Annotated in this window: 40 protein-coding genes and 1 pseudogene (1 of these 41 running past the window's edge); 16 read left to right on the forward strand and 25 right to left on the reverse strand. The window is 60.0% G+C overall.

The genetic code is table 11. The features are described 5' to 3' along the window. Positions 1–102 precede the first annotated feature (102 nt). From ACIGHL_RS07335 to glgB, 3 genes are all read left to right on the forward strand, one after another. A complete protein-coding gene (locus ACIGHL_RS07335) occupies positions 103–2115 on the forward strand; it encodes an alpha-1,4-glucan--maltose-1-phosphate maltosyltransferase (RefSeq protein WP_128121266.1) in 2013 nt (670 codons plus the stop codon). A 146-nt stretch (positions 2116–2261) separates the two neighbouring features. After that, positions 2262–5585 (forward strand): maltose alpha-D-glucosyltransferase, encoded by a 3324-nt coding sequence (gene treS / locus ACIGHL_RS07340; protein WP_128121265.1) that lies wholly within the window; start codon positions 2262–2264, stop codon positions 5583–5585. Further along, positions 5582–7798 (forward strand): 1,4-alpha-glucan branching protein GlgB, encoded by a 2217-nt coding sequence (gene glgB / locus ACIGHL_RS07345; RefSeq protein ID WP_128121264.1) that lies wholly within the window; start codon positions 5582–5584, stop codon positions 7796–7798. The genes treS and glgB overlap by 4 nt, the downstream gene beginning before the upstream one ends. A 121-nt stretch (positions 7799–7919) precedes the next feature. On the opposite strand, the gene ACIGHL_RS07350 is transcribed toward glgB, so the two are convergent. From ACIGHL_RS07350 to ACIGHL_RS07375, 6 genes and pseudogenes are all read right to left on the reverse strand, one after another. Beyond that, complete coding sequence (locus tag ACIGHL_RS07350; RefSeq protein ID WP_128121263.1) at positions 7920–8927, reverse strand: lysylphosphatidylglycerol synthase domain-containing protein; 1008 nt, start codon at positions 8925–8927, stop codon at positions 7920–7922. Next, positions 8924–10159, reverse strand: coding sequence for a cardiolipin synthase ClsB (gene clsB, locus ACIGHL_RS07355; RefSeq protein WP_128121262.1), 1236 nt, complete (start codon positions 10157–10159; stop codon positions 8924–8926). The genes ACIGHL_RS07350 and clsB overlap by 4 nt, the downstream gene beginning before the upstream one ends. Then, positions 10156–10959: an endonuclease/exonuclease/phosphatase family protein gene (locus ACIGHL_RS07360; RefSeq protein ID WP_128121261.1), complete on the reverse strand. Its 804-nt coding sequence runs from the start codon at positions 10957–10959 to the stop codon at positions 10156–10158. Before ACIGHL_RS07360 ends, clsB begins: the two co-directional genes overlap by 4 nt. Further along, complete coding sequence (locus tag ACIGHL_RS07365) at positions 10956–11873, reverse strand: DUF72 domain-containing protein (protein WP_128121260.1); 918 nt, start codon at positions 11871–11873, stop codon at positions 10956–10958. The genes ACIGHL_RS07360 and ACIGHL_RS07365 overlap by 4 nt, the downstream gene beginning before the upstream one ends. A gap of 16 nt (positions 11874–11889) precedes the next feature. Then, positions 11890–13152 (reverse strand): zinc-dependent alcohol dehydrogenase, encoded by a 1263-nt coding sequence (locus ACIGHL_RS07370; protein WP_128121259.1) that lies wholly within the window; start codon positions 13150–13152, stop codon positions 11890–11892. Between the two features lie 297 nt (positions 13153–13449). Next, a pseudogene (locus ACIGHL_RS07375) lies at positions 13450–14369 on the reverse strand (LysR family transcriptional regulator). Positions 14370–14473: 104 nt separating this feature from the next. Between ACIGHL_RS07375 and ACIGHL_RS07380 the strand changes: the two are divergent. Both ACIGHL_RS07380 and ACIGHL_RS07385 read left to right on the forward strand, forming a co-directional pair. Beyond that, positions 14474–15301, forward strand: a complete 828-nt coding sequence (locus tag ACIGHL_RS07380; RefSeq protein ID WP_128121258.1) for a DODA-type extradiol aromatic ring-opening family dioxygenase — start codon at positions 14474–14476, stop codon at positions 15299–15301. A gap of 33 nt (positions 15302–15334) precedes the next feature. Then, the gene (locus ACIGHL_RS07385; protein WP_128121257.1) at positions 15335–15628 is read left to right on the forward strand and encodes a DUF2218 domain-containing protein; all 294 of its coding nucleotides are present in this window, start codon (positions 15335–15337) and stop codon (positions 15626–15628) included. 3 nt (positions 15629–15631) lie between these two features. Here ACIGHL_RS07385 and ACIGHL_RS07390 read toward each other — a convergent pair whose 3' ends face one another. The 7 genes from ACIGHL_RS07390 to glgA form a co-directional block, all read right to left on the reverse strand. Beyond that, positions 15632–16483 (reverse strand): M23 family metallopeptidase, encoded by an 852-nt coding sequence (locus ACIGHL_RS07390; RefSeq protein ID WP_128121256.1) that lies wholly within the window; start codon positions 16481–16483, stop codon positions 15632–15634. A 239-nt stretch (positions 16484–16722) separates the two neighbouring features. Beyond that, the gene (gene glgX / locus ACIGHL_RS07395) at positions 16723–18873 is read right to left on the reverse strand and encodes a glycogen debranching protein GlgX (protein ID WP_128121255.1); all 2151 of its coding nucleotides are present in this window, start codon (positions 18871–18873) and stop codon (positions 16723–16725) included. Positions 18874–18978: 105 nt separating this feature from the next. Further along, positions 18979–19371, reverse strand: coding sequence for a DUF2934 domain-containing protein (locus tag ACIGHL_RS07400; protein ID WP_128121254.1), 393 nt, complete (start codon positions 19369–19371; stop codon positions 18979–18981). Beyond that, a complete protein-coding gene (locus ACIGHL_RS07405; RefSeq protein WP_128121253.1) occupies positions 19368–22181 on the reverse strand; it encodes a malto-oligosyltrehalose synthase in 2814 nt (937 codons plus the stop codon). Before ACIGHL_RS07405 ends, ACIGHL_RS07400 begins: the two co-directional genes overlap by 4 nt. Beyond that, entirely contained in the window at positions 22178–24256 is a 2079-nt protein-coding gene (gene malQ / locus ACIGHL_RS07410) for a 4-alpha-glucanotransferase (RefSeq protein WP_128121252.1), read from the reverse strand. Before malQ ends, ACIGHL_RS07405 begins: the two co-directional genes overlap by 4 nt. Continuing rightward, positions 24256–26037: a malto-oligosyltrehalose trehalohydrolase gene (gene treZ / locus ACIGHL_RS07415; protein ID WP_128121251.1), complete on the reverse strand. Its 1782-nt coding sequence runs from the start codon at positions 26035–26037 to the stop codon at positions 24256–24258. Before treZ ends, malQ begins: the two co-directional genes overlap by 1 nt. Positions 26038–26049: 12 nt before the next feature. Beyond that, a complete protein-coding gene (gene glgA, locus ACIGHL_RS07420) occupies positions 26050–27600 on the reverse strand; it encodes a glycogen synthase GlgA (RefSeq protein ID WP_128121250.1) in 1551 nt (516 codons plus the stop codon). Between the two features lie 299 nt (positions 27601–27899). On the opposite strand from glgA, the gene ACIGHL_RS07425 reads away from it, so the two are divergent. After that, positions 27900–28400 carry a CinA family protein gene (locus ACIGHL_RS07425; protein WP_046161283.1) on the forward strand — a complete coding sequence of 167 codons (501 nt, stop codon included), beginning with the start codon at positions 27900–27902 and terminating at the stop codon, positions 28398–28400. A 90-nt stretch (positions 28401–28490) separates the two neighbouring features. Here the strand turns inward: ACIGHL_RS07425 and ACIGHL_RS07430 are convergent, their stop codons facing one another. Then, positions 28491–29570 (reverse strand): mechanosensitive ion channel family protein, encoded by a 1080-nt coding sequence (locus ACIGHL_RS07430; RefSeq protein ID WP_128121249.1) that lies wholly within the window; start codon positions 29568–29570, stop codon positions 28491–28493. Positions 29571–29795: 225 nt separating this feature from the next. On the opposite strand from ACIGHL_RS07430, the gene ACIGHL_RS07435 reads away from it, so the two are divergent. Beyond that, a complete protein-coding gene (locus ACIGHL_RS07435; RefSeq protein WP_045427366.1) occupies positions 29796–30326 on the forward strand; it encodes a ferritin-like domain-containing protein in 531 nt (176 codons plus the stop codon). Positions 30327–30370: 44 nt separating this feature from the next. Here ACIGHL_RS07435 and ACIGHL_RS07440 read toward each other — a convergent pair whose 3' ends face one another. After that, complete coding sequence (locus ACIGHL_RS07440) at positions 30371–30655, reverse strand: DUF1652 domain-containing protein (protein WP_128121248.1); 285 nt, start codon at positions 30653–30655, stop codon at positions 30371–30373. 174 nt (positions 30656–30829) lie between these two features. On the opposite strand from ACIGHL_RS07440, the gene ligD reads away from it, so the two are divergent. Together ligD and ACIGHL_RS07450 are read left to right on the forward strand one after the other, a co-directional pair. Further along, positions 30830–33391, forward strand: a complete 2562-nt coding sequence (ligD, locus tag ACIGHL_RS07445) for a DNA ligase D (RefSeq protein WP_216706836.1) — start codon at positions 30830–30832, stop codon at positions 33389–33391. Between the two features lie 198 nt (positions 33392–33589). Next, complete coding sequence (locus ACIGHL_RS07450) at positions 33590–35731, forward strand: dihydrolipoyl dehydrogenase family protein (protein WP_128121247.1); 2142 nt, start codon at positions 33590–33592, stop codon at positions 35729–35731. A 416-nt stretch (positions 35732–36147) separates the two neighbouring features. On the opposite strand, the gene ACIGHL_RS07455 is transcribed toward ACIGHL_RS07450, so the two are convergent. The 3 genes from ACIGHL_RS07455 to ACIGHL_RS07465 are packed head-to-tail and all read right to left on the reverse strand — an operon-like array spanning position 36148 to position 37971. Then, positions 36148–37194, reverse strand: coding sequence for a threonine aldolase family protein (locus ACIGHL_RS07455; RefSeq protein ID WP_128121988.1), 1047 nt, complete (start codon positions 37192–37194; stop codon positions 36148–36150). Between the two features lie 23 nt (positions 37195–37217). Further along, positions 37218–37592, reverse strand: coding sequence for a DUF202 domain-containing protein (locus ACIGHL_RS07460; protein ID WP_045427348.1), 375 nt, complete (start codon positions 37590–37592; stop codon positions 37218–37220). 10 nt (positions 37593–37602) lie between these two features. Then, entirely contained in the window at positions 37603–37971 is a 369-nt protein-coding gene (locus ACIGHL_RS07465; protein WP_029404536.1) for a YidH family protein, read from the reverse strand. Between the two features lie 208 nt (positions 37972–38179). On the opposite strand from ACIGHL_RS07465, the gene ACIGHL_RS07470 reads away from it, so the two are divergent. Further along, on the forward strand, positions 38180–38674 hold the full coding sequence (locus ACIGHL_RS07470; RefSeq protein WP_128121989.1) for a copper chaperone PCu(A)C: 495 nt from the start codon (positions 38180–38182) through the stop codon (positions 38672–38674). A 172-nt stretch (positions 38675–38846) separates the two neighbouring features. On the opposite strand, the gene gorA is transcribed toward ACIGHL_RS07470, so the two are convergent. Beyond that, complete coding sequence (gorA, locus tag ACIGHL_RS07475; protein ID WP_128121990.1) at positions 38847–40205, reverse strand: glutathione-disulfide reductase; 1359 nt, start codon at positions 40203–40205, stop codon at positions 38847–38849. Positions 40206–40277: 72 nt separating this feature from the next. On the opposite strand from gorA, the gene ACIGHL_RS07480 reads away from it, so the two are divergent. Then, entirely contained in the window at positions 40278–40700 is a 423-nt protein-coding gene (locus ACIGHL_RS07480; protein WP_128121991.1) for a VOC family protein, read from the forward strand. A 45-nt stretch (positions 40701–40745) separates the two neighbouring features. Here ACIGHL_RS07480 and galU read toward each other — a convergent pair whose 3' ends face one another. Next, positions 40746–41585 carry a UTP--glucose-1-phosphate uridylyltransferase GalU gene (galU, locus tag ACIGHL_RS07485; protein WP_045427334.1) on the reverse strand — a complete coding sequence of 280 codons (840 nt, stop codon included), beginning with the start codon at positions 41583–41585 and terminating at the stop codon, positions 40746–40748. A gap of 640 nt (positions 41586–42225) precedes the next feature. On the opposite strand from galU, the gene ACIGHL_RS07490 reads away from it, so the two are divergent. From ACIGHL_RS07490 to ACIGHL_RS07510, 5 genes are all read left to right on the forward strand, one after another. Then, the gene (locus ACIGHL_RS07490) at positions 42226–43848 is read left to right on the forward strand and encodes a methyl-accepting chemotaxis protein (protein ID WP_128121992.1); all 1623 of its coding nucleotides are present in this window, start codon (positions 42226–42228) and stop codon (positions 43846–43848) included. Positions 43849–44068: 220 nt separating this feature from the next. After that, entirely contained in the window at positions 44069–45457 is a 1389-nt protein-coding gene (gene hemN, locus ACIGHL_RS07495; protein WP_064482280.1) for an oxygen-independent coproporphyrinogen III oxidase, read from the forward strand. A gap of 180 nt (positions 45458–45637) precedes the next feature. Further along, complete coding sequence (locus ACIGHL_RS07500) at positions 45638–47281, forward strand: VRR-NUC domain-containing protein (protein ID WP_128122006.1); 1644 nt, start codon at positions 45638–45640, stop codon at positions 47279–47281. Further along, positions 47278–49536, forward strand: coding sequence for an ATP-dependent DNA helicase (locus ACIGHL_RS07505; protein WP_128121993.1), 2259 nt, complete (start codon positions 47278–47280; stop codon positions 49534–49536). Before ACIGHL_RS07500 ends, ACIGHL_RS07505 begins: the two co-directional genes overlap by 4 nt. Positions 49537–49849: 313 nt before the next feature. Beyond that, positions 49850–51136: an OprD family porin gene (locus tag ACIGHL_RS07510; protein ID WP_128121994.1), complete on the forward strand. Its 1287-nt coding sequence runs from the start codon at positions 49850–49852 to the stop codon at positions 51134–51136. 310 nt (positions 51137–51446) lie between these two features. Here the strand turns inward: ACIGHL_RS07510 and ACIGHL_RS07515 are convergent, their stop codons facing one another. From ACIGHL_RS07515 to gudD, 5 genes are all read right to left on the reverse strand, one after another. Next, positions 51447–52349 (reverse strand): aldose 1-epimerase, encoded by a 903-nt coding sequence (locus ACIGHL_RS07515; RefSeq protein ID WP_128121995.1) that lies wholly within the window; start codon positions 52347–52349, stop codon positions 51447–51449. Between the two features lie 190 nt (positions 52350–52539). Then, on the reverse strand, positions 52540–53469 hold the full coding sequence (locus ACIGHL_RS07520) for a 2-hydroxyacid dehydrogenase (RefSeq protein ID WP_128121996.1): 930 nt from the start codon (positions 53467–53469) through the stop codon (positions 52540–52542). 39 nt (positions 53470–53508) lie between these two features. Continuing rightward, positions 53509–54927 carry an FAD-binding oxidoreductase gene (locus ACIGHL_RS07525; RefSeq protein ID WP_128122007.1) on the reverse strand — a complete coding sequence of 473 codons (1419 nt, stop codon included), beginning with the start codon at positions 54925–54927 and terminating at the stop codon, positions 53509–53511. A gap of 62 nt (positions 54928–54989) precedes the next feature. Beyond that, complete coding sequence (gene garD / locus ACIGHL_RS07530) at positions 54990–56543, reverse strand: galactarate dehydratase (RefSeq protein WP_128122008.1); 1554 nt, start codon at positions 56541–56543, stop codon at positions 54990–54992. A gap of 240 nt (positions 56544–56783) precedes the next feature. Beyond that, a protein-coding gene (gene gudD / locus ACIGHL_RS07535) for a glucarate dehydratase (RefSeq protein ID WP_128121997.1) crosses the window boundary here: on the reverse strand, positions 56784–57671 show its 3' portion. Its footprint extends 456 nt past the window's final position; the window shows 888 of its 1344 coding nt (coding positions 457–1344); the start codon falls outside the window, past its right edge; the stop codon is at positions 56784–56786.

Genomic DNA, 57671 nt, shown 5'->3' on the forward strand with positions numbered 1-57671 from the left:
GCATGATGGTTTTCCACCGGTACAACCAGCCACGCTCGATTGCCAGTCCCGAGCGGGGTAGGTTTGCCGTTTCGCTGCAATTTCGCCTAGGAGCCCCGTTCGATGACCGATGCAAAGCCCCATCCGGTGATTCACCCCCGACTTGAACAGGCATTGCAGATGCCGCGCATTGCCATTGAATCGACCCAGCCCGTACTGGAAGGCGGACGATTTGCGGCAAAGGCAACCATCGGCCACCCGATCAACGTCACCAGCAAGATCTTCGCCGACGGGCACGATCAGCTAGCCGCGTCGATCTGCTGGCGGACCAAGGATGAAACTACCTGGCGCCGGGCACGGCTCAAGTTGATCGGCAATGACAGCTGGGAAGGGCTGTTCACTCCGACTCAAGTCGCTTCGCATGAGTTCATGATCGAAGCTTGGTGGGATATCTACGAGACCTACCGCTACGAGCTGTCGAAGAAGCACAACGCTGGGGTCCCGGTTCAGCTGGAACTCGAAGAAGGTCGTCTGCTGCTCGAGCGCGCCAGCCAGCGGGCCCAAGGCGAGACCAAAGCCATCATTGATGATCTGCTGCACCGGTTGAGCTCAGCGCATCTGGACGATGAACGTGTCTCGGTGTTGCTGGCCAGTGAAACGGCGGCGGCGATGGCCGATGCAGACCCACGAGAGCATTGCAGCCAGAGTGAGGTGTTCCCGATCGAGGTCGAGCGCCCACTTGCGCTGTTTGCCAGTTGGTACGAGCTGTTCCCGCGCTCCGAAACCGATGACCCTAACCGTCACGGTACTTTCCGTGACGTGCACAAGCGTTTGCCATCGATCCGGGACATGGGCTTCGATGTCCTGTATTTCACGCCGATTCACCCAATTGGCCGGCAGCATCGCAAAGGGCCGAACAACACGCTGCAAGCCGGCCCGAATGATCCCGGCAGCCCGTATGCAATCGGTAGCGAAGCCGGTGGGCACGATGCAGTCCATCCCGATCTCGGCACACTCGATGACTTCCGCGACCTGGTAGCTGCCGCAAGCGAGCACGGTCTGGAGATTGCCCTCGACTTCGCCATTCAGTGCTCTCAAGACCACCCATGGCTCAATGAGCACCCGGGCTGGTTCTCCTGGCGGCCGGACGGGACCATCCGTTATGCGGAAAACCCGCCGAAGAAGTACCAGGACATCGTCAACGTCGACTTTTACGCCGAAGACGCCATGCCCGGTCTTTGGCTCGCATTGCGCGACGTTATCTGGCACTGGGTCGAGCAGGGCGTGAAGATCTTCCGCGTCGACAACCCGCACACCAAGCCGCTGCCGTTCTGGGAATGGATGATCGCAGACATCCGTGAACGTGACCCTGACGTGATGTTTCTCTCCGAGGCCTTTACCAAGCCGGCCATGATGGCGCGCCTGGGCAAGGTCGGCTTCAACCAGAGCTACACCTACTTCACCTGGCGCAACAACAAGGCGGAGCTGAGCGAGTACTTGACTGAGCTGAACGAGCATCCGCTGCGTGACTGCTATCGGCCGAATTTCTTCGTCAATACGCCGGACATCAATCCGTTCTTCCTGCATGACTCCGGGCGAGCGGGATTTCTCATCCGGGCGGCGCTGGCAACCATGGGTTCCGGCCTGTGGGGTATGTATTCGGGCTTCGAACTGTGCGAGTCCGCGGCAATCCCCGGCAAGGAGGAGTACCTGGATTCCGAGAAGTACCAGATACGGGTCCGCGATTATCACGCACCGGGCAACATTGTCGCGGAGATCGCTCAGCTCAATCGCATTCGTCGGCAAAACCCGGCCCTGCAGACCCACCTGGGTTTCAAGGCATACACCGCTTACAACGACAACATCTTGTTCTTCGGCAAACGCACGCCGGATCGCACGAATTTTATTCTCGTCGCAATCAGCCTCGATCCGCATAACGCTCAGGAAGCACATTTCGAGCTTCCGCTATGGGAGATGGGCCTGCCGGACCATGCCGAAACCCGAGGCGAAGACCTTATGAACGGGCATCGCTGGACTTGGTACGGCAAGACTCAGTGGATGCGAATCGAGCCTTGGCACCAGCCATTCGGCATTTGGCGTATAAGCTCGGACGACATGGATCCTGACTTAAAGTGATGTCTAAAGAAGAACACAAAAACGATATGTATCAGTTGGTTATAGGCTATTCATTATCCAGTTTATAAATCGACTGGCTTACTTTTCCGCCTCGGCTGGCCAGGTATATGGGCCAGTCATGGGGGCAGATAAAAGGGATCAAGACCATGGCCAGAGCGCGCAAACCTGCCGCCTTCATTAAAGACCCCCTCTGGTACAAGGATGCGGTGGTCTATCAGGTTCACCTCAAATCCTTCTACGACTCGAACAATGACGGGGTTGGCGACTTTCAGGGCTTGATCGAGAAACTCGATTACATCGCTGATCTGGGCGTCAATACGATCTGGTTGCTGCCGTTCTATCCATCGCCGCGCCGCGACGACGGCTACGACATTTCCGAGTACCGGGGTGTCCACCCGGACTACGGCACCATGGCCGACGCCAAGCGTTTCATCGCCGAAGCTCACAAGCGCGGGCTGCGGGTGATTACCGAACTGGTCATCAATCACACCTCGGATCAACATCCCTGGTTCCAACGCGCACGCAAAGCCAAGAAGGGCTCGGCAGCGCGTGATTTCTACGTCTGGTCTGACACTGATCAGAAGTACGACGGTACGCGGATCATCTTTCTCGACACCGAGAACTCCAACTGGACCTGGGACCCGGTCGCGCAGCAGTACTACTGGCACCGCTTCTATTCGCACCAGCCGGATCTGAATTTCGATAATCCGCAGGTCATGAAGGCGGTCCTGAGCGTGATGCGTTACTGGCTCGACCTGGGCATCGACGGCGTGCGTCTGGATGCCATTCCCTATCTGGTCGAGCGCGACGGCACCAACAACGAAAACCTGCCTGAAACCCACGTGGTGCTGAAGCAGATTCGCGCCGAAATCGACGCCAACTATCCCGACCGCATGCTGCTGGCCGAAGCCAACCAATGGCCGGAAGACACCCAGCTCTACTTCGGCGGTGAGGATGGCGGGCTGGGCGACGAATGCCATATGGCGTTCCACTTCCCGCTGATGCCGCGCATGTACATGGCTCTGGCTCAGGAAGACCGCTTCCCGATCACCGATATCCTCAGGCAGACGCCGGACATTCCGGAGAACTGCCAGTGGGCTATTTTCCTGCGTAACCACGACGAGCTGACGCTGGAAATGGTGACCGACAAGGAGCGTGACTACCTCTGGAATTACTACGCCAGTGACAAGCGCGCCCGGATCAATCTCGGCATCCGTCGCCGCCTTGCGCCATTGCTGGAACGTGACCGTCGGCGTATCGAGCTGCTGAACAGCTTGCTGTTATCGATGCCCGGCACACCCGTAATCTATTACGGCGACGAGATCGGCATGGGCGACAACATCTTCCTTGGCGACCGCGACGGCGTGCGCACACCGATGCAATGGTCGGTGGACCGCAACGGTGGCTTCTCGCGCGCCGATCCACCGAGCCTGGTACTGCCGCCAATCATGGACCCGCTCTACGGGTACCAGGCAATCAACGTCGAGGCGCAGCAGCGTGATCCGCATTCGCTGCTGAATTGGACGCGTCGTCTGCTCTCGATCCGTAAGCAGTTCAAGGCATTCGGTCGTGGCACGCTGAAAATGCTGGCCCCGAGCAACCGCAGGATTCTGGCCTACATCCGCGAATTCACGACAGCAACGGGCGAAACCGAGGTGATCTTCTGCGTCGCCAACGTCTCGCGATCGGCCCAGGCGGCTGAACTGGAGCTGTCGCACTACGCGGGAATGGTGCCGGTGGAAATGGTAGGCGGCAGCGCCTTCCCCCCGATCGGTCAGCTGCCGTATCTGCTGACCCTACCGCCTTTCGGCTTTTACTGGTTCCAGCTGGCAACCAGTCACCAGATGCCAAGCTGGCACCAGGAACCGGTGGAAACCATGCCCGACTTTCAGACCCTGGTGCTCAAGCGGCTCGACACGCTTACAGCGGCCAACAAGAAGATCCTGGAGACCGAGTCGCTGCCGGCATACCTGCCCAAGCGGCGCTGGTTCGCCAGCAAGGACGCCACGATCGACTCGATCAAGATTTGCTACAGCGTGCCCTTCGGTAATCCGCAGCGGCCTGTGCTGCTGAGCGAAATTGCGGTCGAGGCGGCAGGGCGTACGGACTTCTATCAGTTACCGCTGGGCTTCCTCGAGGAAGGCGATTTCGACATCGCCTTGCCGCAGCAACTCGCCATGGCGCGCGTACGCCGCGGGCCTCAAGTGGGCCTGCTGACCGACGCCTTTGCGCTGAATCAGTTTGTACTCGGCGTGATCCAGGCGCTGCGCGACGGTCAGGTGCTGCCCTGCGGCGATGGTGAGATTCGCTTCGAGGCCATGAGAACGCTGGAAGAGATCGAATTGCCGGCGGATGCTGCGGTGCGTTACCTCACTGCAGAGCAATCCAACAGTTCGGCGATCATCGGCGGCAGCATGATGATCAAGGTGCTGCGCCGGGTTTCAGCGGGCGTGCACCCTGAGCTTGAAATGGGGCGCTTCCTCACCGAGCAGGGCTTCACCCATATCTCGGCGATGCTGGGCCAGGTAACGCGTATCGACAAGCAAGGCATTCAGCACGCCCTGATGGTCGTTCAACGCTACCTGGATAACCAGGGTGATGCCTGGGAATGGACCCTCAACACGCTGGACCGCGCCGTGCGCGACCAGATCGCCGGAGGCGTATCGCTGCACGAGAACCAGTTCAGTGCGCTGGAAGAGCTGGAAGCCTTCAACCGTCTGCTCGGGCAACGCCTCGGTGAAATGCACATGGCGTTGGCGGCCAAGACGGATGATGCAGCCTTTGCCAGCGAGTCGACCCGCCCAGCCGACACCAAGGACTGGACGAAGGCCATTTCTGGCCAGGTAGAGCGTGCGCTGGACCTGTTGCAGAGCCGCCGTGGCGATCTGGACCGTAAGGGCGCAGGGCTCGTCGATCAACTGCAAAAGCAACGCAAGCAGCTGCTGGCGGAGGTCAAGCGTTTGGCTGACCGCACCGTAGGTGGGCTGCGTATCCGGGTTCATGGTGATCTGCACCTGGGTCAGGTTCTTGTGGCGCAGGGCGATGCTTATTTCATCGACTTTGAAGGCGAGCCGGCTCGCTCCCTGGAAGAGCGCAGAAGCAAACTGAGCCCCTTCAAGGATGTCTCAGGCGTATTGCGCTCCTTTGAATACGCCGCCGCCATGGTTATGCGCAACGCACAGATCAGTGACAGCTCGGACACGGCCGGTCAGGCTCGGCGGTCCATTTCCGAAACCTATCAGCAGAGCGCGCGGGCGGTCTTCCTGGAAGCCTATCGCGAGGCGACCTCGGACATGCCGCATGCCTGGAAGGACGACGCTGGTGCCGATGCGGCATTGGCGCTGTTCAGCCTGGAGAAAACCGCATATGAAGTTGCCTATGAGGCAGAGAACCGCCCGGCCTGGCTGTCCGTCCCGCTTCAGGGGCTGGCTGAACTGGCACAACAGATTTCCGATGGAGGTTCCCAATGATTGATCGTCCGGCCGTGACAATGCCCGGTGAAAACCTGCTGCCAACCGATGCCGATGTCGATGCGCTGGTGCGCGCTGAACATGGCAATCCGTTTTCTATCCTTGGCCCACATCCTGACGGCGATGGTCTCGTCGTGCGGGCCTACCTGCCCAACGCATTGGGCGTCGAGGTACTCGAGCGCAGCGGTGGGCGGGTACTGGCAGCAATGGAGCAGGGGCAGGTACCCGGCTTCTTTTTCACCCGGCTGACCAATCAACAGCCGTACCTACTGAAGATTCGCTGGGCAAGTGGCGAACAGATTACTGAGGACCCCTTCAGCTTTGGTCCCCAACTCGGCGAAATGGACATGTATCTGTTCTCCGAAGGTAACCATCGTCAGATCGGGCGCGTGTTCGGTGCTCAGCCCATGGAAGTTGAGGGCGTACAGGGCGTCCGCTTCGCAGTATGGGCGCCCAATGCCCGTCGCGTTTCGGTGGTCGGCAGCTTCAACGGCTGGGACGGGCGTCGGCATCCGATGCGCCTGCGCTTTCCGTCCGGCGTCTGGGAAATTTTCATCCCGCGCCTGCAGCCGGGAGAGTCCTACAAGTACGAGATTCTCGGGCCAAACGGCATTCTGCCGTTAAAGGCTGATCCGATAGCGCTGGCCACCGAGCTCCCGCCGGGCACTGCGTCGGTGATATCGCACCCGCTCGAGTACGAGTGGAAGGACGAGGCCTGGCTGCAGCAGCGCGCAGCACAACAATCGGTAAAAGCCCCAATGACCATTTACGAGCTGCACGCAGGCTCGTGGCGCCGCGATGGCGGCGATGACGGTCGCCTGTACGACTGGCATGAGCTGGCCGAGCGGCTGATCCCCTATGTGGTCGACCTGGGCTTCACCCATATCGAACTGATGCCCATCATGGAGCATCCCTTCGGCGGCTCCTGGGGTTATCAGCTGCTGTCGCAGTTCGCACCCAGTGCGCGCTACGGGAATGCACACGATTTCGCAGCCTTTATCGATGCCTGTCACACAGCCGGTATCGGCGTGATTCTGGACTGGGTCCCGGCGCACTTCCCGACAGATGCTCACGGCTTGGGCGAGTTCGATGGCACTGCGCTGTACGAGTATGCACACCCGTTCGAGGGGTTTCACCAGGATTGGGATACCTACATCTATAACCTGGGGCGTACCGAAGTGCATGGCTTCATGCTTGCTTCGGCGCTGCATTGGCTGCGGGAATTTCACGTCGATGCACTGCGCGTGGATGCGGTGGCCTCGATGCTCTATCGAGACTACTCACGCAAGGAAGGCGAGTGGATTCCCAACCGTCACGGCGGTCGAGAGAATCTCGAAGCCATCGACTTTCTACGTCACCTGAACGACGTTGTGGCTACTGAGACTCCCGGTGCGCTGGTCATTGCGGAAGAGTCCACGGCATTCCCTGGCGTCAGCAAGCCAACGTCCGAGAACGGTTTGGGCTTCGCTTACAAGTGGAACATGGGGTGGATGCACGACACCCTGCAGTACATTCAAGAAGATCCGATTAACCGGCAGTACCATCACGACAAGCTGACCTTCGGCATGGTGTACGCCTATTCGGAGCACTTCGTGCTGCCGATTTCGCACGACGAAGTGGTGCATGGCAAAGGTTCTTTGATCGAGAAAATGCCAGGGGACCGTTGGCAGAAGTTTGCCAATCTTCGTGCCTACCTCTCGTTCATGTGGACCCACCCAGGCAAGAAGCTGCTATTCATGGGCTGCGAGTTCGGCCAGTGGCGCGAGTGGAACCATGACCGCGAGCTTGATTGGCACTTGCTGGATGAGCCGGACCACCGCGGTGCGCAGAATCTTGTTCGTGATCTAAACCGCCTATATAGCCACGAGCCTGCGTTGCATGAACTCGATGCAGACCCGGCAGGCTTCCAGTGGCTGATTGGCGACGACCGTGCCAACAGCGTGTTTGCCTGGCTGCGAAAGAGCTCCACAGGCCATCCGCTGCTGGTGGTGGGTAACTTCACGCCCGTGGTGCGCGAGAACTATCGGGTCGGGGTGCCTGAAGACAGCCGTTGGCAGGAAATATTCAACAGTGATGCCGAGTGCTACGGCGGTTCCAACGTGGGCAATGGCGGGGGCATGCTCCCCGAGCAGATTCCGGCGCATGGCCAGGACGTGTCGCTGGCACTGACGCTGCCTCCGCTCGGCGTGGTCATCCTTCGACCCCAGGGGTAGCTAACCTGGCAGACGGCGCCTGAAATGCAGGCGCCGACACAATAAAGCCGGAGCGGTGGTCGCTCCGGCTTTTTTGTGTCTGGTGCTTGTGCGGGGTCCTCGGCTAGAAGGGCAGAACGTATCAGGCGGCGGTGGGCGGGTGCTCCTCTTGCGCATCGTCATTGGAGATGGAGCGCAGCTTCTTGGCCCGTATCTCCAAGGCCACGTAGACAACCGTGGCGAACAGCAGGGGGATGAGGAAGTACACCACCCGGTAGCCGATCAACCCCGCCACGATGCTGGCCTGGCTTAGCTCGCCACCGCCCAGCATCGTCACGAATACCGCTTCAATCACACCTAGACCCGCCGGGATGTGGGCAATCACGCCGGCTACGCTGCTGATCATCAGGATGCCTAGCACAACGGGGTAGGGGGCCTGCTGCGACAGCATGAAGTAGACCACCAGTGCCATTAGCGCCCAGTTGCTCGCGCCGAGCAGCATCTGGAAGACCGCCAGGCGCAGGCTCGGCAGATAGATTTCGTGCTTGCGGATCGTCCAGTGGCGGCGTTTGGAAAAGCCGCAGGCCCAGAGGTAGATCGCCGAGGCCAGCAGCAGCCCGGCGCCCAGTACACGCAATGCTGTATGTCCGATCTCCCAATCGGCGGGCGGCGTGATCCAGCCCAAGGCGAAGATCAGGCCGGCCAACCAGAGGTAACCAAGCCAGTTGGTCAGCACGCTCATGGTGAACACTCGGGTGATCTGCGAGGTGCGTAGGCCAAACCGAGAATAGAGCCGATAGCGCAGTGCGATACCACCCACCCAGGCGCTCAGGTTGAGGTTGAAGGCGTAGCAGACGAAGGTCACCGGGACGATTTGTCGGATCGGCAGGTCGTGCTGCGCATAGCGTTTGCCGAGTACGTCGAAACAGCAATACACCGCATAACTCACTGCGGTGGCTGCGCCAGCCAGCCACAGGGTTCGGGCGCTGTAATTGCGCAGCGTTTGGTAGACCTCGCTCCAGTTGACGTTGCGCGCCAGACCGATCAATAGCCCGGCTACAAGAATGAAGAAGCAGTAGGTCAGGATCTTCTTGATCAGCGGCCAGCGACGGCGCCACCCACTCTGCGACTGCTGCTGGCGCTCGGTCATTGATGGTCTCGCTGCAAGGGGGCAGGGCTGGGCTCAAGCGGTTCCGGATCGAGCAACTGCAACCTTGGTTTATGCGCCGGCAACAGGCCCACCCACTGAGGGAAGTGGCGCAGAAAGTGGAAGATGATGAAGGCCAGCGGCGCGCGCCACCAGTAGCCGCGGATGATGCGTTCCAACGGAATGCGGCGGCAGTCATGTTGCAGCAGCCGGTCCAGATTCTCATGCAGTTGGCGATTGAATGTGTGATCGCGAATGATCAGGTTCGCCTCGAGATTGAGCGACAGGCTCAGTGGGTCAAGGTTGCTCGAGCCCACCGTGGACCATTCGTAGTCGGCCAGTGCGACCTTGCCATGCAGGGGCCGGCGGCAGTATTCGTGGATCTCCACACCATCGCTCATCAGGTAGTTGTAGAGCATCCGCGCGCCGAATTTGGCGATCGGCATATCCGGTTCGCCCTGCAGAATTAGTCGGACCCGAACGCCACGCCGTGCCGCGTTGCGAATCTCCCGCAGCACTCGGTAACCCGGGAAGAAATAGGCGTTGGCAATCAGCAAGCGCGAGCGGGCGTCGCGAATGGCCTGCAGGTAATGCTGCTCGATATCGTTGCGATGATCGTTGTTGTCGCGGGTGACGAACAGCGCACGCGCTTCGCCCCGGCTGACCCCGACAAAACCGTTGCTCTGGGTTCGCATTCGCCGGTGCCACCAACGTCGGCCCGATTGGACAGGACTGATAGCGCTCAGTGCGAAGCGGTGGATGTCATGCACCACTGGGCCTTCGACCCGCAGCGCGTAGTCCTGCTTTGCAGCGGGGCCAAAATCGCCAAGGTGATCTGCAGAAAAATTGATGCCGCCGATGAACGCGAACTCGCCGTCTATCACCACAATCTTGCGGTGCATGCGTCGGAACACATTGATCCGCTTGCCGAGCAGCCGTTTGCCTGGATCGAAGACATGAATACGCACGCCGGCGCGCGCCATCGCCGCAGCAAAATCACCGTCCAGATCAGCCGAACCATAGCCGTCCACGGTGACGTTGACGCTGACCCCGCGTTCGGCTGCGGCAATCAGCGTCTGTTGCAGCTCCTGTCCCACCTTGTCCTTGAAGAAAATGAAGGTTTCCAGCAGGACTTCCTTTTCCGCGGCCGCAATGGCCTCGAACACGGCGGGAAAGAATTCCTCACCGTTTTCCAGCAACTGAAGGCGATTCCCGTCTCTCCAGTGAAAATTCATAGGTGTATCTCCACCGCCAAGGGCAGATGATCGGACAAGTGTGTCCAAGGTTTGTTGCTCAGTATTCTCGCTTTGTGGCTCGTAGCATTTCGCACATAGATGCGGTCCAGGCGCAGCACTGGCCAGCGTGCCGGGAAGGTCTTGGCCACCTTGCCCTGGGCCACCGCGAATACCTCGTGCATGCCCGCGCAGCGATCAAGCACCTGCGCACCCTTGAGTCGCCAGTCGTTGAAGTCACCGGCGACAACCACCGGCGCATCCGCTGGCAGTGAGTCGAGCAGGTCGCAGAGGAGGCGCAGTTGCTGCTGACGATGGGCTTCGCGCAGGCCCAGGTGCACGCAAATCGCGTGAAATTCCTCGTGTCCCGGCACCTGCAACACGCTGTGCAAAAGACCGCGACGTTCCGGCCCGGCAATGGAAATGTCGAGGTTCTCGTAGCGCGTGATCGGGAATTTCGACAGCAGGGCGTTGCCGTGGTCACCGTCGGGGTAGACGGCATTGCGACCGTAGGCGAAATCGGTCCAGATGCTGTCGGCCAGAAACTCGTACTGCGACATCTTGGGCCAGTCGTGAAAGCGCAACGCGTGTTTTTCATGCGTGCCGAGCACTTCCTGCAGAAACACGACATCGGCCGATACCGCCCTGACTGCCTCGCGCAACTCCGGCAGGATGAACCGCCGATTGAGCGCGGTGAAGCCCTTGTGGGTGTTCACGGTCAGCAGGCGTACCGTGTTGACCGCGGTGGACATGTGCGCGTCGAGATCGCTGCTGTCGAGGGGATGGGTCTTGTCCAGATTCACGCCAATGCTCCTTCCAACTGGCCTGGAGTGGTTTCCAGGTCTTTATCCAGTCCGAGCCGGCGCAACAACTGTCGCGCGTCATACGGCGCCCGGACCTTTACATCGTTATCGAAATAGCAATAGACGGCGCGCCGCTTGCGCGCCGGTGGTTTGCCGGAGCTGATCAGGTGAGCATCGTCAGGCTGGCTGCCGTTGCTCCAAAAGGTGATGCGCTGGGCCCAGTTGTCCAGAGCCTCATCGGTGTAGCCGCTGGTATAGAGCTCTTCCGCTCCGTGGAGGCGGATATAGACGAAATCGCTGGTGAGGTCCTCTTGATAGGGCCACTTGCCGGCCGTATCGGCCACCACCAGCGCTACCTTGTGCTTGCGCAGCAGCGCCACAAACGCCGGATCGACAAAGCTGTCGTTACGTATTTCGACCGCGTGCCGAAGGGGACGTTTGTGATCGATCTGCAGATAGCTACGTCCCTCCATGCGCGCTTCACACCCTTTCGCCATTTCCAGCGCCGCTTCGGTGTCATGGGGCAGTAAGGCGAGGAAGGTTTCGAAACGCTCAGGATCGAATTTGAACGACGGCGGGAATTGCCAGAGCATCGGGCCGAGCTTGTCCTTGAGCGCAAGGACACCGGACGCGAGAAAGTTGGCGATGGGCTTCTCCACGTCCCGAAGGCGCAGCACGTGGGTGATGTAGCGGGGCGCTTTGACGCTGAACACGAAGCCCTCGGGCGTGTCGTCATACCAGCCCGCATAGAGCTCCGGCTTTTGCAACGAGTAGAACGAGCCATTGATCTCGATGCTGCTTACGGCTCGCGAGGCGAACTTCAGCTCGTTCTTCTGCACGAGCCCCTTGGGGTAGAAGTCGCCTCGCCAGGGTGCGTAGCGCCAGCCGGAAATGCCTATATGGATGGCTGCCATCGCTTGCTCCTGTGGCCTAACGGGGGTTCTGCATGCTGGTCGGATCGCTAGCCGGGAAGGTGTCGGCGACGGCCTCATCGATTAGATTCTGTTCCGAGCCGTTCTCCGAGCCCTCGCGTTGGGGCTTGAGCTCGACCTTGATCCAGCCTCCTTCGCGACGATCAAATGCCTCGAATGCTGCTATGACGTCGGTCATCGGCTTGACCTGCGTAAGAATCTTGGTCGGGTCGATGCGCCGCGCCTGGATCATTTCGATGAGCCGGGGAATGTACTTGCGGTGGTGACAGTTACCCATGTTCATGGTGATGTTCTTGTTCATGGCCTTGCCAATGGGGAAAGTCGTCGCATCCGGTGGATACACACCGATGATCGACAGGGTGCCGGCCTTTGCCAGACACTCAACACCCCATTCGAGCGCTTGGGACGGGGCATCGCCCGGTTGCCATTTGGCGTTCTGCTCAAGGTTCGCGCCGTCAGCAGGTTTGCCACCGCAGCAACCGTGTTCCGCATCGACGCCCACGGCATCGATGACGCGGTCGACGCCAATCCCACCGGTCAAACGCTTTAACGTTTCGATTGGGTCTTCGCGATTGAAATCGATGATCTCGGCGCCCTGACCTTGGGCCATGCGTAAACGGTCGTCGTACTGGTCGATGGCGAAGATGCGACCGGCGCCCAGCAGTTTGGCGCTGGCAATGGCGAATTGACCCACCGGGCCGCAGCCGAATACCGCTACCGTGTCACCGGCCTCAATCTCGGCCATTTCGGCGCCGAAATAGCCGGTCGGGAAGATGTCCGAGAGCAGAATTGCCTGATCATCACTGATTTCCGGGGGCAGCTTCACCAGGCCGATATTGGCAAAGGGAATGCGCGCCTTTTCGGCTTGCAGTCCGTGGAACGGACCGGTTGCCGCCGGGCCGCCGAAGAACGAGGTGCCTGCTTCCTTGCCGTTGGGATTGGCCACGTCGCACTGGGCGAAATAGCCCGAACGGCAGTACGAGCAATTGCCGCACGCGATGGTCGAGGGGATCACTACGCGGTCGCCGATCTGCAGGTTGCGAACGTCTTCACCGAGCTCTTCAACGATGCCGACCGCTTCATGGCCAAGAATGGTGCCGGGCTTCATACCGCTGAAGGTGCCGCGAACAAAGTGCAAATCCGTTCCGCAAATGGCAGAAGCAGTGATTCGAACAATGGCGTCGGTGGGGGCTTCGATCTTGGGGTCGGGTACATCATCGAGGCGTATGTCGCCGACATCGTGATACACAACAGCTTTCATGGGCGTCTCCATAAACGGTCCCAATCGCGCCTGGCCGGGCTTCGATTGGGCTGAACGAATGATCAGTGACATCCTGTAGCGCAGCCGAGCTGGTACAGCTGGGCTGAAGAGTCCTCGGGGATGCGCCAGCCTCTACAGGCGTGCGATCCGCGGCACGTTGCATACGCAATCTGCTCCCTTCATTCGGACTGACGGTGGCTTGCCCGGTTCATCTTTTTTTCGGCTGCACGGCACCCGGTGCCGCTCGGTATCGGGTGCCTGTTGAGGTTTGGGAGGCGGGTTACAGCTTCGGCGAGGTCAACGGGGCGGGCGATTCCATGGAAGGTCGCCGGCAAAGGCTTCGACCAGGTAGTCGATCATGGCCCTCACTTTGGCTGGCGGACGGCGCTCTGGTGGGTAGACGACATGGATTCCGCCAAGGCCCAGCGGTGGCTGATCGAGTTCAACGACTTCAAGCTGGCCCCGGCTGAGCGCTGCGGCCACGATGAACTGCGGTTGGTAGATCAGCCCTTGGTCGCCGACGGCGGCAGCGACCAGCGCCGCGCCGTTGTTAGCCATCAAGTTGCCCTGAATCGGCACGCGGAATTCTCCTGCCGGACCAAATGCCATTCTCGGCCGCCCAGCAGGTTCGACAGGCTGTACCCCAGGCAATTATGTTGGGACAGGTCGCTCACCCGCCTTGGCACTCCATGCTGGGCCAGGTAACCGGGCGAGGCGCATACCAGTATCGGGCAATCGGCCAGGCGCCTGGCCTGTAAGGGGCTATCGGTGAGGCGACCAATCCGCACCGCCATGTCCCAACTGCCATCGATCAGGTCAACCTGGCTGTCGGTGAGCCCCAGTTCAACTTTGACCGCAGGATGTCGCTGACTGAAAGCAGGCATCAACGGCGCGATGAAACGGGTGCCGAACGACAGTGGAAGGTTCATGCGCAGCAGTCCCGAAGCCTCGGCCCGCTGTGAGGCTACGCTGGCCTCGGCTTCGTCGATGTCCGGCAGGATGCGCAGGCAAGCCTCGAGGTAACTGCTTCCTGCGGCAGTCAGGCTTAGCCTTCGGGTGCTGCGGTGGAACAGCTTGACCCCGAGGCGTGCTTCCAACGCATCAACGTGTTTGGTTGCCATGGCCGGCGACAGTCCCAGATGACGTGCAGCGGCAGAGAGGCTGCCAGCATTGGCCGCCCGCGCAAACACACGCATGCCGGTGATTCGGTCGAGCATTGCAGCTCCTACTCTCAGTTGAAACTGTTGACGTGGATTCCCTTGTTCAGCTCAAAACGAGTGTAATCCATACTGTGCCTCCGCCCGCTCAGGATCACGATGCCATGAACGAACATGCCAACAGGACGCCTCCGGCTCGGATGCCAACGCTGTTCGTGCCGCACGGTGCCGGTCCGTGCTTCTTCATGGAGTGGGACCCGATCGATGCCTGGGATGCGATGGCTGCCTTCCTGAGGTCTGTGGCCGCAACCTTGCCGCGGCGCCCTCGCGCGATCGTGCTGATCTCCGGGCATTGGATGGAGCCCAGGGCCATGGTTACCGCAAACGCACGGCCGGGACTCATCTACGATTACTACGGCTTTCCGGCGCACACCTACACGTTAGACTACCCGGCGCCAGGCGATCCGCCGCTGGCTGCACGTCTGGTCGAGTTGCTCGGCCAAGCTGGTATTCCGGCGGGCGAAGATGGTCTGCGCGGCTTCGACCACGGCACCTTCATTCCGCTGAAACTGATGTTTGCAGAGGCAGACGTGCCGGTGGTGCAGTTGTCGCTGCAGCGCGATCTAGATGCTGCAGCCCATCTAGCCATCGGCCGCGCCATCGCTCCGTTGCGCGACGACGGCGTGCTGATTGTCGGCAGCGGTATGAGCTTCCATAACATGCGTGGCTATGGCGATCCGCGTTTTGCGCCGATTTCGGATGCCTTCGATCAATGGCTGAGCGACGCCGTCAGCGCACCGACCGCGCGTCGCGAGGCGTTGCTCCAGCACTGGGAGCAGGCGCCTTCGGCGCGGCTCTGTCATCCGCGGGGCGGCGAAGAACATCTATTGCCGCTGATGGTGGCGGCCGGCGCTGCGGGCGACAGTGCCGGGCGCAGGATATTCACCGACCGCGTCATGCATACGACGCTTTCAGCCTATCGGTTTGGCTGATTCATCAGCCCGTTTTAAGAAAGAGGATTCATCATGCTGAGCTCCACCGTACAAATCCAGACATCCGATCCGAGTCGCCTGATCCGTCGTCTCTGCAAACATTGGAGCCACAAGTTCGAAGTGGACTTCGATGATCATCAGGGACATATCGTGCTGGGCGCCACCCAATGCTGGTTGACGGCCGGAGATAACAGCCTGACGGCAAAATTGCAGACGCAGGACGAGGAGCTGTTGGCGCGAATGGAAACCGTATTGGCTGATCATCTAGAGCGCATGTCGGCCGGCGAGACCTTCAGTTTCGCCTGGCAGCGTGCTGACGCGCCGTAGCGATCAATCGTTACTGGCGAAATTCGGCAGCGTGCTGACCGGCTGTGAGAAACGGAAGGGGATCGACAACATCGAGTCGCCATAGGCTTTTTGCACGACAAAATGCAGGTGCGGGCCGGTGCTGCGGCCCGTATTGCCGGAGTGGCCAAGCAGGCTGCCGACCTTCACCTGTTGCCCTGGCTTGACCTTTACCGACCCGCGCTTCAGGTGCAGATACGCGCTATGCGTACCGTCGTCGTGCAGGATTCGCACGTAGTTGCCCGCCGGGTTGGGCATCCGCCCGTGCTGTCCATCGCGCGCTTTCAATACGGTTCCTGCGCGCGCCGCGACGATTGGCGTGCCTTCCGGCATGGCTATATCGACGGCGTAGCGGCCCTTGGGTGAGGTGTGGCTGTAGTCCCCGCCAGCGCCCTGGGAAATGGAGAAGGGACCGCCTTTCCAAGGCAGGGCATAGACATAACCGCCAACAGATCCCTTCTTGCCTGGCTCCGGTGAGTAGATCAACGAATAGCTGAACGACTGCTGGTACATCAGTGGATAGCCGGCTTGGCGTTTGCGAAGCGTGGCAATACGCATGCGGGTCCGTGCAGGCACCGTCTTGCGAACCACGCCTTTGCCAACGCCGGTGACATTGACCATGTGCGTCAGGCGCAACACGACTTCGACGGGAACGTCCGTATCGTTGCGCACATCCATCGCTTTGCCCGACCCGATCCGGTTGACGAACAGCTTCACAGTGCCGGGCTTGGCGGCGGGGAGCGTCGCGTTGCTGATGGTCCCGCCGGCAAGCGAGGGCAGGGTGACGAGCGAGCACAAGGTTAGAAGGACGAAAGAGATCAGCCGAGTAAGTTGCATAAAAAAGTGATCCGTCACGGAAGGGACACTCTGCCTGCGGCTGGCAGGAACAAATCCGTTGGGTTCATGAACACCGCGCTGTGGGTTGGGACTTGGGTCGCATTGCGGGGTTCAATACCGCACGTCGAGATCAAACGAACGGTTGAGTGATTACATCGATACTGCTCTGTAGATATGAAAAAGCCCCGTTATCCGGGGCTTCTTCTACTTCGACTCAGGCCAAGGCAAGCGCTTTAGCTTCACTCTTCTTCTTTGATCAGCTCGAACAACAGCAGCGAACGGCCGGTCAGTGCGTATTCATTGTTGAAATCGAATCGCTCGGCGCGCGCGTTGGGGTTGTTTGTGTCAATCAGGCGATTCCAGTAGATGCCTTGCGGCACTTCCGGCAGGGTGAAGTTCACCACGTCATGATGGGCGTTGACGATTATCAGCAGGGTCGCGTCCGAACCGGTCTTGCGGATGCCGGTAGGCTGGGCACGGCCGTCCAGCAGCATGCCCATGCAGCGGTTGTTGCCATCCTCCCAGTGCTCAATCGTCATTTCTTCTGCGTGAGGTGCAATCCAGCTCACGTCCTTGACGCCCAGTTCTTCGTTGTAGGCGCCAACCAGGAAGCGTCCACGGCGCAGCATCGGGTAGCGTTGACGCAGGCGAATCAGTTTCCGGACGAAGGATTGCAGTGTTCGGCCTTCTTCCGGGATGTCCCAGTTGACCCAACCGATTTCGCTGTCCTGGCAATACGCGTTGTTGTTGCCATGCTGGGTGCGAGCGAACTCGTCGCCGGCCACGATCATCGGGGTGCCCTGGGAGAACAGCAACGTCGCAAAGAAGTTGCGCATCTGACGGAAGCGCAGCTCGTGGATTTCCGGGTCGTCAGTCGGACCTTCGACGCCGTGGTTCCACGAGATGTTGTTGCTACTGCCATCGCGGTTGTCTTCGTCGTTGGCTTCGTTGTGTTTGTCGTCGTACGAAACCAGGTCGTTCAGGGTGAAGCCGTCATGCGCAGTGATGAAATTCACCGAGCTGAATGGGCGACGACCCCGCTGGTTGAACAGATCGCCCGACCCCGTCAGACGAGCGGCGAAGTCCGGCAACTGGTCACCATCACCTTTCCAGAAGGCACGAACGGTGTCGCGATACTGGTCATTCCATTCGGCCCAACCCGGCGGGAAGCCGCCGACCTGATAGCCGCCAGGGCCACAATCCCAAGGCTCTGCAATGAGTTTGGTCTTGGCCAGGACCGGGTCCTGGCGGCACGCTACGAGGAAGCCGTGGCGCTCGTCATAGCCGTCATGTTCCCTTCCCAAGATGGTTGCCAAGTCGAAGCGGAAGCCGTCGACATGCATTTCCTCAGCCCAGTAGCGCAGTGAGTCGGTAACCATCTGCACCACGCATGGGTGGCTCATGTCCAGGGTGTTACCAGTGCCGGAATCGTTGATGTAGTAGCGCTTCTCGTCGGGCATCAGGCGGTAGTAGGAGGCGTTGTCGATGCCGCGCATGGACAGGGTGGGACCCATCTCGTTGCCCTCGGCGGTGTGGTTGTAGACCACGTCGAGAATGACCTCCAGATCAGCGTTATGCAGGTGTGCGACCATTTCCTTGAATTCGCTGATCTTACCGCTTGCCAGGTACTTCGGATGAGGCGCGAAGAAGGCAATGCTGTTGTAGCCCCAGTAGTTGGTCATGCCCTTTTCGAGCAAGTGTTGGTCCTGGACAAATGCATGGATGGGCAGGAACTCCACCGAAGAGACGCCGAGCTTGCGGATGTAATCAATGACGTCCGGCGTCTTGAAACCGCCAAATGTCCCGCGCATGTCTTCGGGTACTGAAGGGTGCTGCATGGTGAAACCGCGCACGTGGGTCTCATAAATGATTGTGCGGTCCCAAGGGACTTGAACCGGTCGGTCATGACCCCAGGTAAACGCCGGGTCGATGACTTTCGACTTCGGTACGAAGGGCGCGCTGTCGCGCTCGTCGTAGCTCAGGTCAGCATCGGCGTGGCCGATGGTGTAGCCAAAGAGTGCCTCGGACCATTTCAGTCCACCGACCAGCTGCTTGGCATAAGGGTCGATCAGCAGTTTGTTCGGGTTGAATCGGTGGCCGGCGTCCGGCTCGTAAGGCCCATGCACACGGTAGCCATAGATCTGCCCCGGATGAGCATCAGGCAGGTAACCGTGCCAGATCTCATCGGTGTATTCGGGCAGCTCGATTCGCTCGAGTTCGGTTTCACCATCGGTATCGAACAGACACAGCTCAACCCTTGTGGCATTCGCGGAAAAGATCGCGAAGTTAACCCCTAATCCGTCCCAGGTGGCGCCAAGCGGGAAGGGCTGTCCTTCGCGAATACGCGAAGGCACCAGAATTTGAGGCGCCGCAGGTTTGTTTCTACTCATGAAATCTCCGATGGCAACGCTAGGTAGGTGCTGTGCAAGGTGATGAGTCGTCACAGCCCGCCAACCCTCGTCGAGGGTTGGTTCGGATTCGTGGCGCGGTGTCGTTCAGCTTTCTTTCTTGGATCGGGGCGCGCGAGTCTTCTTCACGCCTTCCGGTGTGCCTTCTGCAGCGTCGGTACCTGCCTTGGCTTTAGGGCGCGCAGCTCCCTTGGTTGGGGCGACCGCTGGCTTGGCTGGTTTGACGTCTTTCGGTTCCTTGGTGTCCTTTGCGGGCTTGGCTGCTTTGGTCGCCTTGGCTGGTTCTTCAGCAGGCGTCGCATCCGTTGGTTTGGTGACTGCTTTGCGGGTTTTGGCCGGCTTGGTATCGGAAGTGTCGTTTTCCGCCTCGGCCAGCTTGCGTGCCATCTCCCAATGGCGTGCATCCTCACCGTGCGGACGGCCTTCCGATACCCAGATGTCATACGCCAGTTCGCGAATGCGCTGCTCTTGTTTAGTCATCGTTCTGATTCTCCTGTTGAACTGTTTGTTAGCTGTAAAAGCGCAAAAGGCAGATGCTGCAAAACTTCAGTCACGCTCAACCCTTCTTGTTTGGGTGTGACTGCCATTCCGTCAAAAAGTCGCTCCATCGCATGACCGCTCAGCGCATCGGGCAATCGAACATGGGTGTCGCCCCAACGCGCGGCCGGAATACTGGGTGCCGTGCTGTCGCCGAGCAGGCCGCTGGCCAGACGCGCTGCTACCACAATCAACCAGCTGCCATCGAGCTCTCGGGCGAAGGCGATGAGGCTCTCGGCATGCTCACCCTCGACTTTCAACGGCAGGTAGCGGCCCGCGGTGAACAGCTGAGGTTGGGCCCGACGCAGCTTGAGCGTGCGCGCAATCAGCCATTGCTTGATGCGCCCGTCCTGCCAGTTCTCCATCAGTTCGGTCGGCTGGGCATCCGGTTGGAAGGTGGCGCGACGGCTATCGAAATCGACCGGGCGGCGGTTGTCGGGATCGACCAGACTGAAATCCCAGTAGTCCGTACCTTGATAGAGGTCGGGCACGCCTGGAGTGGTCATACGCAGGAGCGTCTGAGTAAGGCCGTTCAGCGCGCCGGCGGGTGCCAGCTCGTGGGCAGCCGCGGCAATGTCGTCCCGCAGCGTTTTGCACTCGTCGCCCAGAAGCAGCGCTCGCAGGTAATGCTGGCACGCACCTTCGTAGTCACTGTTTGGATCGGTCCAGGTGCTGCGCAACTTGGCCTCGCGTACGGCCTTTTCCTGCCATTGGATCATCCGCTCGCAGAAGGTCTCCATTGCCGGCTTGTCGTCAGTGTTCAGATCCAGCGGCCAGCAGCCGAGCAACACCTGAAACAACAGCATTTCATCGCCAGCAGAAGGCGCCGGTCCATCGGGCAGTTCCTGGCGCTGGCCATAGGCGAGCTGGCGCCAGTGGCGCACTTTGCTGGCGTACCATTCGGCACGCTCACTGAGCACGGTCATCCGAGCACGGGTGTCTTCGCCGCGTTTGTGGTCGTGGGTGGCCGTTGTCAGCAGGTTCCGAGGGAAATGTTCGGCACGCGCCAGGCACTCGGCATGAAAGGTGTCGACCGGCGCGCTGAAGGTCTGCGGATCAAAGCCAACGTCGTTGCGCGACAGCAGCGCGCCGGAGCGGTAGCAGGCGGTGTCTTCCACCGCCTTGGCGGCAGCCGGCGAGGTTAGCTGCTGGAAACGGGTGCAGGCATATCGGCGGATGCGGCGTGCAGGTCCCGGCGGCAACGAGCGAAGGTCTTCGCCGCCCAACCAGCGATCAAGGTGATCGAGTAGCGGCCAATCGGCCTCGCCCAGTGTGGTGCGGGCGGCGGCCAGCGCCTGTTGAAAGAACGGCTCGTCGGCCTCGCGGCGGCCATGCGCGGCGATGTAAGTGCGATAGACGGGGAAGTGAACGATCAGCTCGAGCAGCGCGCGGCGAATAGCGCCCAGAGTGATGTCGCGGGTCATCACGTCATGCCGCGCAACCTGTAGCAGTGCCTGGGCGACGGTTTCAAAGTCGCCGGCCAGCGGCCCGGTGAGCACCAGTTGCCGAGCTTGGCGGACCTCCTCCATGAAATCGGCGGGGCGGTCGGCGGTTTCGCTCCACAGCGAGCACAGCACGGATTTTCCAGCTGGATCGTGCTGCAGCAAGGACACCTGATTCATGAATTCATAGCCGGTGGTGCCATCGACACCCCAGTCATCATGCAGGCGCTCACCTTCGGCGAGAATCTTCTCGACGTAGATCGGCACATGATCCTGCTCCGCGCCTTCGGGACGCGCGGCATTGAGCCGATCGACACGGCGCCGCAGGCGGCGACAGTAACCGCGCGGATTGGCCAAGCCGTCGATATGGTCGATGCGCAGCCCGTCGACCAATCCTTCGCTGATCAGCTCGAAAATCTTCGCGTGGGTTTCCTCGAACACCACCGGACGTTCGACACGCAGGCCACCCAGTTCATTAATGTCGAAGAAGCGGCGCCAGTTTATGTCGTCGCCTGCGGTGCGCCAGCTGGCGAGACGATAGTGCTGCCGCTCGAGCAGCCCGTGAAGCCGTTTGAAGCCTTCTTCGGTGGTCGAGTCGTAGTGCCGGAGTGCACTTTCGAGTGTCTGCCGTGTGGCGCTGTCTTCCAGCAGCCGCGCCAGATCCGCGCGCAGCTGGCGGGCGGTTTGGTACGGCGCGGGCTCGGTCTTCAACGCGTCGAAATGCTGCCCTAGTGCGCGCAATTCCGGTTGTTCGGTCAGGCGCAGGATTTCGCCGTAGGTCGGTGGCGAAATCGGGAAGCGGTGCTCGTAGTGCTCGGCATAGAAGGCGCCGTTATCGATGTCCAGCTTCAGGGGGATCTTGCCTTGCTGCAAGGCTTCGCCGTAGTCACTGCCGAGGAAAGGAACCAACAGTTGGCCTTCGAGCAGCGGATCAGGCGAGTTCCACTGGATGTCGAAGAACTGCGCATAGGGGCTACGTCGGCCCCATTCGAGCACGTCGAGCCACCAAGGATTGCCCGAGCCACCCACCGCCATGTGGTTGGAGACGATATCGAGTATCAGGCCCATCCCTTTGGCCCGAAGGGCATCGACCAGGCGCCGTAGTGCGGGCTCGCCGCCCAGTTCGGGATTGATCCGGGTAGGGTCGATGACATCGTAGCCGTGCATTGAGCCGGGGCGGGCCGTTAACAGGGGCGACGCGTACAGATGACTGATGCCCAGGTCAGCGAAGTAGTCGACCAGTGCAGTGGCATCGTCAAGGGTGAAGTCACGATGGAACTGCAGTCGCAACGTGGCGCTAAGGTCTCTCATCGATGTTTAGTTCCAATAGCCTGCTCGCGCGCACTGGATAGAAGCTCCAGGCGGTGCGCGCAGGCGGGGTCGTCAAGCATGGTGGCGCTGTCACTGGGATAGCGGCGGCGCCAGTTGGGATGGGTGTCGATAATGCCGGGCATGTTCGGCTGTTCGAGCAGGCCCAGGGCGTCCTCAACCGGGAACAGCACCAAGGGGGCGGGCGAGCGCCCGAGGCACACCGCGCAGGCGTCGGCCAGGACGTCGGGATCGGCGAGGTCGCCCTTGACGCTCGGCGCATACTCACGCAACAGCCGCAGCAGCCCGGCGCGCTCGCGCTCGCGTTCCTCCAGCTGCGCCGGGCGCTCGTCTTCACGGTGCTGGCCGACGCGGATACGCCAGTCGATATCGTGCGCCTTCCACCAACCTTCAATGGTGGGCAGGTCATGCGTGGTGGACGTAGCGATTGCACTGTCGGGCCATTCTTCGAGCGGCTTGAAAGTGCCGTTGTCATCGCGTTCGAAGAACAGCACTCGCATGCCCAGCAGCTTGCGCGCCGCTAACTTTTCACGCAGCCCCTCGGGCACGGTGCCGAGGTCTTCACCGAGCACTACGGCGTTACGCCGCCAGGCTTCCAGCGTGAGCAGACGCAACAGGTCATCGAACGGGTAGTTGAGGTAAGCGCCTTCTGTAGGGCCGGCGCCCGCCGGCATCACCCACAGGCGCATCAGGCCCATCACATGGTCAATGCGTATGCCACCGGCATGCGCCAGATTGGCCCTTACCATTTCGATGAACGCGCGGTAACCATGGGCCTTCAAGCCCCATGGGGAGAACGCTGAGATTCCCCAGCTTTGCCCCTGGCGATTGATGATGTCTGGCGGTGCACCCACGCTGAGCGCTGCCAGCACTTCGTCCTGGCGGCTCCAGGCCTGACTGCCGCCACCGTCGGCTCCGACGGCCAGGTCGCTGATCAGGCCGATCTTCATTCCGGCACTGCATGCGGCAATCTGGGCCCGCTCAAGTCCACGGGCGATCAACCATTGGCAGAACGCGTAATAGCTCACCTCGGAGGCGTTTTGTTGAGCGAACTGTTCGACGGCAGGGTTCTGGGGCGTGCGGTATTCCTCAGGCCAGTCACGCCAGTGTTGCGGATAGCCTTCGGGACTGAGGAGGGCGGCGTGTAGCGCCTCGAAGCGGCAATGGTTTTCAAGCGCTTCACCACCCGCCTCGCGGAAGCTGTCGAAGTCCGCCTGCTGAGCGTTGCCGCCTGTGGAGAAATCCTCGTACAGCGTGCGCAGCAGGCACTGCCGGGCTTGCGAGGCGGCGTCCCAGTCGATCAGTTCGAGCGACTCGAGGCGTTCAAGCTCGTCGGCAAGCCCACAGGACTCGATTGCCATGCGCAGCGGCTTTTCACCCAGCACGCTGCCAGGTGCGCTGTGCAGAATGTTGTAGAACAGCCGGCTCGACGGTGAGTACGGGCTGTATTGCTGGCTGTTGCCTGTGAACATCGCATGCACGGGGCTGATGCCCAAAGCGTCGGCTCCGTGTGCCGCCGCGTTGCGCGCAATTGCTTCGAGCGCCTGGGTATCGCCGAGCCCGCCGTCACCCGGACGCCGCAGCCCATAAAGCTGCACCGTGACTCCCCAGGCAGCCGGGCCGGCCAGATCCTCGACGCTTGGGCAGGCAACTGGAGCAACGGCGAGCGTAAGCTGCTGGTCGGCGATGTTCAGCTGGTGATAGCCGGGCACATCAATGGCGGCAAGGCGCGACTGCGCGTCCAGAGTGCCGTTCTGCTGGCTCCCGTCTTCGAGCGTCAGGCTGTAACGGGACGATGGTTCAAAGTACTGACCGAGATCCAGCGCTGCGCCCTGGTCGAACGTCAGCAGCGGTGGCACGCGGGCCGCCCCTGCGCCGGTGTCAAGTTTGTCCAGGCTGCGCTCGATCTGATCATCGCTGTCGGCCGGTAGCCCCAGCCCGTCAAGCACAGCACGCAAGACCTCCGGCTTGACCCGTTGATCCTTGCCGTCTGCATCAACCCACTCGATGGACAGGCCAGCCGCCTCGGCCAGGCGGTTCAGTCGTTCATCGCTCATTAAGACACTCCTGCAGAATCAAGCAAATACATCCTGGCGGTGTGCGCAGGTATCGTGTCAGTGCCGCCTGAATCGCCTTCACGGCTGCTGTGCAGCAAGCGCGTATTCGCAGCGGGCGGCGTCACGGCAAGGTCCTTGCCGCTCAAATTGAGCTCCAGGCGCAGTTCGCTGCCGTCGCCCAGTTGCCAACGCGCCAACGCACCGGCTTCGCACAAGGCTTCAGCGCCGAGGAAGCGCGAGCCTTCCAGGCGCGGCACGATTTCGGCGTGGCGAAGCTGGAGCAGCTGGCGATACAGGCGCAGCCATTCGGCGTGTTCAGGCTCGTCGCGCTTGCTGAAATCAGGTTTGGAGGCCTCGTACGTCTCCAACGCGTTTGGATCGGGAATGCGCTCGCGGGTGTGCTCGTCGGCGAATTCGGCAAATTCCGCAAACTCGCCACGGCGCCCCTCGCGTACGGCATCGGCTAGCTCGCCGTGGTGGCTGGTAAAGAACAGGAAGGGCTCGCGTGCGCCCCATTCCTCGCCCATGAACAGCAGCGGCACCATGGGGGAGAGCAGCAGCACTGCAGTTGCCGCCTTCAATGCATCGGGCGGAGCCAGCGTAATCAGACGGTCACCAAAGGCCCGGTTACCCGTCTGGTCGTGGTTCTGCAGGAACAGGACGAAGGCAGTCGGGGAGAGGTGACCGCTGGGCTCGCCTCGCGATTCGCCACGGCGATTCTCATGCCCCTGGTAGATGAAGCCTTCGCCCAGGAAGCGCACCAGCTTGTTGGTCGAGTCCTTATGGTAGTCGCCGTAGTAGCCTTGGCTCTCGTCGGTGAGCAGGGTGTGCAGGACGTTATGGCCGTCGTCGTTCCACTGGGCCGTAAAGTCATCCGCGAGCAGGCTGGCAAGGTTGTGTTCGTTCTCAAGTACTAAATGCACATGGCGGCCAGGCTCCACTTCCGCACGCACGCGTTCAGCCAGTTCGGGCAGGAAGGTCCGGTCGGGAATGGCGTGAACAGCGTCCATGCGCAGCCCGTCGAAGCGATAGTCCATCAACCACATCAGCGCGTTGTCGATGAAGAAATCGCGAACTTCGCGCCGGCGGAAATCGATCCCATCCCCCCAAGGCGTCTGCTGGTCGTGGCGGAAGAAATGCTTGGCGTAACGGTGCAGGTAATTGCCGTCCGGGCCGAAGTGGTTGTAGACCACGTCGATGAACACCATCAGGCCCAAGCCATGGGCGGTGTCGATCAAGTGCTTGAGCTCGTCGGGTGTGCCGTAGGACGCCTCCGGCGCGTAGAGCAGGACGCCGTCGTAGCCCCAGTTACGGTCACCCGGAAATTCGGCGAGCGGCATCAACTCGATAGCCGTGACGCCGAGATCTGCCAGTGCCTGAAGACGCTGTTCGATCTGCGCATAGCCGCCATAGCTGCCAACGTGCAGTTCGTAGAGCACGGTTTCGTGCCAGGGGCGGCCTTGCCAATCCGCGTTGCGCCACCGGTAAGCAGCAGAATCGACGACCACGCTCGGGTCGTGCACATCAACCGATTGTGCCCGCGACGCAGGGTCCGGCACCTGGAGCTCATTGTCGATCAGGAAACTGTACTGTGTGCCGGCGCCGACATCGGCTTCGACGCTGTACCAGCCATCAGCGCCTTCCTGCATGGGCAGCGTATCGCCGCCAACTACCACCAGGCTGACGCTTTGCGCGTCTGGTGCCCAGAGCCTGAACCGGGTACGGGAATCGTCCAGTAGCACCGGTCCGTGTTGCCCGTTGCGGGCGGGCCTATTCTGCATTGATCAACCTCATTAGATAGTGGCACTGACCTCGCGTCGTCCGCCCAATAGGCGTTGGTACAACCGGTCATAGGGTTCGATCGCGTGGCTCCAGAAAAATCCCCCACTCATTGCACGGCAGCGCATCGCATTGAGCAGTTGGGGGTTCCGATGTACGGCTAGCGCGCGTTCGACCGCTCCGCGGTAGCTGTCAACGGTGGCTTCGCTGAACAGGAACCCGGTGACACCGTCATCAATGCTGTCTGCCAGACCACCGGTCCGGTGGGCCACCGGCAAAGACGCAAAGCGCTGGGCGTACATCTGGCTTAGGCCGCAAGGCTCGTAGCGCGATGGCATGAGCAGGAAATCACTGCCGGCGAACAGGCGACGGGCATCGGTTTCGTTGAAGCCGATATGCGCGCCGACATGACCGGGGAAACGCTCGACCAGGCGCCGTACTTCGTCTTCGATATGCGGATCACCACGGCCGAGAATGGCCAGCTGGCCGCCGTTCTCGACGATGGTTTCGGCAACCGCGATGGTCAGGTCGATGCCTTTCTGGTGCACCAGGCGGGAAACCACCGAAAACAATGGACCGTTGCCTTCGACCAGGCCAAAGAGTTCACGTACGTGTGCCGCGTTTGCGTCTTTGCCGGACCAGTCATTCGGGCCGAAAGGGCTGACGAGATGAGAGCAGCTGCGCGGCTCCCAGCTTTCTTCGATGCCGTTGAGCAAGCCGGTAAGCAGGCCCTGGCGCGCCTTCATGCTGAGGAAACCTTCCATGCCGCAGCCGAATTCCGGCGTGGTGATTTCCTGCGCGTAGGTCGCGCTGACTGTGGTGACATGGTTCGCATAGGCGATACCGGCCTTGAGCAGCGACAGGGCACCGTAAAATTCCATGCGCTCAGGCCCGCAGCCTTCAAGGGGAATCGCCAGCGAACGGCGCAGGCTCATGTCGATGTTGCCTTGGTACGCCAGGTTGTGAATGGTGAATACGCTTGGCGTGGTCAGACCACGCCAGTGCATGTAGGCGGGTGTGAGCCCAGTCGGCCAGTCGTGGGCATGGACCAGATCAGGCGTCCAGCGAATACCAGCTGTGCCATCGGCAATATCGGTTGCTGCCATGCACAGGCGGGCAAAGCGCACCGGATTATCCGGCCAATCCTGGCCATGCTCATCGCCATAAGGCAGGCCGTCGCGCTCGTAGAGCTCCGGGCAGACCACCACGTAGATGATCAGGCCATCCGGCATGTCTAGGCGGCCGATTCGGCTTGGTGGCAGATCAGCGTGGGAGATCACGCTGCCAACGATACGAATCGGCTGGCCGCACTGCACCACTTGTGTGTAGCCAGGAATGAGCACGCGCACGTCATGCCGATCACCGAGGGCCCGGGGCAGGGCTGCGGACACATCGGCAAGGCCGCCGGTCTTGACCAGGTCGGTCAATTCGGACGTCACAAAAAGAATTTTTTTCTTGTCGTCCTGGGTGCTGCGCAATTGCAGCAAGGGACGTTCAGCTGGCGGCGCCAGGCGTTGTGCAATGTTAAAGCGGACGGGGCGGGTGTCCACAGCAGCAATACTCATAATTTACCTCTCCCCAAGCGGGCCAGCGTCTCTAGCAGGCCTGCTATAAGCACGTTTCTTCCACGCAGCACCACTCGGAGCGCTGCAAACCATGAGCACGGCAAAGCTGATTTTCTGTACTGGAGCCGCGCGAGGAGCGGCGTAGAGCTGCGCTGGCCCTACTTGAAACCAGACCCGAACGCTGTGAAATAGTTCTCGCATTTGGGCGGAATACGGAGGGTTGGAACTTTGCCTTAGGGTATCGCCTCGGAAATCTGACTGACGCGAGCCTTTTCAAGCTGAAAGCCGGAGCCAATACCATGCAAGACCTTGCTGAAATCGTGCGGTTTCTTCGTGACAAACAGATGATGTTGACCACTGCGGAATCCTGCACTTGTGGCCTGATGGCCTCCCTGTTAGGCGACATCCCAGGTTGTGGCAAAGCGCTCGACAGCGGATTTGTCGTCTATTCGCCGAAGGCGAAGAACCGTCTGCTGCACGTCAGTTTCGAGACCATCGAAACCTTTGGCCTTACCAGCGAAGAGGTCGCCACCGAAATGGCCATCGGTGCGCTGAACGCCAGCGTCGCCGACATTGCCATTGCAAACACTGGCGTGGCCGACGACAACGAGGAGGACGCCGGTGGCACGCAGTGCTACGCCTACGCACTGATGCAAGGGGAGCGCCAAGTGAGCATCAGCGAAACCGTTCAGTTCGAAGGTGATCGCGTGTCGATTCGTAAGCAGGCGGCTCGCTACGGGCTAGAGCAGTTGCCGAGCAAATACGAGCAGCTGCTGCGTAAACTGCGGGAACACGAATGACTCGACAAGCACCGCCTTCACGCACCGACACATGACAATTGGTCACGCAATGCCCTGTATTGCAGCACGGCCGGTGCATCGACACTGCGGTCACACCGGCGGCTGACGCTCGGGCTCGACGTGATCGGGAACTGGGTGTTCGACGCTTGGTTTTCGGCCCAAGTTGAGGTCCGCTCGCAGCTGCGGAAGGCAGCCGGGATATTCGCGCTGAATGAATTTGATCAACGCCTCTCGCAGGTGGCAGCGCAGGTCCCAATTGCGCGATGAGTCCGGTGAACTGACCAGCACCCGGACCTGTATCGACTTTTCACTGCTGTCGGTGACTTGCAGCACGATCACGCGACCGTCCCACAGCTCTGGCACCTCCTGGCACAGCCGACGCAGTTCCTCACGCACGGGCTCCAACGGCAGCGAATAATCGACCCAAAGAAATATCGAGCCGATGATGCTTGAATTACGCCGCGTCCAGTTCTGGAAGGGCTTTTCGATGAAATATTGCAGCGGCACCACCAGCCGCCGGTCATCCCAGATCCGCACCACAACGTAGGTGCCGGTAATCTCCTCGATTCGCCCCCACTCGTTTTCAACGATCACCACGTCATCCAGGCGAATCGGCTGGGTGATTGCAATTTGTATCCCTGCGATCAGGTTGGCCAGCACTGGGCGAGCGGCAAAGCCAACGGCAAGGCCCGCAAGACCCGCCGACGCGAGCAGGCTAGCGCCGAACTGGCGAGCGCCCGGAAAGGTCATGAGCATTCCCGCGGCACCGATCAAGAGGATGAAGAAGCTCAGTGTCCGCAATAGCACCCGTGACTGGGTCTGGATCTGCCGTGCGCGCAGGTTGTCGCTGACGTCGACGGGGTTTCTCAACCGCACCGCCTGCTCAAGCCCGCGTATAAGCCGCATAGCCAGCCAGGTGAAGCAGGCAATCATGACCAGCGCGGTGAGGCGCCGGGCGAGGCTGATCAGCGCCAGATCGTCGCTGGCCGCCGCCAGCACAGCTTGCAGTCCGAGCAGTGGCAGCAACACGCTGATGGGCTTTTCCAGCTGCTCTGACACGGCCTTGGTGAGCAGAAATCCACGGCCCAGCCGCAACATCACTGCCGTCAGCACCCGACTGAATACGCTGAGCAAGACCACGACAAAGGCGGACACCAGGATCGTGCGCAACGCCGGTTCGGTGATGTAGTTCTCCCACTGGAGGAGGGGATCTAGAAATTCGATGAGGCCAGCTCCGTTTAATGCACTGCATGAGGGACTGGTGCCCCTATGCAAAGTTCATGGCAGGTGCAGCCAGTCGGGTCCGCGGAACTCCATTGCCTCGCCGTCTCTCACACATATCAGGAGGGCGGCGATGACGCCCTGATGGCTATCCAAACCAGTGGGAGAGAACATATGCAAAGCGCACAGACCGGAAATGATGTTCGCATCGAACGACTGATCGAATGGCTGCGCGACGCGCATGCCATGGAAGCTCAGGCAGAGACCATGCTGAACAAACAGGCGAGCCGCATCGAGCATTACCCACAGCTGAAGGCGCGGATCGAGCAACACATAACCGAAACGCAGAATCAGGCGAAGCTCATCGAAACCTGCTTGCACCGTTACGACAAGTCCTACTCCGGCTTAAAGGATCTGGGCGGCAAGATGACAGCGATGGGGCAGGCCATGGGTGGCATGATGGTCAACGACGAAATCGTTAAAGGCGCGCAGATGGGCTACGTCTTCGAGAATCTGGAGATCGCCTCTTATGAGATTCTGATTGCCGCGGCCAAAGCCGTAGGCGACGCCGAAACAGCCGACATCTGCACGCGCATCCTGGCAGAAGAGGTGGCGATGGCAGAGTGGATGCGCAGCCACCTGGCTGAGCTGACGCAGGCCTACCTGACCCGAGCAGCCGAGCCGCATACCGAAGCGAAGCGCTGATCGCTTCGGCCACCCAGGTTGTCGATCAAGGCAATGCCGATTGGCTAGCCTCCGACAACCTTGGCGGCATCATCCGCAGCGACTGGCATGCCACTGCGGGTGGCGTAGAGCTCGAAGCGTAGCTCCTGGGCCAGTCGGACAAGGTTCGCTGCATCCCGACACTGATCGTCGGTGATGCCGAATACGGTTAGTTCCTCACCGCCAGCGGTGTCTTCATAGAGCCGGACGGTGAGATGGCTGTCTTCTTGAGCATGGCAGTCACAGCGGAAGGGGTGGAGATAACCGCGAAGGATGTTCTCTATGGTGAGCAGAGGTAGACGTGTAGCCATGATCCTTCCTCCCATCGATGTCTGCATATGGAAAGGGGCTCGCGCCGAGTCGACGCTGCCTTGTTTTTTCAACATCTACAAACGCTAGCAGGCCCTGCCGAGATGTAAACATCGTTACGTCGCCGCTTGGCAGAAGGCTCACAGCTCGGACAAATCGATAACGGAGTCGCAGCCATGGCCCTGGATGAGTACAACCGAAAGCGCGACTTCACTGCGACCCCTGAGCCTGATGGCGAAAACGGCACGCGCAAACGCCGCAAGGCTCGTGCGCTTCAGTACTGCATCCAGAAGCACGACGCGACGCGGCTGCACTATGACTTCCGACTCGAGCTCGACGGGACGCTTAAAAGCTGGGCTGTCCCGAAGGGGCCCTCCCTCGACCCGAAATCGCGCCGTCTGGCCGTGCATGTCGAAGATCATCCGCTTGAGTACGCGACGTTCGAAGGTAGCATTCCGAAAGGTCATTACGGCGCGGGAGATGTAATCGTCTGGGATCGCGGTGTCTGGATTCCCGAGGGCGACCCGCAAGAGGGTTATCGCAAGGGCAAACTGAAGTTCAGTCTAGAAGGTGAAAAGCTGAGCGGCACCTGGAATCTGGTTCGCACGCGCATGGACGGGGGAAAGGAACAATGGTTTCTGATCAAGTCCAACGACGACGCTGCCAGGCCAGAGAGCGAATACGATATCGTCGAAGCGCTGCCAGACAGCGTGCTGAGTGATCGGACCCTGATACCCCGCACGCGTGGTAAAGCCAAACCGGCAGCCGCAGCCAAAGCGGTCAAGACACCCGCCCGTAGACGCAGCCGCAAGGACGCGCCGAACGCGACTTTGACGGGCGCCAAGCAGGCGCCGTTACCGGAGAGCTTCAAGCCCCAACTCGCGACGTTGGTTGAGTCAGTCCCTGACGGGGATTGGCGCTACGAAATCAAGTTCGACGGTTACCGCATCATGGCTCGTATCGAGCCGGGCAGGGTGCAGCTTTTCACGCGTAACGGTCACGACTGGACGCAGAAGATGCCACAGCAGGCCGAAGCGCTCGCCGGGCTTGGTTTGGAATCGGCCTGGCTGGACGGCGAAGTGGTGGTACCCGACGATGACGGCACGCCGGATTTCCAAGCGCTGCAGAACGCGTTCGAAGCTGGCCGCAGCGGCAGCATCCTCTATTACCTGTTCGATATGCCCTATCTGAATGGCATGGACTTGCGTGAGGTCCCACTGGAGGAGCGCCGAGCAGCCCTGAGTCAGGTGCTGGATGCTGACGAAAGCGAGTTGTTGCGCTTCTCCGCTGATTTCACCGAACAGCCGGAGAGCATGCTCGAGAGCGCTTGCCAGATGAAGCTGGAAGGGCTGATCGGCAAGCGCGGAGGCAGTACCTACGTGTCCCGGCGCAGCAACAGCTGGGTCAAGATCAAGTGCAAGAACCGTCAGGAATTCGTCATCGTCGGCTACACCGACCCGAAGGGTACGCGTAGTGGCTTCGGTGCGCTGCTGCTGGGGCTGCAGGACGAACAAGGTCAGCTGATATACGCCGGCAAGGTGGGCACCGGCTTCAACCAGGCCACTCTGGAGAGCCTGCACGCCAAGCTCAAACCGCTCGAAGTCGACAAGAGCCCTTTGGCAAAGGCGCCGCCAGCTGCCGACGTACGCGGTGCTCATTGGCTCAAGCCTGAGCTGATGTGCGAGGTCGCCTATGCGGAGATGACCCGGCAGGGCGTGGTGCGCCATTCGGTTTTTCATGGCCTGCGTTCGGACAAGCCGGCCAAAGCCATCATTCACGAGCGCCCAGCGAAAACAGCCAAGGCGTCTAGCCTGGAGAAGCCGAAACAACGCAATCCCGCATCAAACACGGCGGGCGGCAAGATCAAGATCTCGAACCCTGAACGCATCATCGACAAGTCGATCGGTGCAACCAAAATGGAGCTGGCACGCTTTTATGCCGAAGTCGCCCCATGGGCGTTGCCGCACCTGGCACAGCGGCCGCTTGCCCTGGTCCGTGCGCCAGAGGGAATCGACGGTGAGCTGTTTTTCCAAAAGCACACCGAGAAGCTGAGCATTCCGCATATCACCCAATTGGACACCGCACTGTTTCCCAACCATGCGGCATTGATGACCATCGACACCGCCGAAGCGCTGATCAGCGCGGCGCAGATGGGCACCATCGAGCTGCACACCTGGAATGCCGTGGCGCCGGTGCTCGATCACCCGGATCGCTTCGTGCTCGATCTCGACCCTGACCCTGCGCTGCCTTGGAAGCGCATGGTAGAGGCCACTCAACTCACCCAGACCTTGCTGGATGAATTGGGTCTGCAGTCTTATCTCAAGACCAGTGGTGGCAAAGGCCTGCACGTGATGGTGCCGTTGGAGCCGGTCCACAGCTGGACGGAGGTCAAAGCCTTCAGTCAGGCCATAGCGCAGTACATGGCCAAGCTCATGCCGCAGCATTTCTCAGCGGTCAGCGGCCCCAAGAACCGGATCGGCAAAATATTCATCGACTACCTGCGCAACAGTAAGGGCGCGAGCACCGTCGCCGCCTATTCGGTTCGGGCGCGCGAGGGACTTGCCGTTTCAGTGCCCATTCACCGCGATGAGCTGGCGGATCTCAAGGGCGCGAATATCTGGACCATTCGAAATCTCATGCCGCGCCTGGAAGAGCAGGGCGAAGACCCCTGGGCGGGGATCGACGAGACAGGGCAGCAAATCAGCGCTGAGATGCGTGAACGGCTAGGCATGAAATAACGAGGCGGGCAGATCGTCGGCTCTCTTGGAACATCCTCAGTCTGGTCAGCTCCAAGTTATGGCCCAGACAAGAGTTTTCCTGATGATTTGCTGTTCCCCTTGCGATTGCCAGCCGAGGCCACTGATGCCTGGGATTCAACTTACCTATCCATCTGTCAGAAGCGACCGCTTCCAACGCGCCGCGGAGTACTGGCATCCATGAAGCTCACCCGTTGGCTGATCGTGCTTTTTTTTGTGGTCGCGACGGCCTGTTTTTTCTGGTTCGATCTTGAACAATACCTGACGTTGGAAATGATCCAGGCGAAGAGTGGGGCGCTGCGAGACCAGGTCCAGGCGCACCCCTGGTGGGCAGGCTCGGTGTTCTTTGCCGCTTACGTAGCGCTGACGGTCATGTCATTCCCCGGTACCGTGGTGCTGACGTTGCTGGCCGGCGCCTTGTTCGGCCTGGTCGGCGGAACCTTGATGGTGTCCTTTGCCAGTAACATCGGTGCGCTGGTTGCGATGCTCATTAGCCGGTTTCTGTTACGTGACTGGATTCAGAAACGGTTCGCCAAACAGATCGCAAGTATCAATCGGGGGCTCGAGCGGGACGGGGCCTTTTACCTTTTCTCGCTGCGGTTAATACCTCTCGTTCCCTTCGTTCTATTGAATCCTGCGCTCGGGCTGACGCGAGTAAGCATGTGGACGTTCTGGTGGACAACTCAGGCAGGCATGCTCCCAGGCCACGCAATCTATGTGGGGGCCGGACGCCAGCTGGCACGTATCCGGGAGATTTCCGACATCCTCTCGCCGAGCTTGATCGGGACGCTGGCTCTGCTAGCCATATTTCCGCTGGCTGCTACCAAGCTGTTAACGCTCTACAAAGCGCGAAAGGTCTACAGCGGTTGGCAGAAGCCGGAAAGCTATGAGTACAACCTGTTGGTCGTCGGTGGCGGGAGCGGGGGGCTTGCCGCTGCTCGAATTGCGGCCTCGATGAAGGCTAGGGTGGCATTGGTTGAACGCGAGCGGCTCGGCGGCGCGGCGCTGCACAGTGGCAGCGTCCCGGCCAGGGCGCTGATGCGGGCAGCCAACATGAATCACGCACTGCGCCAGGGCGGTACGCTGGGCATCCAAATGCACACCGAAGTTGACTTTGCTGAGGTCATGCAACAGGTGCGCCGCACGCTCGACGAGGCACAACGGCAGGTCACGGCTGAATCATGCAAAGCCACCGGTGTTGAGATGATTTGGGGTAGGGCTCAGCTGACTTCACCCTGGTCGGTTCAGATAGGCGATCGCACCCTTTACAGTCGTGCCATCGTCATTGCTACGGGAAGCCAACCTGTCATCCCGCCAATACCGGGGCTCGAGAAGGTCGAGCCGCTGACCTGCGAGAGCATCTGGGATTTGCAGCAACGGCCGGATCGACTGCTGATCATGGGCGGCGAAGCCAATGCCTGTGAACTGGCACAGGCGTTCCAGCGCCTCGGCTGTCAAGTTACGCTGGTGGTTGAGGGCGACATGTTGTTGGCTGCGGCCGAACCAGAGGCACGCCAAGCTGTTTATGACGCCCTTTGTGCGGATGGGGTTCAGATTCTGCTGCAGGTAGCGCCACAACATGTCGAAGTGGCTGGAAACGAGCGCCGCCTGGTCTGTTTGATCGAGGAGCAACACCATTCCTTGCCATTTGATGAGGTGTTGCTGGCGTTGGGGCGCCAGGCCCATCTGGATGACCTAGGGCTTGAAGCGCTGGAGCTGATCACTCGTGAAGACGGTAGCCTGGAGGTGGATGAGTACCTGGCTACGCGCTACCCAAATATCTATGCCGTGGGCGCAGTGACCGGTCCGGACAGTTCTTTTCAAAGCGCTACGCACCATGCCTGGTATGCCGCTGCCAATGGCCTTTTTTCCGGATTCCGCCGTTTCATGGTCAGCGACCGGGTGGTCCCGCGCGTGGCTTTTACCTCGCCCGAGATCGCCAGCGTGGGATTGACTGAAGCCCAGGCGAAGTTGGCTGAACTGGAATACGAGGTAACCATGCTCGATCTCAATTCGCTTGAGGCGGCGCAAATGAGCGCTGGCAACAGCGGTTTCCTCAAGGTCCTCACCGAACGCGGGCGCGACCGCATCATCGGCGTCACGCTTGTTGGAGATGGAGCGAGTGAAACGCTCGCCGTGTTCGTGTTGGCGATGAAGCACAAACTGGGACTGAACAAACTGCGCCGTACCGTCCACATCAATCCGACCTTGGCTGAGGCCAGCCTCGCGGTTGCGGAGGCCTGGCGGCGCGCGCATACAGCCAAACGTCCACAGACCTGGGCTGCCAGGTTGCATCGTTGGCGATTGGGCGGACAACCCTGAGCAGGATTGCCGTATCTGTTGCGAATAACCGATTCGCGGCGCTGCGATAACTCCAATCCGACGTTCTGCGCCGAGCATTGACGACGCTAAGTGCAGATTGCTTTTCCTGGTAACAACCCGCAGCTACCTAGTTAGCAACACCAGGCAGCGGACAGGTTGGATATTCTGAAGCGATGCCGGAACGTTAGCCGAAAGCCGAATGTGCGTGGCCAAATCAAGAAGCAGCCAAAGCGTGGGCGCAGCTGCTGAGTACCTGATGAAAGTCCGCTGTATACGGATCGCTAGGTTCGCATAATGTATATTATGTTAAATAGCGTATTAGGCAATGCGAGTCATAACACTGCCTTCCGATCCAGCTTCACCTTCGCCGCACACGTCTCCTCGTTGGGACAACATGTGCGGCTCTCCTTTGTCAGCTACTGCTTTTCAATGACGACACTGCGTATGTCGTCTGCCAATTGGCGGACGCGTTCTTCACTGGTGTCCCACGAGCACATGAAGCGCGCGCCGCCGACACCGATGAATGTGTAGAACATCCAGCCGCGGCTTCTCAGTGCTTCGAGTGCCAACGGTGGGATGCTGACGAAGACGCCATTGGCCTGCACCGGAAACATCAGTTCTACACCGGGCACGTCGCCGATCAGGCTGGCGAGTAACTGCGCGCAGCTGTTCGCGTGTTCGGCGTATTTCATCCAGGCGCCGCCTTCCAACAGACCTACCCAGGGTGCAGACAGAAAACGCATCTTCGATGCGAGCTGACCAGCTTGCTTGCAGCGGTATTCGAAATCCTCGGCGAGATCGCGGTTGAAAAACAGGATGGCCTCGCCGACTGCCATGCCATTTTTGGTGCCACCAAAACAGAGCACGTCAACGCCGGTTTTCCAGCTTAGTTCGGCCGGTGACAGTCCGAGAAATGCACAGGCATTGGCAAAGCGTGCACCATCCATATGCAGGTGCAGTCCTAACTCCTTGCAGGTGTCACTGATGGCTCGGAGCTCATGCGGCTGGTAGACGGTACCGATTTCGGTGGCCTGGGTCAGGCTGACGACGCGTGGTTTGGGGTAATGAATGTCCTTGCGTTTCAGGGCTATCTCGCGGATGGCCGCAGGCGTCAGCTTGCCCTGTTCGGTTCGCGCCACCAGCAGCTTGGAACCGTTGGAAAAGAACTCCGGCGCGCCGCATTCATCGGTTTCGATGTGCGCGATGTCGCCGCAGATCACGCTGTGGTAGCTCTGGCACAGCGATGACAAGGCCAGTGAGTTGGCCGCCGTGCCGTTAAAGGCGAAGAATACTTCGCAGTCGGTTTCGAACAGTTGGCGGAAATGGTCAGCCGCACGTGACGTCCATTGATCGTCCCCGTAGGCCCGGTCATGCCCCTGGTTGGCCCGGGCCATCGCCTCCCAGGCTTCCGGACAGATGCCAGAATAGTTGTCACTGGCGAATTGTTGATTGGCGCTGCTCATCAAAGCCTCTCTATGAATACTGCCTAGCTGCTTATTGGCAGGAAAATTACGGTGTAGAGCCCAAGCACGCCAAGCGCAAAGACCGATGCGCCAATCCACAAAACCGACAGTGCATCAGCTTGGATTCGCCCGCTTTTCACCCCGCTGGCGCTGCGCGTGTAGCGTCGCTGTTGAGTCGTCCAGATCCCCAGTGCAGTGGCTAAGGATAGCGCGACCAACACCGCGACGAAGGTGCCGTGGTAAGGCATCCAGCGCACAAACAGTGCGCTTACTGTAATCATCGTCAGCAGGGTCCGCCCCCAGGCCAGCGATGTACGTTCGGGTTGCAGACCGGGATCTTCATGCAGCGGTGGTGGCGCTGGTTTGGGCTCCAGACGGCGGCGGAAGGAAATATGCATCGGTGATCGATCAGTTGCGTAATGCGACAAAGGCGATCAGTACCAGCGTCACCAGTGTGCCGCCGATGGACAGGATCGGGATCAACAGTGGAAACGGCAACGGCCCCTGGTGACGCATCGCACGCTCGATGGTCAGCCAGCGGAAGCAAGCCGTCGAGCTGATGAACATCGCCAGTAACAACAGCGAAATCGAGAGGACCTTGCGTATCTCCAGCGGGAAAATTTCGCTGGCAAAGGCCTCGACCGCGACACCACCTGCCAATACCGCCAGGGACGTTCGTATCCAGGCCAGAAAGGTCCGTTCGTTGGCCAGGGTAAAGCGCGGATCGGGTTCCGTTCCGCCAGACAGCAACCTGTGACTCCAGCGACTGCGTTCCATTGTGCTGATGCATCTCCCATAGGAATTTACGTAGGTCATTCAAACAGAAACGATGTCGCGCTGCAGGTTCCGTTGAATGTGCATCGCAGTTCAACTGATGTCGCGCGCGCTTGGCATCTAGCCTCTGCAGCGCTGTCAGGACGCAGATCAACGACAGTAGGACGCAGCATGCTAATGTGCTGCGCTCCAAAACAGCTCGGAGATCTCCATGTTGCTTCGCCTGGTAACCCTCGTTGCACTCGGCACGGCATGCCTGTCAGCAACCGCAGCCGATCAGAACCATGCTCATCATCAGATGATGGGTGCACCACTTGAGGCCACTCAAGTGTGGTCGCGTGCCATGCCGCCCACCGCACCCACCGGTGCAGTCTATTTCACGTTACAAAACCCTGGCGATTCACCGGATCGGCTGTTAGGCGTGCACACGCCGCGCGCGAAGAAGGCCGAACTGCATACCCATGTGCACGAAGGCGAGATGATGCGCATGAAACAGATCGATTCGATCGAGGTGCCTGCCGGTGGCCAGGTCGAGTTCAAGCCAGGCAGCAACCACGTCATGCTCTTCGAACTGAGCGCCCCACTCGTGGCTGGTGAGCGCTTCCCGCTGACCCTCGAATTCGAGCACGCGGGCGAAGTGACCGTTGATGTGTCCATCCAGGACCAGGCCCCAGAGCCAAGCGGACACGAGCACATGCAGCACTGATCGACTATTACGAGATCGCGCTTGGCACAACGGCGACCAGACGAAGTCCGAGCCCGTAACAGGGGCCGATGTTACCGGCCCCCTCTCCTTCTTCTTCCTACCTGTTCCGCTGCGTTCGCGGTTAGCTGCCACTGGATCGGCAAGCGCGCTGCCACCGGCTCCGATTGTTTGATCAGATCCCGGTCGGCGTGCGCATGGTGACGAACTCTTCGGCGGCGGTTGGGTGAATGCCGACCGTATCATCGAAGATTCGTTTGGTTGCGCCGGCCTTCAGCGCAACGGCCAAGCCCTGGATGATTTCACCCGCCTCTGGGCCGGCCATATGGCAGCCCAGGACCTTGTCCGTATCCGCGTCGACCACCAGTTTCATCAGGCTTCGCTCGAGGCTATCGGTCATGGTCTGCTTCATCGGTCGGAAACGGCTTTCGAACAGCACCACCTTGTGGCCTTGTTCGCGCGCTTGTTCTTCGGTCAAACCGACCGTCGCCATGTTTGGCAGGCTGAACACAGCCGTGGCGATGTTGTTGTAATCGACCGGCCGATACTCCTCGGGTTTGAACAGCTGTCGGGCCACGGCCATACCCTCGGCGAGCGCGACGGGCGTCAGCTGGATCCTGCCGATCACGTCCCCGATTGCCAGAATCGAGGGCGTAGATGTGCGGAACTGCTCGTCGATTGCAACGAAGCCGCGCTTGTCCAGCGTCACATCGACGTTCTCCAAGCCCAGGCCGTCGAGCATCGGTCGGCGACCGGTGGCGTAGAAAATGCAATCGGCTTCCAGCGTACGACCGTCTTCAAGCGTGGCGAGCAGCGTTCCGTCTGCCTGTTTGTCGATGCGGGCGATGTCGGCGTTGAACTGGAGATCAAGGCCTTTTTTGATCAGCTCATCCTTGAGGTGGTCGCGCAGGGCGCCATCGAAACCGCGTAGAAACAATTCGCCTCGATAGAGCAACTTGGTATCGGCTCCGCAGCCGTGGAAGATCGAGGCGAACTCGACAGCGATATAGCCGCCGCCCACCACCAGAACGCGACGTGGCAACGCGTCCAGGTAGAAGGCTTCGTTGGAGGTGATGGCATGCTCGCGACCGGGAATCTCTGGCACGAACGGCCAGCCGCCAGTGGCAATCAGAATGTGCTCGGCGCTGCAGTGCTTGCCGTCGACCTCTACGGTATGGGCGTCGACCAGGCGTGCATGGGCCTGTAGTAGCGTGACGCCGCTGTCAGTTAGCAGGTTCTTGTATATGCCGTTGAGGCGCTGGATCTCGCGGTCCTTGTTGGCTATGAGCGAAGCCCAATCGAACCTGGCGCCGTCGATGGTCCAGCCGTAGCCTTCGGCTTCGTGGATGTCTTCGGCATAGTGGGCGCCATAGACCAGTAATTTCTTCGGCACACAGCCGACGTTTACGCAGGTGCCGCCCAGGTAACGGCTTTCGGCTACCGCCACGCGGGCGCCATAGCCAGCAGCAAAACGGGCGGCACGGACGCCACCGGAACCCGCGCCGATGACGAATAGATCGAAGTCGTAAGCCATGAACTGTTGTCTCCCTTGTAGATCGCACAGCATAACCCAGGCCGTTGGCCGGATTCATTGGAGGAGCATCGCATGCGCCCTACCCTCACACATCTCGCGCTGCACGTGCCCGATCTGGACGCCTGCATCGCCTTCTACGAGCAATTCTGCGGGATGCACGTGTTTCACGAGCGCGCTGGAAAAGGATCTCGCATCGTCTGGATGGCCGAGCCAGGAAAGGAACGCGAGTTTATTTTCGTCATCATGCCGGGTGGGCAGGATCGTGCACTGGCCGACAACGACTACAGCCATTTCGGCTTTGCCCTGGCGAGCCGCGCGGAGGTCGATGCGATTGCAGACAGAGCTCGTCAGGTTGGCTGCCTGATCTGGGAACCCAGGGACGAGCCCTACCCGGTTGGATACTACTGTGGCGTTCGTGATCCGGCCGGTCACTATGTCGAGTTCAGCTACGGTCAGCCGCTCGGCCCAGGCGCCGAAGAAATGCCGGCTCCCTGAAACGCAAAAGCCACCCGAAGGTGGCTTTATGCACAGCGCTGGTGCTTAGAACGCTTTACCGGTCAGGTAGAAGTTCTCGTAGCAGAAGTTGGTCGCTGCGATATAGCCCTCGGCGCTACCGCAGTCGAAACGCTGGCCCTTGAACTTGTACGCCAGTACACAACCGTCCTGGGCCTGGCGCATCAGCGCGTCGGTGATCTGGATTTCGCCGCCTTTGCCTGGCTCGGTCTGCTCGATCAAGTCAAAGATATCCGGCGTGAGGATGTAACGGCCGATGATGGCGAGATTGGACGGTGCATCTTCGGGCTTGGGTTTCTCAACCATGTGGCTGACACGGAAAATGTCGTCACGGATCATCTCGCCGGCAATCACGCCATATTTGCTGGTCTCTTCCGGTGGTACTTCCTGGATTGCGACGATCGAGCAGCGGAACTGGTTGTACAGCTTGACCATCTGCGCCAGGACTGGATCACCGTTTAGGTTGATGCACAGGTCGTCCGCCAGAACGACAGCAAAGGGTTCGTCACCAATCAATGGACGACCGCTGAGAATCGCATGGCCCAGGCCTTTCATTTCGACCTGACGGGTATACGAGAAGCTGCACTCATCGATCAGTTTGCGGATACCGACCAGGTACTTTTCCTTGTCGGTGTTGCGGATCTGATGTTCGAGCTCGTAGCTGATGTCGAAGTGGTCTTCCAGGGAGCGCTTACCGCGCCCGGTAACAATCGCAATCTGGCTCAGCCCAGCAGCCAGTGCCTCCTCAACCCCATATTGAATCAGGGGCTTGTTCACTACCGGCAACATCTCCTTGGGCATAGCCTTGGTTGCAGGAAGGAAGCGCGTGCCATATCCGGCCGCAGGAAAAAGGCATTTCTTGATCATGTGAGTCCTTGAAAAGATGAGTCCGATTGATGCACTGCGCCTGGATCGGTCAGCAGCCATACCCTGCATGTCCCGCCAATGGCGACTGACTAGAGGCTACGACCGCCGAAACGGTTCGGGGTTCGACTGCGGCTGGGCAAATTCGGCCATGCCATTCACCTGACGGATGGCTGTTGACATGGCTTCACCATAGCGTGGCCTGACTAGCAGAAATTGCCAAGCAGCTTAACGAAAAAGATTGCCGCCGCAGTCGTTAAACGCCTCGAGAACGGAGCAGCTCGCGAATGGCCTTCCGCTGCCGAATGATCCGATGGAGACCCGCGCCGAGAGATAAGCGTCGCAGTTCGCGCGATGGCTGTTCGAGTTTTATTGATTCACATCAACAGAATTGGAGATTGATTTCCTTTCATCGCGAGCCATGGCTCTGCGTCGTTGAACAGCGACTAGGATGTCGCCGGTCTCGTTAGTGGCACGGTGCCTTCACTCAGCCGGCATTGAAAAACCTCGTAAAGCGAAGGGGTTTCCGGCCGATAGGTTTAAGGCAGATAAAGCGGCTAAGCCCTGAGCCAGATGGCCCGCAGTGGTCCGTCGCGTCCCCAGCGAAGGTTTCGTTTTTGTGTAGTAGTAACTAAGGAACAGGATGAACAGCACCTCCCCAGCTCGGCAAATGTCCGTTCAAACAAAAATCAACCTGGCCCTGTTGGTGGTGTTCGCCCTGGTCCTGGCAGCCTCCCTCTTCTATTCGGCAGGTTCAGAGAAACAGCTGATACTCCATGTCGTGGAACAACAGACCAAGGATACGGCTGACTCCTATTTCGACAGTATCAACACCATGATGCTGACCGGCACCATGGGCCAGCGTGAGGTGCTGCGTGACAAGATCCTTGCCCGGCCGGGCGTAATCGATGCACGTATCGTCCGCGGCGAGCCTGTAACCAAGCTGTTCGGGCCTGGGTTCGAGCATCAGGCACCCAAGGACGAGCTAGACAGACGTGCGCTTGCCGGCGACGCCACCGTCGAAGTGAGTGATGGTGCGAATGGGCGTGTGCTGACAGTGATCAATCCGATCCATGCGCAACAGGATTACCGCGGCACCAATTGCCTGACCTGCCATCAGGTCCCGCAAAACACAGTGATGGGGGCAGTCCGCATCAGCTATGACCTGTCCGCACTGGACGGCGAGGTGCATCGCAACATTCTGACTTCAGCCGTGATCCAGGCGCTGCTGCTACTGGCGGGTCTGATCGTCATGGGCTACATCATCCGCCGGGTGATTATCAGCCGTATCAATGAGATGCGGCACACCATGGAGGCGATGACTGCCGACGAAGACCTCAGCCGTACTGTCGCTGTTCACGCCCAGGATGAAGTCGGCGCCATGGGCACTGCATTTAACCGCATGATTTTCAAATTCCGTAACAGCCTGGAGGCGGTGGCCGCTGTAACCCACCAGTTGGGAGAGGTGTCGAATCGAGTCTCGAGCGTCGCCGAGAAGACCCAGACTGCAGTCATGGAACAGCGCAGCGAAACCGATATGGTTGCCTCGGCCATGAATGAAATGAGTGCAACCGTTCAGGAGGTGGCGCGGCATGCTAACGAGACCGCGTCTGCATCGAGCGGTGCCGATGAGGAATCGCGAGTTGGCGTCGCGCTGGCAACCGAGGCGCTGGATGGTATCGAGGTGCTGATTCAGGACATCGAGAAAGCGGCGCAGGTGATCAAGCAGGTCGAAACGGACAGTGTCAGCATTGGCATGGTATTGAACGTCATCAACGGCATCGCCGAGCAGACCAATCTTCTCGCACTGAATGCTGCCATCGAGGCCGCCCGCGCTGGGGAACAGGGCCGTGGTTTCGCTGTGGTCGCTGATGAGGTGCGCACCCTCGCCTCGCGCACACAGAAGTCCACCGAAGAAATCCAGCGCACCATCGAGCAACTGCAAAACGGTGTGCGTAACGCCGTACAGGCCATGGAAGGGGCGCAGGTTCGGGCTCACTCGGGTTCGGACTGTGTAGCCAAGACCGCACAGAGCCTCACCGTGATCGCGGGTGAAGTGAACACCATCAACGGCATGAACACCCAAATCGCCACAGCGGCCGAAGAGCAGAGCGCGGTTGCCGAAGAGATCAACCGCAACATCACCACCATTAGCACCATTGCTGACACGACCTTGGCTGATGCATCTCAAACCTCGCAGATCAGTGAGGAGCTGGTTCAGCTCGCGGCCGAGCTGAATCGTCTGGTTAGCCAGTTCCGGTTGTAATCAAGGGTGACAGGCAGCCGAGCACACGCAGCTCGGCTGCTTGGCCTAATATTCATGTATTGACCGCTTGGCGCCCGCGCTTCAGCCTGGCCGGTTCTTGATCTGGGACAGGCCCAGGCAGGCTGGGGAAACGCGATAATTCGCGCCAAGATGTCGCAGGCTGCGGACGGCACTGCCCGACCCAGCCACTCATAATCATGCAATCAAGGTGAAACCCTACATGGACCAAACGCCGAGCTTTAACCGCGCCCTGGTCGAAAAATATGACCGCCCCGGTCCTCGCTACACGTCCTACCCCACTGCTCCCCAGTTCCATCAGGCCTTTGCCATGGACGACTACCGCAGTGCCGCGCAGGCGACCAACGTGGCGGCGGAGCCCAAGCCGCTGTCGGTGTACATCCATATCCCGTTTTGCAAAAGCCTTTGCTACTACTGCGCCTGTAACAAAATCATTACCCACAAGACCGATCGTGCCGTCGAATACCTCGACTACCTCAAGCGCGAGATCAAGATGCAGGCCTCGCTGTTCGACCGCTCGCGCAAGCTGACTCAGCTGCATCTCGGCGGCGGTACACCGACCTACCTCACCAGCGAACAGCTGGCTGATCTGATGGCGACACTGCACGACGCCTTCAACATGGACGACAGCGACAATCACGAATTTTCGCTGGAGGTCGACCCGCGCACCGTTACCCCCGCTCAGATTCATCAACTGCGCGAGCTGGGCTTCAACCGCTTGAGCTTCGGCGTGCAGGACTTCGACGAACAGGTGCAGATCGCAGTCAACCGCATCCAGACCGAGGAACAGACCCGAGAATTGGTTCAGGCCGCACGGGATGCCCATTTCAAGTCGATCAGTGTTGATTTGATCTACGGTCTGCCTCTGCAGACCGTGGAAAGCTTCGGCGTTACATTGGACAAGATCATCGACATCCGCCCGGATCGCATCGCGGCCTATAGCTATGCGCATCTGCCAGATCTGGTCCGGGCGCAGAAGCTGATTCGCCCGGAGGATATGCCGCCGCCCGAGCGAAAGCTGGAGCTGTTGGAACTGACCATTCAAAGACTGACCGATGCGGGCTACGTCTATATAGGCATGGACCACTTCTCCCTGCCAGACGACGAACTGACCCTCGCTCGCGCCAACGGCACGCTGCAACGTAACTTCCAGGGCTACTCGACCCACGCCGATTGCGACCTGATCGGCCTCGGCATTTCGTCCATCGGCAAGGTCGGCAACAGTTACAGCCAGAACGTGAAGGAGCTTTCGCAGTATTACGCACGGCTGAACGAAGGCATGTTACCGGTGCACCGTGGCTACCAGCTCAGTGAAGACGACCGCTTGCGCCGTGACGTGATCGTTTCGTTGATGTGCCATGGACGCATCGATTACGCCGAAATCGAACAGCGCTACGGCATCGACTTCAAGGCGTACTTCGCCGATTCACTGGCCAAGCTGGATGAGCATATCGCCGATGGGCTGGTGGAAATCAACGACGACGCCCTTGTGTTGCTGCCCCAGGGTCAATTGATGTTGCGCAACGTCGCCATGGCCTTCGATGCCTACCTGGGCGGTGAACAGCGCGGCCGTTTTTCCCGCACCGTTTGATCCTCATTGCGCTCACCCAGCCGGCCAACGGTTGGGTTGAGCGCCGCTACTTCAAGGCGCACTCCCGAGCCTACGGTCCGTCACCGCTGATCGTTCAGGCATTGCCAAAACCCGCGGCAACTGTATAAATACACAGCTTTGTGGGCCGCTGTGCCCATGCTCGACCGAACCGGACGTTCGATGCGCCAGGCGCTGGAAAACCCCTTCTATTACCTCGACAACTTTCGCCAAGTGCTCGCCTGGGTTGGTGAGCGCCACGGTGATCTGCTGCACGATCACGAACGCGCGTTTCTCGACCGTTTCCACCAGGTTCCACAAGCGTCGCAGGCCTTGCTGGTGCGCATGGTGATGCGCAAGGGCACGCTGTTTCGTGCCAGCAAGCTGCGCTACACAGAGATTGGCTGCACGATGCAGGCATCCGTTGCACTCATCGAGCACGGCTGGGTCGAGACTAATCCAATGCTGGATGTGGCTCAGCTATTCGGTTTGTTGAAAAAAGACGAATTGCTTCGTGTATGCGGCAATGTTGCAACCAACGGCCAGCGCAAGGCCGATTTGCTCCAGGCCATGCTGGCCGAGCACTCCCAGCCAAAGCCTTTCGCCAGTTGGTGTGAAGGTTTTGACGATGCAGCATTTGCGCTGACCATTGGCGATCTGTGCGACCGTTTGCGGCTGATGTTCTTCGGCAACATCCATCAAGATTGGTCCGAGTTCGTTCTCGCCGACCTGGGTATTTTTCGTTACGAGCGAGTCGCCTTCTCCCCCGCTTCACGAGCCTTCCATGAACGCGCCGATGTCGATGCCTACCTGCATCTGCATCGCTGCCGTGAACGCTTCGAGGCGGGTGACGCCGCTGAAGCCGTCCTGCAGGACATTCCATCGACAGCGTATGCCAACGAATGGCTGGAAAATCGCCGCGGCAAGCTGCTGCTGAGCATCGCCAGGCAGTGCGAGCGCAATGGTGATTTGCCCTTGGCGCTGCGCCTGCATGCAGCCAACCACTACCCGGGCGCTCGCGAACGTGCTATCCGCGTGTTGGAGCGTTGCGGTCAACCAGAGGCCGCGATGCGACTGGCGCTGACGGCGCAAGCTGCACCTGAAAGCGAGCACGAAGCCCAGCAGCTGCAACGCATCCTGCCGCGCCTGATGCGAACCCTGGGCGAACCCATCACGCGCGGTGTGAACCTCACACAACCAGAGCGCATAGATCTGACCCTGCCTCGGCCCGAGGGAATGAGCGTCGAACAGGCCGTGCGTGAACACCTCACCCGAAGCGATGCGCCGGTTTACTACGTTGAAAACGCGCTGATCAATTCGCTGCTTGGCCTGCTCTGTTGGGATGTCATCTTTGCGCCGTTGCCCGGTGCGTTCTTTCACCCGTTTCACGCTGGCCCGGCCGATCTCGCGCGACCTGACTTCCATGCTCGCCGGGCAGGATTGTTCGACGAGTGTCTGAGCAGGCTCGGCACTGGCGAGTACCGTGACTGCATCCGCCGCGTGTTCAGGGAGAAGTTCGGGCTGCAGTCGCACTTCGTCAGCTGGGGCCTGTTCGACGAGGCGTTGCTGGAGCTGGCACTGGCGTGCATCCCTGCCGAGCATCTGCATGCTTTTTTTCAGCGAATCCTGCAAGACGTACCCAACCATCGTAGCGGCCTGCCAGACCTCGTTCAGCTCTGGCCAGGCGAGCAGCGTTATCGATTAATCGAAGTAAAAGGACCAGGCGACCGGTTGCAGGACAATCAGAAGCGCTGGATCGACTTTGCGTTGCGTCATCAGGTGCCGATCGCGGTGTGCTACGTTCAGTGGTCGGAGGCCGCACCTTGAGTTATCGGGTCGCAGTCCGTGCGTTGTGCGAATTCACCGCAAAACAAGGCGATCTGGATCTCCGTTTCACGCCCTCGCCTACCGCGCTGGAAGGCATGGCCGGACACGCTACGGTCACGTCGCGGCGCGGAGATGGCTACGAGCGAGAAGTCACGCTCGAAGCCAGCTATCACAACCTCACCGTTCGCGGCCGTGCGGACGGTTATGACTCAACGAAGAACCGACTGGAGGAGATCAAGACCTACCGCGGCGACCTCGCCCGGCAGCCGGCCAATCACCGTTACCTACACTGGGCGCAAGCCAAGGTCTACGGCTGGCTGCTCTGCGAAGCACGCACGTTGGAGTCGCTGGAGATCGCGCTGGTGTATTTCGATGTGGTCAGCCAAAAGGAAACCCTGCTGGTCGAAACCTGTACCGCCGAACACCTTCGGGCTTTTTTCGAAACCCAATGTCAATACTTCATCGCTTGGGCTGATCAGGAACTGGCCCACCGAGCCGAGCGTGACCAGGCGCTGCGAAGCCTGACGTTCCCCTACGGTGAATTTCGCAGCGGCCAGCGGCAACTGGCCGAAGCGGTATACAAGGCCGCTTGCACCGGTACCCACCTGATGGCTCAGGCACCGACTGGTATTGGCAAGACCCTGGCTACCCTATTTCCGCAATTGAAGGCCATGCCCGGCCAGCAGCTCGACAAGCTGTATTTCCTCACCGCTAAAACCTCGGGGCGGCAGCTGGCGTTGAATGCACTCGACAGCCTAGCGGGCCAGCAAAAACCTCTGCGAGTGTTGGAACTGATCGCGCGCGACAAAGCGTGTGAGCACCCGGACAAGGCTTGTCACGGTGAATCCTGCCCGCTCGCTCGCGGCTTCTACGACCGACTCCCGGCCGCACGCGACGGGGCCATTACTCGCCCGTTTCTCGATCAGGCGACACTGCGCGAGGTGGCCTTGGCGCATCAAGTGTGTCCCTACTATCTGAGCCAGGAAATGGCCCGCTGGGCCGACGTGGTGGTGGGTGACTACAACTACTATTTCGACCTGAGCGCTCTGCTCTACAGCCTGGCGTTGCTCAACCAGTGGCGCATCGGGGTGTTGGTGGACGAGGCGCACAATCTGCTCGAACGCGGCAGATCGATGTACAGCGCCGAACTTAATCTGCTTGCTTTCAAGGGTTTACGAAAAACTCTTCCGGCCGTGTTGAAGAAGCCGATCGAACGCGTGCTACGGTGCTGGGGCGATGTGCACCGCCTGCAGGCAGACGCCTATCAGGTTCTGCCAGGGCTGCCGCAGGTGCTCATCAACGCGCTTCAGCAAGCCGTAAGCGCAATCACCGACTACCTCGGCGAGAACCCTGCGGGGGTAGACTCGGCGTTGCAGTCGGCCTATTTCGACGCTATGCAATTCTGCAAACTGGCAGAGCTGTTCGGCGACCATTCACTGATCGACTGCACGCTGCTGCCAGCGCACAGCCGCAGCAATGCCAAAGCATCTGTCCTTTGCTTGCGCAACGTGATTCCCGCCCCCTTCCTGGCCTCCCGCATTCGTGAGACCCGCTCCTGCGTACTGTTTTCCGCGACCCTGACACCGCAGCGCTTTTACGCCGACACCCTCGGCGTGCCGGCCAACCGGGTATGGGTCGACGTCGAATCTCCGTTTCGCGCGGAGCAGTTGCAGATACGCCTTGCACAGCACATCTCCACTCGCTACCAGCATCGCAGCGCCTCGCTTCAAGCCGTCGTCGACCTGCTTGCCCAGCAGTATCAGACGCGCCCTGGCAACTACCTGGCGTTCTTCAGCAGCTTTGACTACTTACAGCAGGTCACTAGCCTCCTCCGTGTTCAACACCCTGAGCTGCCCTACTGGGAGCAGACGCGAAGCATGGATGAAGGGGCGCGCAACGCCTTTCTTGCGCGTTTCACGGATGAGAGCTGCGGTATTGGTTTCGCCGTGCTGGGCGGTGCTTTTTCCGAGGGCATCGACCTGCCGGGTAAGCGGCTGATTGGTGCCTTTGTTGCCACGCTGGGCCTACCGCAGGTCAATCCCGTCAATGAGCAGATGAAGATGCGGATGGATCATTTGTTCGGCACGGGCTACGACTACACCTACCTCTATCCCGGGTTGCAGAAGGTGGTGCAGGCCGCCGGCCGGGTCATTCGTACAACCGGAGACGTCGGCGTTGTTCACTTGATCGACGACCGCTTCGGTAGACGAGAGATCAGACGACTGCTGCCTACTTGGTGGGGATCTCCGAGTTAGCCTCATCGATTTTCCAAGTCGTCACATCTCCCTGCGCTCCAACGGCTGAGCTATTCGATCCAGGGCTTTGCCAGATCTTACCCAGCCAACCCCTTTGAAACGGCACTAGACGAAAGTCGAAGACCCTAACAATTCTTTACAAATTGGATTGACAAGCCATGTTCGGCGGCCATAATCCGATACGTCGTATGACAACTGATAACGTATTTGTTGTTTCGGCAAGCGTCGCTTTATCTGCGGCCACGCTACACCCCCCTCGTCTTGGGCTCTGGCCGCACGGGGTGGACTACTTAAAAAAGGGAGCACAACAACAATGACCCCACGCAATCCTCTGTCTGCCGCCGTTTTTGCAGGCACTCTGTCGCTGGCACTTGGCATTCCTGCCGTTGCTCACGCTGCGGATGGCTTTGTCGAAGGCAGCAAAGTCACGCTGAACGCTCGTAACTTCTACATTAATCGTAATTTTGTCGACCCGGCCTATAACGGCGGCCAGAACAAGGCTGAAGAATGGACCCAGAGCTTCATTCTGAATGCTCAGTCCGGCTATACGCCTGGACCTGTCGGGTTTGGCGTCGATGTGCTTGCGGGCCTGGCAGTCAAGCTCGACGGCGGTGGCGGCACCTACGGTACAGGTCTGCTTCCGACTCACGGTGCTGGTGCTGATCGCCATCCTGCAGATGACTTCGGCCGGATAGCGGTAGCCGCCAAGGCAAAGATGTCGGAAACCGAGTTGCGTGTCGGTGAATGGCAGGTCGTTGTGCCGGTGCTGCGTGCCGATGACGGCCGCTCGCTGCCGCAAACCTTCCAAGGTGGCATGATCTCGTCGAGAGAGATCAGCAACCTGTCCCTGTTCGGTGGTCAGATGCGCCAGAACAGCACGCGCGACGACGCGAGCATGGAAGACATGGTCTACAAAGATGGCCTGAACGGAATTACCGCCACGTCGGACCGTTTCAACTTCATCGGCGGTGAATACACCTTCAATGAAAAGACCAAGGTCGGTCTGTGGCACGGCCGTCTCGAAGACATCTACCAGCAGAGTTACGCTCAGCTGCTGCACGTCCAGCCGTTAGGCGAAGACATGGCACTTACCGCAAATCTGGGCTACTTCACCGGCAAGGACGAAGGCAGCGCCCTGGCGGGCGACCTGGACAACAAGACCTATTCCGGTCTGTTTGGCCTGCAAGCCGGTGCCAACACTTTCTATGTCGGCTTGCAGAAAGTCAGCGGCAATCAATGGATGCGTGTCAATGGTACCGGCGGTGCCTCTGTCGCAAACGACAGCTTCAACTCCGCCTACGATGCAGCGGACGAGCGTTCATGGCAGCTCCGCCATGACTACAACTTCGCTGGCGTGGGTATCCCTGGCTTGGTCCTGATGAACCGCTACATCAGCGGTGACAACATCACGACTGCAAGTGGTGATGAAGGCAAGGAATGGGGTCGCGAGTCGGAACTGGCTTACACCGTACAGAGCGGTGCATTGAAGAACCTGAACATCAAGTGGCGCAACTCCAGCATGCGTCGTGACAGCTCGTTCAGTACGAATGAGTTCGACGAGAATCGTCTGATCATTAACTACCCGATCTCGATTCTCTAAGCGTCACCACAACGCTGGACGCAACACTCCTCGCTCCTGTTGCGGAAACTTTCGCCCGTCTTTGTGACGGGCTTTTTTTTGACTGCCGAACGCCGTAGTCAAGCGTTAGAAGGCCAACAGTTGGGATGTTAGCCGGCGGGTCACACCGCCCTTTTATGTTATGTAACGCAGGAAGCGCGAGGCTGCAAAGGTGAGAATGGCGAGCCCTGGCCCTTGAGCGCCTGCCAGCTACCTACGCTCGCTATCCCGTGCGGCAATGAAGAGCTGTTGCTCAGCCAGCGTTTGGAAGAGTGATTCAGGTGCCGGCGGATCAGGCGCGCGCTATCGAAAACCTGCAACTGACCTGCATGGTTTCGCCGGGGTCGAGTGTACGAATGCCGTTCACGGTCGGATCGTCCATGCAAAGGGCATTGTTGGCATGCGAAACCGGCTCGACCGCAAAAAAGCCCATCTCTGCCGGCGGCGTAAACACGACTAGATGATCAAGTGCCTCGCTGGGGTGCATGGTTAGCTGCATTCCTTCGTTCGGCCAGTGAATGGTAACGGGCCCGGTACGCCCAACGAAGCAGTTGTCCAGGCCGGGTTCCTGCAGCGGTGCTTCCGTCGAAAAGTCCCATTCCGTTGGGATGGGCGTCTTCTGTGATGGCAGGTTTCGGGGGTCGTTGCGCCAGACTGAACTCGCACCGAACCGCAACCAACAAGCGTCCTGTCGGAGGAAATACGGATGCCAGCCAAGCCCGGCGGGCATCGAGCGGTTGTCGATGTTGCGCAGCGTCAGTTGCAGCGCAACGCCGTCATCGTCGAGTTTGATCTGATGCTCGAGTTCGAACGCGAACGGCCAGTCAAGCACGCCCTCCCCCTCGGGCCGATGAGTGAGCGTCAGGCAAAGACTGGTCGGGCTTTGCTCCGTTATCGTCCACGCACGCTTCCAGGCGACGCCGTGAATCGGTAAAGGATGTTCAACAGATAGGCTGCGCAACGGGTAGCGCTGACCGTCATGCTCGAAGGCGGCATCGCCGACTCGATTGGAGAAAGGCGCAAGGACGAAGCAGCCCGTCCGCCGCACGCTGTCCGTGCCGTCCCAAGGGCGCAGCAGATCGATGCCATCGATACTCAGTTGAGTGATTGCACCGCCCAGCCCGGGGCACACCGACAGTCTCAGCGGGCCGCGCAGAAGCTCGACCTCGGTCAGATTCGGTTGAAATTCAGGCATCGCACGGCCTCTTAGGCGAGCCGAATCGCTCGCGGACTTGAATTGAAATGGCGCCTCACGGCTGCGTGCTTGTGGCTCGCGACGTTCGGCGCCCTAATGATGTTGCTCTGAAGTTATCTGACCCAGGCTTTTGGCCAGGGTCATCGGCGACCGAGGCCGCCTATCATCTGAAGCGCACGGGTGTGTGCGCTCAGACAGCCGTCAGCACCTCGCCGCGTTCGAAAAACTCGCGCAGATTGGCCAACAGCGATTCTTCCATAGCCAGTCGAGTTTCCTCGGTGGCGCTGCCGATGTGCGGCAGCAGCACGACATTCGGCAGATCGATAAGGGCTTGAGGTACGTTGGGCTCCTGGGCATAAACGTCGAGACCCGCGCCGCCCAGCCGTCCTTCAGTCAGCGCCTCGATCAATGCCGGTTCGTCCACCACCGAGCCGCGGGCAACGTTGATCAAAATGCCTTTCGGCCCAAGCGCCTCGAGGACGCCTCGATTGATGAGGTTGCGGGTGCTCTCGCCACCAGGACAGGTCAGAACGAGAAAGTCGCTCCACTGCGCCAACTCGACGAGATTGGATTCATAGCCATAGGCACTGCCCTCTACCGGTCGACGGTTGTGGTAGCGCACCTGCATATCAAAACCGCTGGAGCGCTTGGCCACCGTTTCACCAATGCGCCCCATGCCGACGATGCCCAGTCGTTTCCCGCTCACCTGCTTCGCAAGCGGCAGGCCGCCGGAGGGCCACTCGCCGGCGCGTACGAAACGGTCGGCACGGGACATTTGCCTGGCACTGTCGATAATCAGCCCAAAGGCCAAGTCCGCCACGCAATCGTTGAGCACGTCCGGCGTATTGCTCACCGGGATGTTGCGTGCGCGCGCTGCCGCCACGTCGATGGCGTCGTAGCCGACGCCGAAACTGATGATCGCTTGCAGGTTGGGCAGGCGCTCGATTAGCTCTGCCGTGCAGCCGAAACGACCAGAGGTCACCACGACATCAATGCGCTGAGCATGCTGGTTAACCAACGCATCGGCACCCTCCTCCCAGAAACGCAACACCTCATGCTCCGCGGCTAGGCGACGGTTGAAACGTTCAGTCAGGGGGCCGATCTGGAGTATGCAGGTCACGGTGATTACCTCGAAAAGTGGGAACGCGTGGAGTCGATGTCAGAGCACCTTGCCGGGGTTCATCAGGCCTTTGGGATCAAGCGTTGTCTTGATCGCGCGCATCAGCGCCAATTCAAGCGGGTCCTTGTAGTGCTTGGCTGCGGCGCGCTTGGCCTGACCCAGCCCATGCTCTGCGCTGATACTGCCCTGAAACCCAGTAGTGGCCTCGTAGATGACGTGCATGATCGCGTCTTGCTGCGCCTTGAAGGCCGTATCGTCAGATCCGACCGGCTTGCTGACGTTGTAGTGAAGGTTCCCATCACCGACATGGCCATAAGCGACGATGCGCACGCCCGGAAACTGGTCGAGCAAGCGCTGATCGGTCGTCTGAATGAACGCGGGAATGCAGCTCACCGGCACGCTGATGTCATGTTTGAGACTTGGACCTTCATGGTTCTGCGCCTCGGAAATCCCCTCACGCATCGCCCACAACGCCGCGACCTGCGCCTCGCTGCTGGCCAGCACAGCATCGGTCACCACGCCACGCTCCAGGGCTTCGCCGATCCCCTGTTCAAGCAGCTCGTTGAGCGGCGCATCAGGTTGGGTGTCGCTCAGTTCGATCAGCACATACCAGGGATGAGTTTCGGAGAAGGGATCGGAGCAAGCGCCGACGTGACGCAGCACGAAATCAACGCTTTGCCGCGACATCAGCTCGAACCCGGTCAGTCGATCGCCACATAAACTACGGATGATGCCGATCAGCTGCACCGCTGCATGCGCGCTGGGTAATGCAACCCAGGCCGTCGTCACGCTGCGCACCGCAGGATATAGCTTCAGCACGGCTGCGGTGATGATGCCGAGTGTGCCTTCCGAGCCGATGAACAGGTGTTTGAGGTCGTACCCTGTATTGTCCTTGCGCAGTCCGCGTAGGCCATTCCAGATCTGCCCGTCCGGCAGCACCACTTCCAGGCCCAGCGTGAGGTCGCGCATGTTGCCGTAACGCAGCACGGCGGTTCCGCCGGCGTTGGTTGCGAGATTACCGCCCACGGTGCAACTGCCTTCCGCGCCGAGGGACAAAGGGAACAGCCGCCCCACTTCAGCGGCGGCCTCTTGTACAGCCTGCAGGATGGCTCCGGCCTCGACAGTAATGGTCTCGTTTTCGGTATCGACTTCGCGGATGCCGGTCATTCGCGTCAGCGACAGCACCACTTGAGTGCCACTGGCGTCCGGAATCGAACCGCCACACAGCCCGGTATTGCCCCCTTGCGGTACCAGCGCAATGTCGTATTGGTTGCACAGCCGCACTACAGCGGCTACCTCTTCGGTGCTGGCCGGACGCACCACCAGTGCGGCTTCACCGCGGTAGGCATTCCGCCAATCGCTCAGGTAGCTCTGCATGCGTTCGGCATCACAGACCATGCCGACGGCACCGACGACTGCTTCGATCTCGCGGATGAAGTTATCCGGCAGCGCACTCATCTCGTTCTCCTGCGACTGATCAAGGAACAGCGCACCGCGTCGATGCGCTGACATAGCTGGCTTCAGGTGATCGGTGCCGGGTTGAACAAGGTGATGTCGTTGTGGATCTGGTGCTGCTCGGCCCAGGTCTTCTTGCGCCCACTGGCGACGTCCAGGTAGTAGTGGAACAGCTCCCAACCCAGCTCCTCGATGCTGGATCGGCCAGTGGCGATACGCCCGGCATCCACGTCAATCAGGTCAGGCCAGCGCTCGGCCAGCTCGGTGCGGGTAGAGACTTTCACGACCGGTGCCATGGCCAGACCGTATGGGGTGCCGCGCCCGGTGGTGAACACATGCAGGTTCATGCCGGCCGCCAACTGCAAGGTGCCGCAGACAAAGTCGCTGGCCGGCGTTGCGCAGTAGATCAGGCCTTTGCTGCTGAACCGCTCGCCTGGGCCGAGTACGCCGTTGATCGCACTGCTGCCGGATTTGACGATGGAGCCAAGGGACTTCTCGACAATGTTGGACAACCCGCCTTTCTTGTTACCCGGCGTGGTATTGGCGCTGCGATCGGCTGCGCCGCGCTCCAGGTACTGGTCGTACCAGTCCATCTCGCGCACCAGGGCTTGGGCCACTTCCGGTGTCTCAGCACGCGACGTGAGCATGTAGATCGCATCGCGTACTTCAGTGACTTCCGAGAACATCACCGTAGCGCCGGCGCGGATCAGCAGATCCGAGGCATAGCCAAGGGCCGGATTGGCGGTGATACCGGAGAAGGCATCGCTGCCGCCGCATTGCATGCCCAGAATCAATTCTGACGCCGGTACAGTCTCGCGCTGGCGGCGGTTGAGCTTTTGCAGACGCGACTCGGCCAGCGCCATGATCTGCTCGATCATCTCGCCGAAACCGGTATTGGAGTCCTGCAAACGGTACAGCCAGGGTTCGCTGAGATCGACCGAAGCATCGCCCTCGTGCATCACTTGCTCGGCTTGCAGCTTCTCGCAACCAAGGCTGATGACCAGCGCTTCGCCGCCGAGGTTGGGGTTGCGCGCCAGGTTGCGCACGGTACGGATCGGGATGTAAGCGTCCTTGGCATTGATCGCCACGCCGCAACCGTAGCTGTGGGTCAGCGCGACCACGTCATCGACGTTCGGGTACTTCGGCAGAAGCTCTTTACGAATGCGGGCAACAGCGTGATCGAGCACGCCCGTCACGCATTGAACGGTGGTGGTGATGCCGAGAATATTGCGTGTACCAACCGTGCCATCTGCGTTGCGGTAACCCTCGAAGGTATGACCTTCGAGCGGTTCGAGTCTTGCTGGCACTGCGTCGGACATGGGAAGACTGTCGAGCGGCGGCGCGGATGGCATTCGCAGCTGGGTCTCTTTGACCCATGAGCCGCGTGCGATGGGTTCCAGCGCGTAGCCGATGATCTGCCCGTACCGGCGCACAGGTTGGTCGATGGCGATGTCGACCAATGCGACCTTATGGCTCTGCGGTACGGATTCAACCGTGACCAATCCGTCCTGGAACCGAGCACCGGTCGGCACACCGCCATCGTTGACCACCACCGCCACGTTGTCCGCTTCGTTCAAGCGAATGCAACGAGGCGAATCTTGATGCTGAATCAGTTCCACGGTTTCGTTCATATCGGTCTCCGGTCAGGCCCGGTTATTGTTGTTGAGCGGTCGGCGCAATATTCCAAACGGACTCAGGCACGCTGGTGGGCTGAAGCCCACCCTACGCTGCTGAGTCGGTTCCACGGTTTCGTTCGGCGCACAGTGCGGCTTTTTCGTAGGGTGGGCTTTAGCCCACCAAACCGCTCCCTATCAGGCACCCTGGGGGCTGAAACCTACGCTACGACTGTTTCAGCCAAATCAGCGCACCATGCACGGCTTCTTGTTGTTGAACGTCCAATCCGGAATCAGGTACTGCATGGCGATGGCATCGTCGCGAGCGCCCAGGCCTTTGGCCAGGTACAGCTCATGGGCCTTCTGCAGCGCATCTTCATCCAGTTCCACGCCCAGGCCCGCCTTGGCCGGCACAGCGACCTTGCCGCCGACGATCTGCAGCGGCTCGCGGGTCAGGTATTGGCCGTCCTGCCAGATCCAGTGTGTGTCGATCGCAGTGATCTTGCCCGGCGCGGCAGCGGCCACGTGGGTGAACATGGCCAGCGAAATGTCGAAGTGGTTGTTGGAATGCGAGCCCCAAGTCAGGCCCCAGTCGTTGCACATCTGCGCAACCCGCACCGAGCCGCTCATGGTCCAGAAGTGCGGATCTGCCAGCGGAATATCGACTGATTGCAGCTGAACGGTGTGGCCCATTTGCCGCCAATCGGTGGCGATCATGTTGGTGGCGGTCGGCAGACCGGTCGCGCGGCGGAACTCGGCCATCACTTCGCGCCCCGAGTAGCCGTTCTCGGCACCGCAAGGGTCTTCGGCGTAAGCCAGCACGCCGTGCAGGTCCTTGCACAGGTCGATTGCTTCGGCCAGCGACCAGGCGCCGTTGGGATCAAGGGTGATGCGGGCGTCGGGGAAGCGCTCGGCCAGCGCACGAATCGCCTTGACCTCTTCACTGCCCGGCAACACGCCGCCCTTGAGTTTGAAATCCTTGAAGCCGTAGCGCTCGTAGGCCGCTTCGGCCTGGCGGACCACGGTCTCCGGAGTCAGCGCCTCCTCGTTTCGCACACGGAACCAGTTATCGCTGGCCTTCGACTCGTCGCGGTAGCCGAGGTCGGTCTTGTTGCGATCGGCGATGAAGAACAG

The sequence above is a fragment of the Pseudomonas sp. NPDC077451 genome (assembly GCF_044543345.1).
Lineage (GTDB): Bacteria > Pseudomonadota > Gammaproteobacteria > Pseudomonadales > Pseudomonadaceae > Stutzerimonas.

What these genes read in the sequence shown, in the direction of transcription:
- ACIGHL_RS07335 (WP_128121266.1), top strand. Translation starts at nt 103, where the DNA reads ATGACCGATGCAAAGCCCCATCCGGTGATTCACCCCCGACTTGAACAG.
- treS (WP_128121265.1), top strand. Translation starts at nt 2,262, where the DNA reads ATGGCCAGAGCGCGCAAACCTGCCGCCTTCATTAAAGACCCCCTCTGG.
- glgB (WP_128121264.1), top strand. Translation starts at nt 5,582, where the DNA reads ATGATTGATCGTCCGGCCGTGACAATGCCCGGTGAAAACCTGCTGCCA.
- ACIGHL_RS07350 (WP_128121263.1), bottom strand. Translation starts at nt 8,927, where the DNA reads ATGACCGAGCGCCAGCAGCAGTCGCAGAGTGGGTGGCGCCGTCGCTGG.
- clsB (WP_128121262.1), bottom strand. Translation starts at nt 10,159, where the DNA reads ATGAATTTTCACTGGAGAGACGGGAATCGCCTTCAGTTGCTGGAAAAC.
- ACIGHL_RS07365 (WP_128121260.1), bottom strand. Translation starts at nt 11,873, where the DNA reads ATGGCAGCCATCCATATAGGCATTTCCGGCTGGCGCTACGCACCCTGG.
- ACIGHL_RS07370 (WP_128121259.1), bottom strand. Translation starts at nt 13,152, where the DNA reads ATGAAAGCTGTTGTGTATCACGATGTCGGCGACATACGCCTCGATGAT.
- ACIGHL_RS07380 (WP_128121258.1), top strand. Translation starts at nt 14,474, where the DNA reads ATGAACGAACATGCCAACAGGACGCCTCCGGCTCGGATGCCAACGCTG.
- ACIGHL_RS07385 (WP_128121257.1), top strand. Translation starts at nt 15,335, where the DNA reads ATGCTGAGCTCCACCGTACAAATCCAGACATCCGATCCGAGTCGCCTG.
- ACIGHL_RS07390 (WP_128121256.1), bottom strand. Translation starts at nt 16,483, where the DNA reads ATGCAACTTACTCGGCTGATCTCTTTCGTCCTTCTAACCTTGTGCTCG.
- glgX (WP_128121255.1), bottom strand. Translation starts at nt 18,873, where the DNA reads ATGAGTAGAAACAAACCTGCGGCGCCTCAAATTCTGGTGCCTTCGCGT.
- ACIGHL_RS07400 (WP_128121254.1), bottom strand. Translation starts at nt 19,371, where the DNA reads ATGACTAAACAAGAGCAGCGCATTCGCGAACTGGCGTATGACATCTGG.
- ACIGHL_RS07405 (WP_128121253.1), bottom strand. Translation starts at nt 22,181, where the DNA reads ATGAGAGACCTTAGCGCCACGTTGCGACTGCAGTTCCATCGTGACTTC.
- malQ (WP_128121252.1), bottom strand. Translation starts at nt 24,256, where the DNA reads ATGAGCGATGAACGACTGAACCGCCTGGCCGAGGCGGCTGGCCTGTCC.
- treZ (WP_128121251.1), bottom strand. Translation starts at nt 26,037, where the DNA reads ATGCAGAATAGGCCCGCCCGCAACGGGCAACACGGACCGGTGCTACTG.
- glgA (WP_128121250.1), bottom strand. Translation starts at nt 27,600, where the DNA reads ATGAGTATTGCTGCTGTGGACACCCGCCCCGTCCGCTTTAACATTGCA.
- ACIGHL_RS07425 (WP_046161283.1), top strand. Translation starts at nt 27,900, where the DNA reads ATGCAAGACCTTGCTGAAATCGTGCGGTTTCTTCGTGACAAACAGATG.
- ACIGHL_RS07435 (WP_045427366.1), top strand. Translation starts at nt 29,796, where the DNA reads ATGCAAAGCGCACAGACCGGAAATGATGTTCGCATCGAACGACTGATC.
- ACIGHL_RS07440 (WP_128121248.1), bottom strand. Translation starts at nt 30,655, where the DNA reads ATGGCTACACGTCTACCTCTGCTCACCATAGAGAACATCCTTCGCGGT.
- ligD (WP_216706836.1), top strand. Translation starts at nt 30,830, where the DNA reads ATGGCCCTGGATGAGTACAACCGAAAGCGCGACTTCACTGCGACCCCT.
- ACIGHL_RS07450 (WP_128121247.1), top strand. Translation starts at nt 33,590, where the DNA reads ATGAAGCTCACCCGTTGGCTGATCGTGCTTTTTTTTGTGGTCGCGACG.
- ACIGHL_RS07455 (WP_128121988.1), bottom strand. Translation starts at nt 37,194, where the DNA reads ATGAGCAGCGCCAATCAACAATTCGCCAGTGACAACTATTCTGGCATC.
- ACIGHL_RS07460 (WP_045427348.1), bottom strand. Translation starts at nt 37,592, where the DNA reads ATGCATATTTCCTTCCGCCGCCGTCTGGAGCCCAAACCAGCGCCACCA.
- ACIGHL_RS07465 (WP_029404536.1), bottom strand. Translation starts at nt 37,971, where the DNA reads ATGGAACGCAGTCGCTGGAGTCACAGGTTGCTGTCTGGCGGAACGGAA.
- ACIGHL_RS07470 (WP_128121989.1), top strand. Translation starts at nt 38,180, where the DNA reads ATGTTGCTTCGCCTGGTAACCCTCGTTGCACTCGGCACGGCATGCCTG.
- gorA (WP_128121990.1), bottom strand. Translation starts at nt 40,205, where the DNA reads ATGGCTTACGACTTCGATCTATTCGTCATCGGCGCGGGTTCCGGTGGC.
- ACIGHL_RS07480 (WP_128121991.1), top strand. Translation starts at nt 40,278, where the DNA reads ATGCGCCCTACCCTCACACATCTCGCGCTGCACGTGCCCGATCTGGAC.
- galU (WP_045427334.1), bottom strand. Translation starts at nt 41,585, where the DNA reads ATGATCAAGAAATGCCTTTTTCCTGCGGCCGGATATGGCACGCGCTTC.
- ACIGHL_RS07490 (WP_128121992.1), top strand. Translation starts at nt 42,226, where the DNA reads ATGAACAGCACCTCCCCAGCTCGGCAAATGTCCGTTCAAACAAAAATC.
- hemN (WP_064482280.1), top strand. Translation starts at nt 44,069, where the DNA reads ATGGACCAAACGCCGAGCTTTAACCGCGCCCTGGTCGAAAAATATGAC.
- ACIGHL_RS07500 (WP_128122006.1), top strand. Translation starts at nt 45,638, where the DNA reads ATGCGCCAGGCGCTGGAAAACCCCTTCTATTACCTCGACAACTTTCGC.
- ACIGHL_RS07510 (WP_128121994.1), top strand. Translation starts at nt 49,850, where the DNA reads ATGACCCCACGCAATCCTCTGTCTGCCGCCGTTTTTGCAGGCACTCTG.
- ACIGHL_RS07515 (WP_128121995.1), bottom strand. Translation starts at nt 52,349, where the DNA reads ATGCCTGAATTTCAACCGAATCTGACCGAGGTCGAGCTTCTGCGCGGC.
- ACIGHL_RS07525 (WP_128122007.1), bottom strand. Translation starts at nt 54,927, where the DNA reads ATGAGTGCGCTGCCGGATAACTTCATCCGCGAGATCGAAGCAGTCGTC.